General features: G+C 44.2%; 53 protein-coding genes and 1 pseudogene (2 of these 54 only partly in view). 48 read left to right on the top strand and 6 right to left on the bottom strand.

What is annotated here, in order from left to right; translation table 11 throughout:
- The 20 genes from NO352_RS12105 to glnA all read left to right on the top strand — a co-directional run.
- Positions 1-643 carry the final stretch of a carboxypeptidase M32 gene (locus tag NO352_RS12105; protein ID WP_005549835.1) on the top strand. 875 nt of this gene lie to the left of the window's left edge, so only the last 643 of its 1,518 coding nucleotides appear in the window; its start codon lies beyond the left edge, outside the window; the stop codon is at positions 641-643.
- A 256-nt stretch (positions 644-899) separates the two neighbouring features.
- Positions 900-1,904: an ABC transporter substrate-binding protein gene (locus tag NO352_RS12100; RefSeq protein ID WP_262866683.1), complete on the top strand. Its 1,005-nt coding sequence runs from the start codon at positions 900-902 to the stop codon at positions 1,902-1,904.
- Positions 1,905-1,940: 36 nt separating this feature from the next.
- Positions 1,941-2,741: an ABC transporter ATP-binding protein gene (locus NO352_RS12095; protein ID WP_005549838.1), complete on the top strand. Its 801-nt coding sequence runs from the start codon at positions 1,941-1,943 to the stop codon at positions 2,739-2,741.
- Positions 2,719-3,576: an ABC transporter permease gene (locus NO352_RS12090; protein ID WP_005549839.1), complete on the top strand. Its 858-nt coding sequence runs from the start codon at positions 2,719-2,721 to the stop codon at positions 3,574-3,576. Before NO352_RS12095 ends, NO352_RS12090 begins: the two co-directional genes overlap by 23 nt.
- 162 nt (positions 3,577-3,738) lie before the next feature.
- Entirely contained in the window at positions 3,739-4,725 is a 987-nt protein-coding gene (locus NO352_RS12085) for an aromatic acid exporter family protein (protein WP_268599463.1), read from the top strand.
- A 124-nt stretch (positions 4,726-4,849) separates the two neighbouring features.
- Positions 4,850-5,410: an outer spore coat protein CotE gene (locus NO352_RS12080; protein ID WP_005549842.1), complete on the top strand. Its 561-nt coding sequence runs from the start codon at positions 4,850-4,852 to the stop codon at positions 5,408-5,410.
- Between the two features lie 274 nt (positions 5,411-5,684).
- On the top strand, positions 5,685-7,331 hold the full coding sequence (locus NO352_RS12075; protein ID WP_289355772.1) for a putative amidoligase domain-containing protein: 1,647 nt from the start codon (positions 5,685-5,687) through the stop codon (positions 7,329-7,331).
- Positions 7,332-7,413: 82 nt separating this feature from the next.
- Complete coding sequence (mutS, locus tag NO352_RS12070; protein ID WP_289355771.1) at positions 7,414-10,197, top strand: DNA mismatch repair protein MutS; 2,784 nt, start codon at positions 7,414-7,416, stop codon at positions 10,195-10,197.
- A gap of 74 nt (positions 10,198-10,271) precedes the next feature.
- Complete coding sequence (gene mutL, locus NO352_RS12065; protein WP_289355770.1) at positions 10,272-12,671, top strand: DNA mismatch repair endonuclease MutL; 2,400 nt, start codon at positions 10,272-10,274, stop codon at positions 12,669-12,671.
- A gap of 55 nt (positions 12,672-12,726) precedes the next feature.
- On the top strand, positions 12,727-13,521 hold the full coding sequence (locus NO352_RS12060) for a class I SAM-dependent methyltransferase (protein ID WP_005549850.1): 795 nt from the start codon (positions 12,727-12,729) through the stop codon (positions 13,519-13,521).
- A complete protein-coding gene (gene miaA / locus NO352_RS12055; RefSeq protein ID WP_289355769.1) occupies positions 13,496-14,452 on the top strand; it encodes a tRNA (adenosine(37)-N6)-dimethylallyltransferase MiaA in 957 nt (318 codons plus the stop codon). The genes NO352_RS12060 and miaA overlap by 26 nt, the downstream gene beginning before the upstream one ends.
- Before the next feature lie 50 nt (positions 14,453-14,502).
- Positions 14,503-14,742: an RNA chaperone Hfq gene (gene hfq, locus NO352_RS12050; RefSeq protein WP_005549853.1), complete on the top strand. Its 240-nt coding sequence runs from the start codon at positions 14,503-14,505 to the stop codon at positions 14,740-14,742.
- A gap of 206 nt (positions 14,743-14,948) precedes the next feature.
- Complete coding sequence (locus tag NO352_RS12045; RefSeq protein ID WP_289355768.1) at positions 14,949-17,609, top strand: PBP1A family penicillin-binding protein; 2,661 nt, start codon at positions 14,949-14,951, stop codon at positions 17,607-17,609.
- Positions 17,610-18,144: 535 nt separating this feature from the next.
- Positions 18,145-19,140, top strand: a complete 996-nt coding sequence (locus NO352_RS12040) for an AAA family ATPase (protein ID WP_289355767.1) — start codon at positions 18,145-18,147, stop codon at positions 19,138-19,140.
- A 183-nt stretch (positions 19,141-19,323) separates the two neighbouring features.
- Positions 19,324-19,803 carry a hypothetical protein gene (locus NO352_RS12035; RefSeq protein ID WP_005549856.1) on the top strand — a complete coding sequence of 160 codons (480 nt, stop codon included), beginning with the start codon at positions 19,324-19,326 and terminating at the stop codon, positions 19,801-19,803.
- Positions 19,804-20,489: 686 nt separating this feature from the next.
- A complete protein-coding gene (locus NO352_RS25140) occupies positions 20,490-20,657 on the top strand; it encodes a hypothetical protein (protein WP_353961254.1) in 168 nt (55 codons plus the stop codon).
- Positions 20,658-20,751: 94 nt separating this feature from the next.
- Positions 20,752-22,038, top strand: a complete 1,287-nt coding sequence (gene hflX, locus NO352_RS12030) for a GTPase HflX (protein ID WP_289355766.1) — start codon at positions 20,752-20,754, stop codon at positions 22,036-22,038.
- A gap of 39 nt (positions 22,039-22,077) precedes the next feature.
- Entirely contained in the window at positions 22,078-23,334 is a 1,257-nt protein-coding gene (locus NO352_RS12025; protein WP_157267140.1) for a methionine gamma-lyase family protein, read from the top strand.
- A gap of 207 nt (positions 23,335-23,541) precedes the next feature.
- Entirely contained in the window at positions 23,542-23,952 is a 411-nt protein-coding gene (locus tag NO352_RS12020) for a MerR family transcriptional regulator (protein ID WP_005549860.1), read from the top strand.
- 42 nt (positions 23,953-23,994) lie between these two features.
- Positions 23,995-25,323 (top strand): type I glutamate--ammonia ligase, encoded by a 1,329-nt coding sequence (gene glnA, locus NO352_RS12015; protein ID WP_005549861.1) that lies wholly within the window; start codon positions 23,995-23,997, stop codon positions 25,321-25,323.
- Positions 25,324-25,397: 74 nt separating this feature from the next.
- Here the strand turns inward: glnA and NO352_RS12010 are convergent, their stop codons facing one another.
- A complete protein-coding gene (locus NO352_RS12010; protein WP_289355765.1) occupies positions 25,398-25,625 on the bottom strand; it encodes a tyrosine-type recombinase/integrase in 228 nt (75 codons plus the stop codon).
- A gap of 961 nt (positions 25,626-26,586) precedes the next feature.
- Here NO352_RS12010 and NO352_RS12005 point away from each other — a divergent pair.
- The 3 genes from NO352_RS12005 to NO352_RS11995 all read left to right on the top strand — a co-directional run bounded on the left by NO352_RS12005 (position 26,587) and on the right by NO352_RS11995 (position 29,024).
- Positions 26,587-26,775, top strand: coding sequence for a hypothetical protein (locus tag NO352_RS12005; protein ID WP_289355764.1), 189 nt, complete (start codon positions 26,587-26,589; stop codon positions 26,773-26,775).
- Positions 26,776-27,067: 292 nt separating this feature from the next.
- Positions 27,068-27,991, top strand: coding sequence for an endonuclease I family protein (locus tag NO352_RS12000; RefSeq protein ID WP_197267956.1), 924 nt, complete (start codon positions 27,068-27,070; stop codon positions 27,989-27,991).
- A gap of 22 nt (positions 27,992-28,013) precedes the next feature.
- On the top strand, positions 28,014-29,024 hold the full coding sequence (locus NO352_RS11995; RefSeq protein WP_289355763.1) for a S8 family peptidase: 1,011 nt from the start codon (positions 28,014-28,016) through the stop codon (positions 29,022-29,024).
- A gap of 335 nt (positions 29,025-29,359) precedes the next feature.
- Here the strand turns inward: NO352_RS11995 and NO352_RS25270 are convergent.
- A pseudogene (locus NO352_RS25270) lies at positions 29,360-29,779 on the bottom strand (transposase); the annotation flags it as partial.
- A gap of 157 nt (positions 29,780-29,936) precedes the next feature.
- Between NO352_RS25270 and NO352_RS11990 the strand changes: the two are divergent.
- Entirely contained in the window at positions 29,937-30,248 is a 312-nt protein-coding gene (locus NO352_RS11990) for a hypothetical protein (RefSeq protein WP_197267958.1), read from the top strand.
- 636 nt (positions 30,249-30,884) lie between these two features.
- Entirely contained in the window at positions 30,885-31,412 is a 528-nt protein-coding gene (locus NO352_RS11985; RefSeq protein ID WP_289355762.1) for a GNAT family N-acetyltransferase, read from the top strand.
- Between the two features lie 105 nt (positions 31,413-31,517).
- Here the strand turns inward: NO352_RS11985 and NO352_RS11980 are convergent, their stop codons facing one another.
- Positions 31,518-32,495: an EndoS/ChiA family endoglycosidase gene (locus NO352_RS11980; protein ID WP_262866687.1), complete on the bottom strand. Its 978-nt coding sequence runs from the start codon at positions 32,493-32,495 to the stop codon at positions 31,518-31,520.
- A 683-nt stretch (positions 32,496-33,178) separates the two neighbouring features.
- Between NO352_RS11980 and NO352_RS11975 the strand changes: the two genes are divergently transcribed.
- The 5 genes from NO352_RS11975 to NO352_RS11955 all read left to right on the top strand — a co-directional run bounded on the left by NO352_RS11975 (position 33,179) and on the right by NO352_RS11955 (position 35,972).
- The gene (locus NO352_RS11975; RefSeq protein WP_163977506.1) at positions 33,179-33,895 is read left to right on the top strand and encodes a hypothetical protein; all 717 of its coding nucleotides are present in this window, start codon (positions 33,179-33,181) and stop codon (positions 33,893-33,895) included.
- The gene (locus NO352_RS11970) at positions 33,876-34,370 is read left to right on the top strand and encodes an accessory gene regulator B family protein (protein WP_268622881.1); all 495 of its coding nucleotides are present in this window, start codon (positions 33,876-33,878) and stop codon (positions 34,368-34,370) included. The genes NO352_RS11975 and NO352_RS11970 overlap by 20 nt, the downstream gene beginning before the upstream one ends.
- Positions 34,354-34,482, top strand: a complete 129-nt coding sequence (locus tag NO352_RS11965; RefSeq protein WP_005549877.1) for a hypothetical protein — start codon at positions 34,354-34,356, stop codon at positions 34,480-34,482. The genes NO352_RS11970 and NO352_RS11965 overlap by 17 nt, the downstream gene beginning before the upstream one ends.
- 543 nt (positions 34,483-35,025) lie before the next feature.
- On the top strand, positions 35,026-35,496 hold the full coding sequence (locus NO352_RS11960) for a hypothetical protein (RefSeq protein ID WP_005549878.1): 471 nt from the start codon (positions 35,026-35,028) through the stop codon (positions 35,494-35,496).
- 35 nt (positions 35,497-35,531) lie between these two features.
- Complete coding sequence (locus NO352_RS11955; RefSeq protein WP_005549879.1) at positions 35,532-35,972, top strand: hypothetical protein; 441 nt, start codon at positions 35,532-35,534, stop codon at positions 35,970-35,972.
- Positions 35,973-36,355: 383 nt separating this feature from the next.
- Here NO352_RS11955 and NO352_RS11950 read toward each other — a convergent pair whose 3' ends face one another.
- Entirely contained in the window at positions 36,356-37,162 is an 807-nt protein-coding gene (locus tag NO352_RS11950; RefSeq protein WP_289355761.1) for a DUF817 domain-containing protein, read from the bottom strand.
- A 338-nt stretch (positions 37,163-37,500) separates the two neighbouring features.
- Positions 37,501-38,127, bottom strand: a complete 627-nt coding sequence (gene lexA / locus NO352_RS11945; protein WP_005549881.1) for a transcriptional repressor LexA — start codon at positions 38,125-38,127, stop codon at positions 37,501-37,503.
- Between the two features lie 301 nt (positions 38,128-38,428).
- Between lexA and NO352_RS11940 the strand changes: the two genes are divergently transcribed.
- The 5 genes from NO352_RS11940 (at position 38,429) to NO352_RS11920 (ending at position 41,374) form a co-directional block, all read left to right on the top strand.
- Complete coding sequence (locus NO352_RS11940; RefSeq protein WP_289355760.1) at positions 38,429-38,791, top strand: LysM peptidoglycan-binding domain-containing protein; 363 nt, start codon at positions 38,429-38,431, stop codon at positions 38,789-38,791.
- A 181-nt stretch (positions 38,792-38,972) separates the two neighbouring features.
- Positions 38,973-39,188: a DUF896 domain-containing protein gene (locus NO352_RS11935; RefSeq protein WP_005549883.1), complete on the top strand. Its 216-nt coding sequence runs from the start codon at positions 38,973-38,975 to the stop codon at positions 39,186-39,188.
- 63 nt (positions 39,189-39,251) lie between these two features.
- Positions 39,252-39,782, top strand: coding sequence for a methyltransferase (locus NO352_RS11930; protein ID WP_289355759.1), 531 nt, complete (start codon positions 39,252-39,254; stop codon positions 39,780-39,782).
- 57 nt (positions 39,783-39,839) lie between these two features.
- A complete protein-coding gene (locus tag NO352_RS11925; RefSeq protein WP_289355758.1) occupies positions 39,840-40,646 on the top strand; it encodes an HAD family hydrolase in 807 nt (268 codons plus the stop codon).
- Positions 40,647-40,918: 272 nt separating this feature from the next.
- Complete coding sequence (locus NO352_RS11920; protein WP_005549886.1) at positions 40,919-41,374, top strand: FixH family protein; 456 nt, start codon at positions 40,919-40,921, stop codon at positions 41,372-41,374.
- A 167-nt stretch (positions 41,375-41,541) separates the two neighbouring features.
- Here the strand turns inward: NO352_RS11920 and NO352_RS11915 are convergent, their stop codons facing one another.
- Positions 41,542-42,084 carry a 1,2-dihydroxy-3-keto-5-methylthiopentene dioxygenase gene (locus tag NO352_RS11915; protein WP_005549888.1) on the bottom strand — a complete coding sequence of 181 codons (543 nt, stop codon included), beginning with the start codon at positions 42,082-42,084 and terminating at the stop codon, positions 41,542-41,544.
- Positions 42,085-42,248: 164 nt separating this feature from the next.
- Between NO352_RS11915 and metH the strand changes: the two genes are divergently transcribed.
- The 13 genes from metH to NO352_RS11850 all read left to right on the top strand — a co-directional run.
- Positions 42,249-45,686: a methionine synthase gene (gene metH / locus NO352_RS11910; protein ID WP_268599473.1), complete on the top strand. Its 3,438-nt coding sequence runs from the start codon at positions 42,249-42,251 to the stop codon at positions 45,684-45,686.
- A 230-nt stretch (positions 45,687-45,916) separates the two neighbouring features.
- On the top strand, positions 45,917-46,834 hold the full coding sequence (rnz, locus tag NO352_RS11905; RefSeq protein ID WP_289355757.1) for a ribonuclease Z: 918 nt from the start codon (positions 45,917-45,919) through the stop codon (positions 46,832-46,834).
- A 119-nt stretch (positions 46,835-46,953) separates the two neighbouring features.
- Positions 46,954-47,949: a metal-dependent hydrolase gene (locus tag NO352_RS11900; protein WP_289355756.1), complete on the top strand. Its 996-nt coding sequence runs from the start codon at positions 46,954-46,956 to the stop codon at positions 47,947-47,949.
- Positions 47,950-48,383: 434 nt separating this feature from the next.
- Complete coding sequence (locus tag NO352_RS11895; protein ID WP_289355755.1) at positions 48,384-49,478, top strand: Gfo/Idh/MocA family protein; 1,095 nt, start codon at positions 48,384-48,386, stop codon at positions 49,476-49,478.
- Between the two features lie 504 nt (positions 49,479-49,982).
- Positions 49,983-50,816, top strand: coding sequence for a TIGR01457 family HAD-type hydrolase (locus NO352_RS11890; protein ID WP_289355754.1), 834 nt, complete (start codon positions 49,983-49,985; stop codon positions 50,814-50,816).
- Between the two features lie 89 nt (positions 50,817-50,905).
- Positions 50,906-51,802, top strand: a complete 897-nt coding sequence (locus NO352_RS11885; RefSeq protein WP_289355753.1) for a DNA-formamidopyrimidine glycosylase family protein — start codon at positions 50,906-50,908, stop codon at positions 51,800-51,802.
- Positions 51,783-52,703, top strand: coding sequence for a deoxyribonuclease IV (locus NO352_RS11880; RefSeq protein ID WP_289355752.1), 921 nt, complete (start codon positions 51,783-51,785; stop codon positions 52,701-52,703). Before NO352_RS11885 ends, NO352_RS11880 begins: the two co-directional genes overlap by 20 nt.
- 70 nt (positions 52,704-52,773) lie before the next feature.
- Entirely contained in the window at positions 52,774-53,115 is a 342-nt protein-coding gene (locus tag NO352_RS11875; protein WP_289355751.1) for a cyclic-phosphate processing receiver domain-containing protein, read from the top strand.
- Positions 53,112-53,471: a thioredoxin family protein gene (locus NO352_RS11870; protein WP_289355750.1), complete on the top strand. Its 360-nt coding sequence runs from the start codon at positions 53,112-53,114 to the stop codon at positions 53,469-53,471. The genes NO352_RS11875 and NO352_RS11870 overlap by 4 nt, the downstream gene beginning before the upstream one ends.
- Before the next feature lie 89 nt (positions 53,472-53,560).
- Complete coding sequence (locus NO352_RS11865) at positions 53,561-54,631, top strand: SAM-dependent methyltransferase (protein WP_289355749.1); 1,071 nt, start codon at positions 53,561-53,563, stop codon at positions 54,629-54,631.
- A gap of 179 nt (positions 54,632-54,810) precedes the next feature.
- Positions 54,811-56,337, top strand: coding sequence for a serine/threonine protein kinase (locus NO352_RS11860; RefSeq protein ID WP_268599480.1), 1,527 nt, complete (start codon positions 54,811-54,813; stop codon positions 56,335-56,337).
- On the top strand, positions 56,334-57,578 hold the full coding sequence (locus tag NO352_RS11855; protein WP_289355748.1) for an SAF domain-containing protein: 1,245 nt from the start codon (positions 56,334-56,336) through the stop codon (positions 57,576-57,578). Before NO352_RS11860 ends, NO352_RS11855 begins: the two co-directional genes overlap by 4 nt.
- A 55-nt stretch (positions 57,579-57,633) precedes the next feature.
- On the top strand, positions 57,634-57,671 hold the beginning of the coding sequence (locus NO352_RS11850) for a hypothetical protein (RefSeq protein ID WP_268599481.1). The gene runs 697 nt beyond the window's last position; 38 of the gene's 735 nt are visible here — the first part of the coding sequence; the start codon lies at positions 57,634-57,636; its stop codon lies beyond the right edge, outside the window.

Genomic DNA, 57,671 nt, shown 5'->3' with positions numbered 1-57,671 from the left:
AACATCAATGGGAATTCACGAGTCGCAATCCCGATTCTGGGAGAACATGATCGGACGCAGCCGTCCTTTCTGGAATCGCTACTACAGTGAACTGCAACGCTTGTTCCCTGAACAGTTGAACGAAGTGGATGTGGATACCTTCTATCGCGCCGTCAACCGCGTGGAGCCGTCCCTGATCCGTACGGAAGCGGATGAAGTGACGTATAATTTGCATATTATTATCCGTTACGAGATTGAGAAGATGTTGTTCAACGAAAATCTGCCAGTTGAGGATCTTCCTCGTGTGTGGAAAGAAAAGTACGAGTCTTACCTGGGTGTAAGTCCGAGCCATGCTGGCGAAGGCGTGCTGCAGGATGTGCACTGGTCAGGCGGCGGATTCGGCTACTTCCCATCGTATTCGCTTGGCAATATGTATGCCGCGCAAATGATGCATACGATGCACAAAGCACTTCCGAATTTGGAAGCACTTGTTGAAGAAGGGAAATTGGAGCCGATCAAGGAATGGTTGACTGAACAAGTATATCAATATGGCAAACTGTTAACCCCTTCCGAAATCATTATGAAAATAACAGGAGAGGCATTGAACCCGCAATATTTAGTTGATTATTTGACGAAGAAGACCAACGAAGTGTACGGCATGTAATCGAATCGATTTCGTAATAAGAACGCAGTCCTCTAGGGGACTGCGTTTTTTGGTGATATCCATTGTCTGCTGATTGATATCCGATTGCGGGCAAATAACCAATTCAACTATGCGTGCATACAATGCTATAACCGAACAACAGGGCAGATTCAATTGCAGCCGTGTACTTCGTTTACTCGATCTCGATTGAACAGCTCGATGCAGGCTAATGTAAAGGTTCATACTACCCATTCCAGATAAGGAGGATAGATATCGGGTGAGACACAAGTGGCGATTAAGCGCCTTGGCGTTTGTGGTTTTTACTGTGCTGGTGCTAAGTGCGTGTGGCTCCGACAATGGTTTAGTGAAGATTAAGGTCGGAGAAGTGACGCGTTCTATATTCTATGCCCCAGAATACGTTGCGCTTGGCAAGGGCTTTTTCAAGGAAGAAGGATTGGACGTAGATCTACAGACGACCTCTGGCGGAGACAAGACAATGACTGCGCTGCTCTCAGGAGGTATTGATGTTGCGCTCGTCGGGTCAGAAACATCTGTTTATGTAGCACAACAGGGGGCAGAGGATCCGGTTATCAACTTTGCCCAGCTTACACAGACAGACGGGACATTCCTTGTTGCTCGAGAGAAGCAGGACAATTTCGATTGGAATCAACTGAAAGGCAGTGTATTTCTGGGTCAGCGTAAAGGCGGAATGCCACAAATGGCAGGTGAGTTTACGCTGAAGAAACACAGTATTGATCCGCAAAAAGACTTGAAGCTGATTCAAAATATCGACTTTGCCAATGTAGCGACTGCTTTCGCTTCAGGAACTGGCGAATATGTGCAGCTCTTCGAGCCGCAGGCTTCCATTTTTGAAAAAGAAGCCAAAGGTTATGTTGTGGCATCATTTGGCGTAGAGAGCGGCAAGCTTCCTTATACGGCTTTCATGTCCAAGCAAAGCAACCTCTCAAAAAATAAGGATGCCATTCAAAAGTTCACCAATGCGATTTATAAAGCACAGCAATGGGTTGAAAAACAATCCGCTGAAGAAGTGACAGATGCCATCCTTCCTTACTTCAAGGACGCTGATCGGAATATTGTTGCGAGTGCTGTAAAGCGTTATAAGGATCAGAAGTCGTATGCTACAGATCCGATACTGGATGAGCAGGAGTGGAATCACTTGCTGGATGTTCTTGACTCAGCTGGAGAGTTGAAAGCTCGCGTGCATCACGAACAAATCGTTAACAATGAATTTGCTAAAAAAGCGATCCAGCAGGTGAAATGACGGATGCCATCATCTCATTCGAAGGGAGGCGCCTCAATGGTACCAGCTGTAGAACTATCTCGCGTGACTCATGTATATGTGACGGATCGTGAAGCCAAGCTGGCGGTTAATGAACTAACTGCCTCAATTATGCCTGGCGAATTTGTCAGTTTAGTTGGTCCGAGCGGCTGCGGCAAGACGACAATCCTTTCTATTATTGCTGGCTTGATGAAGCCAACTTACGGTCATGTAAAAGTATACGGGGAGCAAGTGAGGGGCACTTCATCCCATGTCGGCTATATGCTTCAGCAGGACTATCTATTTCCGTGGAGAACCATTCTGGACAATGCATGTATGGGGTTGGAGCTTACGAAGCAGTTGACCTCCGAGATGAAAGAGAAAGTGGTTCAACTGCTCAATGGAATGGGACTTGAAGGGACAGAAAAGTTATTTCCTCATCAATTGTCCGGCGGAATGCGCCAGCGAGTTGCGCTTGTACGGACATTAGCAACGGAACCAGAGCTGATGCTGCTGGATGAACCATTCTCGGCCTTGGATTATCAAACAAAGCTGCAACTGGAGGACTTAATTGTAGAAACCTTAAGGCTGCGGAACAAGACGGCTATTCTAGTCACCCACGACCTATCAGAAGCGATAGCGGTGAGTGACCGGGTCATTGTATTAAACCGCGATCCAGGCAGCATTCGCCGCACATTCATTATACCTGAGTCCATTCGCAAATCCCCGCCATTCTATGCTCGAGAACAGGCGGGATTTAATGATCTTTTCCACGACCTGTGGAAAGAGCTTGAGGAGTCAGATCGGAGGGAAAGCAATGGCCCGACACTCGGAGTTTGATGATTCGACGCCCCCGTCCCATTCTTCGGACAATACGGAGCAGCTTGTAGCATCGACCTACTCGCAATATCGCGCGCGAAGACGTGCACTGTCAACTTCAGTAATGGTGACACAGGTTGTGATCCTGGTCGCCTGTATTGCTTTGTGGGAGATTGCAGGACGACTGAAGTGGATTGATGTCCTGTTATTCAGTTATCCAAGCAAGGTAGGTGCTCAAATTGTGCAGGATGTAATGAACGGCTCCATCTGGCCGCATCTGGGGATGACTGTAGGGGAGACTATTGTGGGTTTTGTGCTCGGTACGGTATTCGGTACGCTGCTTGCCGTACTGATTTGGTGGTCGGAATTTCTCGCCAGAGTGCTTGATCCATATATGGTTGTCTTCAACAGTATGCCGAAGGTCGCGCTTGGCCCTTTGTTTATTGTCGGATTCGGGGCTGGATTCACGGCTATTGTCGTGACAACTTTATCGATTACGGTGATCATTACGACGATCGTTGTATACAATAGCTTTCGCGAGGTCGATCCAAATTACGTGAAGGTTGTCCAGGTATTTGGTGGTGGGAAAAGGACGATATTTCTCAAGGTTATATTGCCTGCTTCATTTCCTGCCATCGTATCTACATTGAAAGTAAATGTAGGGCTTGCATGGGTAGGCGTTATCGTTGGCGAATTTCTTGTATCCAAGGTCGGACTTGGATATTTAATCATATATGGATTTCAGGTATTTAATTTTACACTGGTCATGTCCTCGCTTGTCATTATTGCGGTTGTGGCCACCCTGATGTATAAGGGAGTCGCTTTCTTAGAACGCAAAATCGTAAATCGTGCCTGATTGGCGGCGTACAATAGCCGTAGACGAGAGGGTGCTTGATATCTCGGGGAATGCCAATGAATGGCATTCCTCTTTTTTTGCAACACGTTATCTGAGTCGATATAATGAACATGTATCATAGTAAAATTACATCAGGGTTACATTGAAGGAGCGTTCTTACACATGGTGTTCGGATTTGTTGGTATTCGTGTCATTAAAACGGCGATCGCCTCTATCCTAGCGATTATTGTTGCCAATCTTGCAGGGGCGATGAATCCGCTGGGAGCGGGGCTGCTTGCCATTCTCGGTGTGGATGTCACCCGCAAGCGCAGCATACGGACGGTGTCGGCACGGTTCATGGCGTCGGTTGTCGGCTTGCTTCTTGCTTCATTGCTGTTCGGGCTTCTCGGCTTCGAGCTATGGGTGCTGGCATTATACATATTAGTGGCGTTTCCGATTATCGCAAAGCTCAATTTCAAAGAAGGAATCGTAACAAGCTCAGTCGTTGTGTTTCATATCTATGGGGCCGGAACATTAACGCTGCACGGTGTATTGAATGAGATGTTGCTGCTGGCAATCGGGCTTGGCGCGGCCAGTATTGTGAATCTGGTATATATGCCAAATGAAGAAGATAAGCTTGTCCGGATCAAAAAGGAAGTAGATGCTTACTTCTCTCGCATATTCACCCAAATCAGCAGTAACTTGCGGGATACGACTTATGTATGGGACGGGCATGAAATTATTGATGCAGATGAGAAAGTGGATGAGGGGATCTTTATCGCGTCCAAGGCGCTGGAAAATCGTCTGATGCGTACGGAAGATATCCATGCAGATGAACAATGGCTGCTCTATTTCTATATGCGCAAAGCGCAGCTTGAGAATGTGCAGGGGATTTTGCAGCTTCTCTCCCAAGTGTATCAGTCATTTCCTCAGTGTTATTTGGTGGCGGATGTGTTCGATCAATTGAGCGAAGATGTGAAGGAGCCGCATTATACAGGGAAAACAGAACAGCTTATTAATGAGTTGGACAAGGTATTCCGTCAAATGGATCTGCCGGCAACAAGAGGTGAATTTGAAGTACGAGCGGCAGTCTTGCAAGTAATTCGTGAGCTGCAGCAATATTTGAAGATAGCGAAAAGAGATAAGAAACAACTTCGCCTTGGCGTATAACCCGCGCCAGGCCAGCATTTCGCTACTCTCAAAAAATGAGTCAACTCTGATAAAATTGTTGTCACCCTAGACGAATGTCCTGCATACACTTTAATTGAATGATTGTATGGAGGAGGTCCACAGGATGGCAAACATAGAAAAACACCACTGCCGGGAAATCATCACGAAAGCAATCTGCGGCAAAGGTCGTAAGTTCTCTGTCGTCACACATACCGTCTCTCCGCCTAATCATCCGACAAGCATATTGGGGGCATGGATCATAAACCATCAATATGAATCGGTGCGGGCAGGAGACGGCATTGAAGTAATTGGTACTTACGATATCAACATCTGGTATTCATACGACAACAATTCCCAAACTGACGTTGCGAAAGAAACGGTGTCGTATGTAGATCTCGTTCCGTTGTCGTATGTTGATCCGAAACACCGCTCTTCCACTGTCGAGGTATCTGCCGATGCGGTTCAGGAGCCGAACTGTGTGGAAGCAAGTGTATCTTCTCATGGGCGCGGTGTGACCATTCGTGTTGAACGGGAGTTTCTGGTGGAAATGGTTGCAGAGACAAAGGTATGTGTCCTCGTATGTAAGGACGGATGCAGTGATTTCGAAGACAAGGACTTTGATTTTGGCGTTCAGGACGAGAGCTTCGACGATTTGGAACCGGACTTGACGGATGAGGAGTTGTAATTATCGCCGCAGGCCCTGACCGCTTGCGGCGGTTTCTTATTTCCTTTTTGGATACTCTCAACCAACATGCGCATGGTGGGTGAGCTGCTGCAGTACCTGTGCCTATAAACTTGATGATATACCCATAGGATATGCAGCAAAGGAATGATTGTAGAGGGCGGGAGCCCTCCTTTTTTTTGGATTCAAAACAAAATACATAACAACTTGTTGAAGACACGATGAAGCATGGAAGGTACGAAACTATCTATTTGCCGGCTGTGAAGGAGATGGAGGCATGAGCCGAGACCTTGTTAGCGATGAACGGGTAATTGTCGTCACGGATAATCGGGAAGCAGCGGATATATGGAAGCAATACAGAGTGAAGACGATTGCCCAGTCCAAATTTATACGGGCAGCTGCCCAGTCCATTGCAGTGAAGGAACATGGTAAGGTTGTCGTTTGGTGGAATCGAAACATGGCGCTGCAGGCTGTAATGGATTACAATGCTGCCTTCCGTCATCAAGCGGAGTCAGGAACAATTGTACTCAATCGCTATGCTTCTTATTGGAAATCAGGCTCCATGCGTGAACGCTTGAAGCTGTGGGGACTCCCTGTCGCAGAATGGGCCACGTGGGCAGATGAATTGCCACCGAATTCGGGACGGCATTATGTACGCACGATCTGCTTCTGGGTGAATGGCTGCCGAATTGTCGCTGCCGCACAGAGCATCAACCCGCCGCAGGGGGCGCCTTTGTATCATCCGCTTGATGATTGGTCCAAGCCGCCGTATCGACGGCTGGCTCGGTTGGCGCTGAGAGCAGCGTATGCCGTAGGCTGGGACATCGCATCGGTCACACTGCGCTGTACTTCCTCTTCCGCGGAGGAAGGAGTGACAGAATTGCCAGCTGGGGTATTGGATGAGCCTCAGCTTGGCGATGTCATTGTGCATATCGATCCTGTGCCGCAGCGCATGCCGGCATGGGTACGAGAAAGATACGCGGCAGTATGGCAGGAAGAGTCGATTGAGCAGGTACAAATTCAGGACAGGAGTTCGGGGATCAAGCTCGGAATGGATGTCGAATTAATTTTGTATGATACCCGTTTAGCCAAGATTATTTCCGCTGCGCGTTACTTGCCGAAGAGTGGTGCTGCAGGCTGTGATGCAGTACGTCTGCAAGGTCGCATTCTATTTCCACTTATGGAGCTGCGTCCTGAACCTGCTGAACGGCCTGCACAGCTTGTAGAACATGTACGCAAGGCGGTGCAGCTTGCTGAGAACATCATTAAGGGTAAACACAGTTCGAGCATGCAGACACCCAATCTGGTTTGGCTCGGTGGCTCATGTCCACGAGGAAGGTTTTCGTTAGGGGGCCACATCCATGTTAGCGGGGTTGCTCTAACCTCGGACTTGATAAGAGCCTTGGATACCTATGTCGCATTCCCGCTATCATTCATTGAACAGCCCTCTGGTTCGAGAAAAAGGCGCCCAGGATACGGAACCTACGGGGATGTTCGCGAGCATGACCACGGCGGAGCAGGCGGATTTGAATACCGAACGCTCCCGTGCTTCATTTTTACTCCAGCATTGACGTTAGAGATCCTAACTTTGTTCTATACGGTAGTAGTATGTTATCCAAGGCTTACAAGGCGCGACAGTGTACGTCAGGACGTGATTCAGGCATTTTTGTACGCACACGCTGCAGAGAAGGATATCCAATATGCAGGTGCAGGAAAGCTGCCAATGCGCCAATTGGCGATCGAGCTACTGGATGAATTGCTGTGTGAAGCTGTGAAAAGCAAGAATGAGCGGCGGACAGATAATAGTAAGAGTGTACAATGCGAAGTCGAAAAATCCATTCAATCACTCCGCAACCGAATTTGTGCTAAATGGACATGGGACGAGAATGAGGATTTGCGAAATGCATGGCTTGATATCCAGTGAGCGGTGACGGCGTGAAATGCGCGTGAGTCGCCGCTCCTTTTTTGCTATAATAAAATTCTACTTATGTTATCGGAGGGTGTTTATGGTGAAGCTGACACCGATGATGGAACAATACTTAAGCATCAAGGAACAGGTTAAGGATGCCTTTTTGTTTTTCCGCCTCGGGGATTTTTACGAGATGTTCTTTGACGATGCTATTCTAGCATCAAAGGAATTAGAGATTACACTGACGGGAAGAGGCAGCAGTGGAGCTGAGGATCGAATTCCAATGTGCGGAGTGCCTTATCATTCAGCAGATAATTATATTCAACGTTTGATCGAAAAGGGTTATAAAGTAGCGATATGTGAGCAGGTGGAGGATCCAGCAACAGCTAAGGGTGTCGTCCGCCGTGAAATCGTTCGAATCGTTACGCCGGGCACCGTAATGGAAGGCAAACTGCTTGATGACAAGACGAATCACTATCTTGTGTGCCTCTCACAAGGAAGCACGAGCAATGCCTTGGCAGCTTGCGACCTGTCCACGGGAGAAATGATTGTAACATCTGCGCCTATTGGACAATCCTGGATAATTGACGAGCTGAATGTCTATATGCCGACTGAAATCATTGGTCATGCAGCACTGCTTCAAGAGGCAGAGCCGCTGACGAAGTCATGGAACCGTTCTGTTCTTCTTACGGAGTGGAGTCGCCAGGATGAAGCCTTGGCACGCCAGCAATTTGGAGAAGCAGTCTGGACTCGTCTGGAGGATGAACGGCAGCAGGCGCTTGCGATACTGATGGGCTATTTGCAGGAAACTCAGAAGCGCTCATTAAGTCAGCTGACGAACATTCGAACCTATGATCCCGATCAATATTTGGTGCTTGATCCATTTACGCGCCGCAATTTGGAGCTTACGGAGACGGTACGCGAGCGTGCGAAGAAAGGCTCCTTGCTCTGGCTGCTTGATCGTACGGAGACATCGATGGGGGCAAGACTTTTGCGCCGCTGGATAGATAAACCGCTGATGAATCGGAACGTGATTGAGGAACGGCTGGAAGCCGTCGAGACACTGTATCATCATCTCATTTGGAGAGAAGAACTGCGTGAGCAATTGTCCTCGGTGTACGATCTGGAGCGGCTCGTAGGCCGCATTGCCTTCGGAACGGCGAATGGACGCGATCTGGTTGCCCTAAAATCTTCACTAAGTCAAATTCCAATGCTGAAGCAGCTTTGCGAACAAACCTCGTCTGCCACGCTGCGCAATCGGGTAAGTGAACTTGATGCTTGTGAGGATATCCGTGATTGGATTGATAGCGCTATTGTGGACGAGCCGCCTGTATCAGTCCGAGATGGGGGGCTTATTAAGCCAGGTTATGATGAATATCTCGACCAGCTGCGAGAAGCGAGTGTGAACGGCAAACGCTGGATCGCCGAATTAGAGCGGAAAGAGAAGGAGTCAACCGGCATTAAGTCGCTGAAGATCGGATACAACAAAGTATTCGGTTACTACATTGAGGTAACGAAGTCGAATTTGTCCTCGCTTCCAGAAGGGCGATACGAGCGAAAGCAGACACTGTCCAATGCAGAGCGATTCGTTACTCCTGAATTGAAGGAGAAGGAAGCACTGATTCTCGAGGCAGAGGATAAGATGCTCGGCTTGGAATACGAGCGGTTCAGTGAGCTGCGTCAACGAATCGGCAGCGAGATTCGTCGTCTGCAAGCCTTGGCAGAAGCGGTTGCTGAAATCGACGTCTATCAATCCCTTGCGGCAGTAAGTGCAGCAAGGAGATATGTTCGTCCGGAATTCACGGAACAGCTGGATATGCATATCAAAGAAGGCCGTCATCCGGTCGTTGAGGCTGTCATGCAGGGCGGAGACTTCATGGCGAACGATACAGAGCTGACCGAGCAGGATGCGACGATGCTGCTGATTACAGGGCCGAATATGGCCGGTAAAAGCACATACATGCGTCAAGTAGCCCTTATCTCGATCATGGCGCAGATTGGCTGCTTCGTTCCTGCAGAACGGGCATCAATGCCGATTGTCGATCGGATCTTCACGAGAATTGGGGCTGCGGATGACTTAATAGGCGGACAGAGTACGTTCATGGTGGAAATGATGGACATTCAAGTGATGACAGAAAAGGCAACGCGCCGCAGCTTGGTTATTATCGATGAGTTGGGTCGTGGGACGTCTACAAGTGAAGGGATGTCGATTGCCCAGGCTGTAGTGGAGTATGTCCATAATCGAATTGGCTGCAAGGCGCTCGTTTCGACCCATTTCCATGAGCTGGCTCATATGGCCGATCGTCTGCAGCGCTTGAAAAATGTATGCATGGCTGTGCAGGAAAGCGGCAATCAAGTTACTTTCCTCCGCAAGCTGGTTTCGGGCGCGGCAAGTACAAGCTACGGCATCTATTGCGCGCGTTTAGCCGGGCTGCCTGATCAGATTATTGATCGTGCGTATGACCTGCTAAGTCATTACGAATCTGCTGATCGGGACAATGTACAGCCGTTAACATCAAACACTGAAGGCGAGCGCCCTGAGAATCATGTAGAGCAGCTGTCCTTATTTGGCTGGGATCAGACGGCAGTATCAGCGGAACCACCTGTTGTAAAGGCTGAGAAGAATGATGAGCACGTACTAGAAGCTCGAGATGAATATTTGCAGCAAAATGGTACGGAGAAATTCAATCAAGTTGAGCCGCAGCAAAGCCAACAGCTTGAGGAGCAAAAGTTTTCAGCCGAACATGCGGCTGAAGTGACTGCTATGAAGGAATTCATCGGTTCCTTAACGGATGTGGATGTAATGTCAATGACCCCGCTGGAAGCTATGAATCAACTGCATGACTTAATGAAGCGGGCTCGTGAAATGATTCGTAAATGACCTGATATTTTTTGGAAAATGATTCTTAATGGTGAATATTTCTATCAGAGTCGGGAGCTAGGGAGGTGTCAAAAATGGCCATTATTAAAGTGTTGGACGAGCATATTGCCAACCAGATTGCCGCTGGCGAGGTGGTGGAGCGGCCTTCTTCAGTTGTAAAAGAATTAGTTGAGAACTCGATTGATGCAGGAGCAACACGCATTGATGTGTCTGTAGAGGAAGGGGGCTTGCAGCTCATCCGAGTTAAGGATAATGGCTCTGGTATTGGTGATGATGACGCAGAAAATGCATTTTTGCGGCATGCGACGAGCAAGATTCAGACAGGAAAGGATCTATTCTCGATTCGCAGCTTAGGGTTCCGTGGAGAGGCACTGCCGAGTATTGCGGCTGTTGCCAAGGTAGAGCTGGTAACGTCAACAGATTCGAGCGGCTTAGGCAGACGCCTTGTTATTGAGGGCGGCACGATTAAATCGTTTGAACCAGCACAATCCATGCAGGGAACGGAAATCACGGTTCGCGATTTATTCTATAATACGCCAGCGCGGTTGAAATATATGAAGACGATCCAGACAGAGCTTGGCCATATCTCTGATTTAATCTATCGTTTGGCAATGTCCTATCCCAATATCGCGTTCACCCTGAAGCATAATGAGCATACGCTGCTGCAAACAATCGGTAATGGTGATTTGCTGCAGGTTATCGCTTCTGTGTACGGTGTTCAGACAGCAAAAGGGATGTTGCATATTAAAGGGGAGCATTTGGATTTCGAGGTGGAAGGCTATATTGGCAAGCCTGAGCTGACTCGTTCGAACCGCAATGCGATGTCATGGATGATAAATGGCAGATATGTAAGAAGCTTTCCACTGAATCAAGCGATTCTTCGTGCATATCATACGTTCTTGCCCATTAATCGCTATCCAATGCTTGTGCTTCATGTTAACATGCACCCCTCGCTAGTGGATGTCAACGTACATCCTGCCAAGCTGGAGGTGCGCTTTAGCAAAGAAGCCGAGCTGTGTGCCTTCATTGAAGAAACCGTGAAGACATTGCTGCACAAGCAGCGTCTTATTCCAGAAGCTGCTCCCGCAAAGGCTAAGGTACGAACGTACGTGGAGCAAGCGGAGCTGCAATGGGAAGCGGCAGAGACGATTGCAGCGAATCAAGAAAAGCAGTTGAAGCCGATGGGAGCGCTGGTCATAGCATCTGATTCGTCATCAGATTCATCTTCGGCAAAGGAATTTTTTCAAAATTCTGCTAATGAGACTCGGATATCCAATCAGTTAATCGTAAATCGCAGCCAAGAATCCGCTGAGAATCGGGAACAGAATAAAGGCAATGATTCTTCTGGTATCGCTTCTAATGATTCCGAATCTTCCATTGATTCCTCTTCACAGCGTCGTGCAGTTGTAAGGGAACTGGCAAACCGTCCTGAAAGGCTGGTGGAAGGAAGCGAAGCGAAGATTCTGTTGCAATCAGAAATGAGCGCTGATGCAACCACTAATGCAACCACTAATGCAAGCACTGATGCAAGCACTGATGCAAACTCTGATGCGGCTATACAGCCTGAAGCTTCCGCGATTGGCAATGAGGATGCTGTGGACAGACCAGAAGTACATCAACAAGCAGCAGATCATGGTGAGCGCTTCTCTGTACCCGATGAGTCTGCAAGTTCGCAATTGGCTGCGAACCGCATTGAGTCGGGTGAAAGCATTCGAGAGCCATCGACCTCCTATTCAGGCCGCAGTGCAGGGGCTTCGGATTCGAAGGCGAAGTCATATCAGTCGTATCCAAATTCGAAGCAGCAAGCCGGGCAGTCCGCAACGAAGGCTGGCACGGAGAAGTGGAAGGAATGGTTGACCGAGGAAGGAAGCGCAGACAGTGCAGCATTGCCGAAATTCCCAGCACTATCTTATATCGGTCAGCTGCATGGCACATATTTGATAGCATCGAACGAAGAAGGACTGTATTTAATTGATCAGCATGCTGCGCATGAACGAATCAATTATGAATATTATTTTGAACGCTTCGGCAAGCCAGTAGAAGCCTCTCAAGAGCTGCTTCTACCAATTACGCTGGAGTTTACGCCTGCTGATGCTGAGCGTATCCGCTCACGCATGCATTTGCTGGAGCAGGTTGGTATCGTGATGGAGCCGTTCGGCGGGCAAACGTTCCTGATTCGTTCTCATCCATACTGGTTCCCTAAGGGGGAAGAAGCCAATATCATTCAAGAAATGACAGATTGGGTGTTGAACGAGAAGGCGCCCGATATTGCGAAATTAAGAGAAGCCTCAGCAACGATGTGCTCTTGCAAAGCATCGATTAAGGCGAATCAGCGCTTGACAGCAGCTGAGGCAGAGACGCTGTTTGTAAGATTGGGAACATGTCGTCAGCCATTTACATGCCCGCACGGAAGACCGATCGTTATTCGATTTACCACATACGATCTGGAAAAAATGTTTAAGCGGGTAATGTAAGAAAGGCGAGGATTTGTAATTCCCTTTCCCCAGCGTATATAATGAGGAGGAGCAAATGATAGTCACGACAGGCGAGTATACGTCACCAGAGCTAAAAGAGCGGGCACGGAAGATGGCCAAGCTGTTCGGATGGCACTATGCTGAACGCCGGAATCAGACATTGCCTCGCATGCAGCGCAGATATGGCGACGATGAATTTCTCGTCTACCTAAATGATTGTGTACGCTATTTAAAGCTAGGCAGCACTGAGTTGACCTATCACCCTAGTATGGCCTATGTGCGGGCAAAGCGCATTTTGTCCGGTGATGCAGATGGAATGATAACTGCGAGCGGCATTCAGCCTGGTGATGAGGTATTGGATTGTACGGCCGGACTTGCAGGCGATGCGCTGGTGTTTGCCGTTGCGGCGGGCCCGAACGGTCGGGTTACTGCCTTGGAGAGTGAGCCGTCGCTGTTCGCGCTCGTACATGAAGGGCTGCAGCTGTATGAAAGTGGTGTTGAAGAGGTTACCCAGGCAATGCGTCGAATTCAAATGAAGCAGGCCGATCATCTAAGCATGCTCCGCTCACTTCCGAGCCGTTCTGTAGATGTGGTATACTTCGATCCTATGTTCCGTTCTCCTGTAACGAGCTCAGCATCGATAGATCCGCTGCGGACGATGGCGAACCATGAAGCCTTGACGCACGAAGCGATTAAAGAAGCTTGCCGTGTAGCTCGCAAGAGAGTGGTCATGAAGGAAGTAAAGAACAGCGAAGAATTTGCCCGGCTAGGATTTACCCGTGTGTTACCGTCCGGAGCGAAATTGGCATATGGGGTGATTGACATTGCCGGAGGCAACGATAAGGAATAAACCGAAACTACTTGTACTCATTGGTCCGACTGCAGTTGGGAAAACGAAGCTTAGTCTTGACTTGGCTAAGGAGTTCCAATGTGAGATTATATCTGGTGACAGTATGCAGGTATATCGGCAAATGGATATTGGCACAGCAAAACTTCCGCTGGGGCAGCGCGAAGGAATTCAGCACCATTTGATGGACATATTGGATCCGGATGAACCGTATTCCGTCGCCGATTTTCAATTACAATGTCGCAATTTGATCGATGAGATAACAAGCCGCAATCATACCCCATTTATCGTTGGGGGAACGGGACTCTATGTGGAATCCGTCTGCTACGGTTTTGAATTCAGTGATCACGGCGCAGACGATGCATTTCGCCAAGAAATGGTGGAATTTGCTGTTGCTCATGGCAATGAGGCATTGCTGGAGCGCTTGCGCGAAGTGGATCCCGAATCAGCGGAAAGACTGCATCCAAACGATCAGCGCAGGGTAATCCGAGCCTTGGAAGTATACCATCTCACAGGCGAACCGTTATCGAACCAACTGGCTCGTCAGAAGAAGGAATCTCCGTTCGAGCTTTGCATCATAGGTTTGACAATGGATAGGCAGATGCTATATAAACGAATAGAGGCAAGAGTCGATATGATGATGGAGGAGGGGCTGGTGGAAGAAGTGCGCCAACTGCTTGCACAGGGCTACTCACGAAATCTGGTATCGATGCAAGGTCTTGGCTACAAAGAAATCGCAGCGTATGTTGAGGGTGAAATGTCTTTGGATGCTGCCGTTGAGCTGCTCAAGCGCGACACGAGAAGATTTGCAAAGCGCCAGCTCTCCTGGTTCCGTCACATGAAGGACATTCACTGGGTTGATGTCACGGATTCAGAACGTGCGGATCAACAATTTGAAAAAATTTGTAAGCACATAGCAGGAAAGTTTCGATAACAGGTTGAATATATTTCAACACAATCTCATGATTATTGGGGGTACGGACGATGAATAAATCTATTAACATTCAAGACACATTTTTGAATCAATTGCGTAAGGAAAGCATTCCAGTGACCGTATATTTGACGAACGGATTCCAGATTCGTGGTGTCATTCGCGCATTCGATAACTTTACCATTGTCATTGATAGCGAAGGACGTCAACAAATGGTGTATAAACACGCCATTTCCACATTCACGCCGCAACGTAACGTATCCCTGATGCAAGATCATCAGAACGAGGCGTAATTGACATGGAATGGGGCAGATTGCCAATGAAACTTTTTGCCCCTCCATCACGTCTAATGGAATATAGTCGCTGCCGAACAACCCTGAAGGGTTGTTCTTTTCATTCGTAGTCATATTGGGTATAAGTATGAGGGATATGTTTCAATCGTATCTCAACAAGGTATGAAGAGAGAGACTATCAAAGAAATAAAGGGAGTCGGATGCAGATGACAAGGGAAAAAGAACCAGCACACCTTACGCGCAAACCGGCACATGGAAATCCTAAGCACAAAGCTAAGAAGAAAAAGAAATGGACTTGGAAAAAAACGTTTTGGCTTATGTTTTTCACGACGGCATTTGCCGTGTTCTGTGCCGTTGGCGGTTATTTGTTCGTACTATTGAACGGAGAGCGGCTGATGCGTGAATATAAGGATGCGGATATGTTCAAGCTGGCGGAGGTATCCACAGTATATGATATAAATGGTACCGAGCTTGCGAAGCTGGGCAAAGGCATAGAGCATAGGGAAATCGCAGAGCCGAGAGATATTCCGGAGTTCGTAAGCAATGCATTCATTGCGACGGAAGATCGTCGCTTTAAGGAGCACTCTGGGGTTGATCTGTGGTCGATTGGACGAGCGATGGTAAAGGACGTTGTATCGCGCAGCCTTGTTGAAGGCGGCAGTACCATTACACAGCAGCTTGCCAAGAATATGTTCCTTACGAGTGACAAGACATTTTTCCGTAAAGCTACGGAAGTATCGATCGCACTGGCGCTTGAGAATCACTTCTCGAAAGACGAAATCTTAACGATGTATCTGAATCGAATCTTCTTCGGTAAAAATGCATATGGTCTCAAAGCTGCAGCGAAGGTGTATTTCAATAAAGATGACTTAAATGACTTGAAACTGTGGGAAGTAGCGACTTTGGCAGCTATTCCAAAAGCGCCGTCGCGATATAATCCGCTGTCGAGTCCAGAGCGTTCGAAGGAACGCCGAGCTGTTGTTCTTCAACTGATGTATGAACAAGGCTATATTACGGCTGAAGAGGCGAAGAGCGCAGCGGCGGTGGATTACGATCCGAAAATGTCGGGGCATTCGGCAAAATCGGAGAATAAGCAAGACGAGGCGTACAATGCATTCATTGACTACATGATAGAGGAAGCGACAGAAAAAACAGGACTTACCGAGGATGAGCTGTATCGTGGCGGCTATCATATTTATACTACGATGGATGCCAACGCTCAGCGCATTATGTTCAATGCATTCAATAATGACGAAATGTTCGAGCAGAGCAAGGATGACACGAAAATGCAGGGTGCAATGGTGATTACGGATCATAGCAATGGCTCCATCATCGCGATGATAGGGGGCCGGGATTACGCCCGCAAAGGATTGAATCGTGCTACTGTGAAGCGGCAGCCCGGATCATCTTTCAAACCAATCGTGTCCTATGCGCCAGCACTGGAGACGGGCAAGTATTTCCCGTGGTCGAGATTGAACAATGAGAAGCAATGCTTCGGCAATTATTGTCCAACGAACCTTGGGGGCTATACGACGTCAGTGGAAATGACGGAAGCGGTTAGACGTTCCATCAACATCCCTGCCGTATGGATACTGAATGATATTGGCCTGAAGAAAGGGTTTGACTTTGCGAAAAATCTTGGCTTCCCTCTGACGAATGACGATTATAATTTGTCAATCGCATTGGGCGGGATGACGCATGGGGTTACACCGATCAACATGGCAGAGGCTTATAATGCATTCGCAAACGGAGGGAATTATTATGATTCCTATACAATTGCGAAGATTACAGACCGTAAAAACAATGACTATTATGTGTATCACGTACCAAAAGGCAAAAAGGTCATGAGTGAGAAAACGGCTTACTATATGACTGAAATGATGCGCGAAGTCGTTACGAATGGTACAGGTAAAAATGCACAAATCAGCGGCCGTACTGTTGCAGGTAAAACGGGTACGACTCAGCATTCCGTGCCAGGTTACAATGGCAAGGGCGACCGAGATGCATGGTTTGTTGGCTATACACCGGAATGGACTGCAGCTGTCTGGATGGGATATGACAAGACTGACCGAAATCACCTTATCCATGAGAGCAGCCGCGGAGCGTCAAAGATGTTCAGTGAGGTTATGGGCAAGGCGCTGCAAAGCAAGAAGGCAGGCTCGTTCAACAAGCCGGATAAAGTGGAAGAGAAACCAGAGGAGCTTAAGGCAGTTAGCGGACTAAGCGCCTCGTATTCTGAAAATTCGAAGAGTGTGACGCTGAGCTGGAATCGAGTATCTGGAGATAATGTTTCGTATCAGGTCTATCGGAAGTCTTCCAAGGATAATAAGTTCACTCAGTTGCTGAAAGGACTTAAGGAGACTGGAGCAGAAGATATTGGTGTCTTCCCTGGCGAAACCTATACGTATTATATAATTGCGTCAACGCCAACAGAGGAGTCGGGCAAATCGAATGAAGCGTCCGTGACGATCAAGGAAGAAACACCTGTTGAGCCGCCTCCAGTTGAGCCGCCGACTGTTGATCCTCCGACAACGGAGGATCCGCAAAATCCAGTCGATCCGACGCCGCCGATTGAACCGGAAAATCCGGATAACCAGCAGCCGGAAACTGGCGATAACGGTACAGGTAATGAAGATGGCAGTGACAATTCTGGCTCGCCAGAGGATAATGGTTCCTCGGGATCCGGTACACCAGGTTACAATAATTCCAATGATGGCTCCACAGGGATTAATAGTCTCAGCACGAAAGAGTCGAATCACATCAATAATCATGGTGGTCAGAAGGATAACAGCAGTAAGAAAGATGGCGGAGCGGGGACTGAAGATGCTCCTGTAGAAATTCAATCTAACGTGAATAAAGCAGCTTGAGATAAATAGATAACGCGTGTTGGACAATTACATGAACAGTCCGTATCAAACAGCATAAGGGGATGTGTAGAGTGTGCAGAGTAGGTTGCTGCACACTCTTTTTTATGGCCTGCTTATGTGAAAGGAGGTCTTGAATCTGCTTCTGCTTGTAATGTGGGCGTGAATAGGAATAGAGCAAGCGGGATTAGCTATAGTAGATACAAACTCTGCTAATAACCTGTAAGGCGATAGAATATATTGAAACATCGACAAATTGATGAAGCATACAGCCTGGCTCGCGGTGGAGAAAAAGAATTTTGGTAAGCAATAAGCATGCGGGTTAACACAAGAGTTTGGGGTTTTAAATGTGTCTGCAACTAAAGATCTCTTTGATGACCTTGCTAGGACATTGAAAGCAATTGGTGGGACATAAAAACATTATTCCGTAAATACAATCTAACTACGATATCGCTAAAGGCACGTGCCCGACTAAATTCTCAGAAAGATTTAGAGACTATATTGAGTGGGAAAATGATAACGTTCAGGAAGTGATACCATGGCTTCTGACAATAGATCTATAACAACAAAAGATCATAAAGTAAGCATCGTATTCAATAACAGTAAAGAAAGCGAAATTCGCAATGAAGTAAATATTATACCACCTGCTGCTCAAGAAAGTGGTGGAGAAAGTGAACATATAGAGGAGTATGCAAAAATCTTTGATGAACTCGATGAGCTAATTGGCTTAGATAAGGTTAAAGAATTGGTATTTCAAATTTACGCCATGTTGACAATTAATCAGCACCGTAAGAACGAGGGAATGCTGGTTAATGAACAGGTATACCACATGATATTCAAAGGAAACCCAGGAACGGGTAAGACGAGTGTTGCGAGAATACTTGCAAAACTTTTTAAGACAATGGGCTTATTAAGCAAGGGGCACTTGCTTGAAGTACATCGGGCTGATCTTGTAGGAGAATATATTGGTCACACCGCACAAAAGACAAGAGAGGTTGTAAAGAAAGCGTTAGGCGGGGTATTATTCATTGACGAGGCATACAGTCTTGCAAGAGGTGGTGAGAAAGACTTCGGTAAGGAATGCATCGACTGTCTGGTGAAACTTATGGAAGACCATAAGAATGAATTTATTCTTATAATTGCAGGGTATAGAAATGAATTGGATGAAATGTTGCTAACAAATTCAGGTCTACCTTCAAGATTTTCAATTCATCTCGATTTCCCTGATTTTTCAAATGATGAATTGCTCAAAATAGCCTACAAAATGGCCTTAGAGCGAGAGTATGTAATCCTTCCAGAGGCAGTAGTGAAGATAAAGGAACTGATCACAAAAGAAAAAGAGGATAATTATAATTTTAGTAATGGGCGCTTTATTAGAAATTTAATCGAGAAGGCAATTCGTAATCAAGCAGTAAGATTAATAAAGTACAACAAAGGTAAGTTATCACAAGCAAATTTAAGAAACTTAACTTATGATGACTTTGCAAATAAAGATGATGACACGGAACGAATCAACATTCCTAGTTTTATCTGATTATATCGAAAAAAATCCACCTCAATTTACAGAGAGGGGGTTTGGAATACATAATTTAATTACCAATAAACGGGCATTATCTATTCCATCTATTTAGGCACACGACATTTCATTTATTTATCGAATATATAAGGCACTTTTGGCAACACTACTTTTCATCACACATTTAAGGAGGATTCAAAAGTGTCTAGTCATCAGTATCTACTTAATCGTCACCACCACAATTTAGAAAAGCACCCCCATTTTGGACATACGATCACCAATGATTCATATGGTCATCAACTACATCCATTGTCCCTGCATGCTCCTGTTGTGCATGTTAAGGCTACTATTGTAAAAGTATATCCTGATCGAGAACGAAGAGGAGCGATGCACCAACATTTTGATGTTAAAATTAATGAACTAATTAGCATTAAAGGAGCCCCTGCTTCTCTAGTTGACATGAAACAGGATACTTTTGTAGCAATCCGATATGGCGATCATATGGGATTAGCAGAGCCGATAAGTGGTATTGCTGAGGGACAAGAGATTGAATTGCAAGGCGAATACATAGATCATGGTCATGCATATGCCACTGAAGATAATCGAGATAGATCTCCAGTAATCCATTTTACCCACAGACCTGTTGGGTATGTTATCTATCAGGGAAAAGAATATCACTAACTATTAGCCCATTAACTCGGAGCCTTTTATTAAGAAGGCTCCCGTTTGCTATATACAGTGAAATCAAACTTTCATTCCAATTCATCTTGCGCTATATAGGTCGCTTGAATCAACCTATTCCACACTTAATGTGAACTTTGGGCATCTTCCTTCTCCCACATGCTCTGTTATGCATGAAAAACATTTGAAAATGTAAGACTGGAAGCTTAATGTTATTTACACCCCTAGTCCTTATTAGATAATACTGAACTCCATTTTCATCAATAGTTTTTTCGTACACCGTAAAACTTTCCCCATTTATAAGATTAGTTTCTTTAAAGTGATTAACCAGTTCCTTATGCTCCGCATTAAGAATAAGTGCTTTAATCAAATTCTTTTCAACAGAATGCCAATTTATTTTTTGATCTCGTTAACAGGGAGCCATAAGTTCGCATCCAAAAAAATTCAAAACTATTTTATTTAGTATTCTATGATCTATCAATGTTTTTTTTTTGTTTTTTTGTTTTTTTTGTTTTTCATAATTTCTTAGAATCTTCTTTTAAGTGGCATTAGATTGACTGCGGTTAACTTCCCAGAAAATAAAATCATTGCAGTTATTCTATGGAAGAGCGGCTGCACATCGCAGAATTAATAGCGAAGGATCATGATTACGTGCTTATGCCGGTTACCCAGGCGCAATTGAAGTTATGTTAGATGAGAAAGTACTTGTGCCTAACCTGTTAAGTAATGCTCGGTTAGTTCGAAATGTGATGGAGTCGGCTGTGCAATCAGGCATGCGTCTTTTACAGCTATATCCGCAGCAATCTCCGGGAAAGCTTGAATTAATGACTAAAAAACCAGAGGATTTAAAATGAGAGCGAAAATGAGGTATACTGTACAACGTATATGCCATTGAACATGAGTGCAATGGTCTTATGGATGATGAACCGATAAGGAGAATGCACGCGAATGCGAAAAGAGCCTCACCATACAAATCAAAATATACCCGATCGAGCTGTGCTCGTGACTTTAATAACGGATGATGTCAAGAGAAGCGGGGTTGATCCCCAATATTCACTTGACGAGCTGGTACAGTTGGCTGAAACCGCTGGTGTTGAGGTTTTGACAACCATGACACAGCAGCGTGAATTCCGAGACCCAAGATGGTTCATAGGGAAGGGGAAAGTTCAGGAGCTGCGCGGAGTGATCGATGAATTGGGTGCAACGACCGCAATATTTGATCAAGAGCTGTCAGGCGCCCAAGTCCGCAATCTGGAAGAGGCATTGGACGTCAAAATTGTTGATCGCACGCAGCTTATTCTAGATATCTTCGCACAACGGGCGAAAACAAGAGAAGGTATTATACAGGTTGAGCTGGCTCAATTGTCATACTTGCTGCCCCGCCTATCAGGGCATGGAAAGAACTTGTCCCGTCAAGGCGGCGGAATTGGCACAAGAGGGCCGGGGGAGTCTCAATTGGAGACGGATCGCCGGCATATTCGAGGCCGTATCTCTGATTTGAAGCGTCAGCTTCATGAAGTTGTTCGCAGCCGCAATCTGCATCGAGAAAGGCGTAAAAAGACAGGGGCTTATCAAGTTGCGCTGGTTGGCTACACCAATGCTGGGAAGTCGACATTATTGCGTCAGCTGACACAAGCAGATGTATATGTAGAGAACCAGTTATTCGCAACGCTAGATCCAACTTCTCGTCAATGGGAGCTGCCAAGCGGGAAAGAAGTTGTGTTAACAGATACGGTTGGTTTTATTCAAAATTTGCCGCATGATCTCGTTGCTGCTTTTCGAGCGACTTTAGAGGAAGTGAATGAGGCGGATCTTATTTTGCATGTTATGGATGCCTCCTCACCGATGCGTGAAGATCATATGCGGGTTGTAGAGGATATCCTACAGCAATTGGGAGCAGGGGCCAAGCCGCAAATTGTACTCTATAATAAAAAGGATTTGTGTACACCCGAACAGCGGCAAATGCTGCCCCATGACAAAAGTCACTTTATTATTAGTGCATATGATGAAGGTGATTTGGAGCGGATTCGGCAGGTTGTGCAGGATCAATTGGCAGGACAGACAATAACCTACCGAATCGCGGCTGATCGTGGAGATTTAATTGCCTTAATCTATCGAATGGGTGAGGTTTTGCAGCAAGAAATTGACGAAAACGATTTGCTGCTGAAGGTTCGCTTGGATCGACTTGCTGCTGAACAGCACGGTTACAAATTAAATGATTACGTAGTGAAATAAGCTTTCCTTCATGGGAATGGACTAAGGGGAATGAATACAATGCAATTTACAGCAAGACTGGAGCAATTGGAGCAGCAAATAGAAGAGAAGATTGCCGGACAGGTGCGGGGGATAGAACGAATCGCCGAGCGGAATCAGTGGAAGGTCATTCAGGCGTTTCAGAAGCATCACGTTAGTGATTTTCATTTTGCAGGGTCTACAGGCTATGGTTACAATGACCGTGGCCGCGAGGTGCTGGATGAAGTTTATGCACAAGTATTCGGTGCAGAGGCAGGCTTGGTTAGACCCCACTTTGTATCAGGTACGCATACGATAGGCACCGCGCTGTTCGCCGTTCTGCGTCCGGGAGATGAACTGCTGTACATTACAGGTACACCTTATGACACGCTGCATAAGGTAATTGGACAAGAGCATGATGGAACAGGCTCTTTGCGCGATTGGGGTGTGGCCTATAATGAGGTTGCGCTGACTGAGGAAGGAGCAGTGGACTGGGAACAAGTTCGCGCTAGTATATCAGAACGCACGAAGGTCATTGGCATTCAACGTTCTCGCGGATATGGTTGGAGAGCATCTTTCACGGTAGAGCAGATCGGTGAAATGGTACGGCAAGTGAAAGGGATCAAGCCGGATGTGATTGTATTTGTGGACAATTGCTATGGAGAGTTTACCGAACTTCAAGAGCCAACGGAGCTTGGTGTAGATTTGATGGCCGGATCGCTCATCAAAAACCCAGGAGGCGGAATTGCCGAAACGGGCGGATATATTGTAGGCAAGCGTGCCCATGTGGAGGCAGCAGCATCTCGCTTGACTGCGCCTGGAATTGGCGGGGAAGTGGGGGCTATGCTTGGTATGACTCGTTCGATGTATCAAGGGCTGTTCCTTGCCCCTAGCATCGTGGGACAAGCCGTACGAGGAAGTGTGTTTGCAGCAGCTTTGTTCGAGGAGCTTGGATTTGAGACATCTCCGCATTGGACTGCGTCTCGTACCGACTTGATCCAAGCGCTGCGCTTCCATACGGCGGATCATCTAATTGCATTTGTTCAAGGCATTCAAAAAGCATCGGCTGTTGACGCGCATGTTGTTCCTGAACCGTGGGACATGCCTGGATATGAGCATCCGGTCATTATGGCGGCAGGTACTTTCATTCAGGGAGGCAGCTTAGAATTATCCGCAGATGCGCCAATTCGTGAGCCGTATACGGCTTACATGCAGGGTGGGCTTACGTACGCTCATGCAAAACTTGGGGCAATGACAGCCTTGCAAACAATGGTAGATCGAGGGTTGTTGGAGCTATAAATATTTTTTTGTTAGATTTCCTTACATCCATTGACACATTTACTTCCGGGGGATAAAATGAGAACAAGAAAGGCATAACACACTTCTGATAGGAGTAAATTCACTGATGGGCGACTCCGGTAGACAGGCGTTTTTATGATGTGATGTCAGTTAGCGTACACAGCACGTAAACTTTCTTTTATGACAAACTAGGAAGGTTGATAAGCGGTGGGAGATGAGATTCGCAGAAATATGGCGTTGTTTCCAATCGGCATCGTGATGAAGCTGACGGATTTGACTGCTCGTCAAATTCGGTACTACGAACAGCATGAATTAATTATGCCTGCTCGTACTTCTGGAAACCAGCGTCTTTTTTCCTTCAATGACGTAGAGCGATTGCTTGAAATCAAAACACTTATTGAAAAAGGAGTCAACATCGCAGGCATCAAGCAAGTGCTCAATCCGGTAACGAAGGAATCGGAAGAGGCAACTGTGCTTAGTGAAGCTTCGGAGAGCAAGCGCAAGGAAATGTCCGATCTCCAGCTGCACCGCATGTTGAAGCAACAGCTTTTAGCCGGTAACAGACCGGGGCAAGTATCGCTGATTCAAGGCGAGTTGTCTCGTTTCTTTACTAAATAGATAATCATCTAAACAAGCTTATGGAGAAGGAGATGCTACCCTGTGGGTTATACCAGAGAAGACATTGAACGCATTGCGAAGGAACAAAATGTACGATTTATCCGTCTGCAATTTACGGATCTGCTCGGTACGATTAAGAATGTCGAAATTCCGGTAAGCCAATTGCCTAAGGCGCTGGACAACAAAATGATGTTTGACGGTTCTTCGATCGAAGGCTATGTGCGCATTGAAGAATCCGATATGTATCTTGTCCCGGACTTGGATACTTGGGTCGTCTTCCCATGGGTAACGGAAGATCGTGTCGCTAGATTGATCTGCGACGTCTACACAACAGATGGAACACCGTTTGCAGGATGCCCTCGCGGTATTTTGAAGAAGGCTTTGAAGGAAGCGGAAGCATTGGGCTTCACGTCCATGAACGTTGGTCCGGAACCAGAGTTCTTCTTGTTCAAGACAGATGACAAGGGCAATCCGACGATGGAACTGAACGACCAAGGCGGATACTTCGACTTGGCACCAACAGATCTTGGTGAGAACTGCCGCCGTGAAATCGTATTGAAGCTGGAAGAGATGGGCTTCGAAATTGAAGCCTCCCATCATGAAGTGGCTCCTGGACAGCATGAGATTGATTTCAAATATGCAGATGCAATTAAGGCAGCAGACCAAATTCAAACCTTCAAGCTCGTCGTGAAGACGATCGCTCGCCAGCACGGTTTACACGCTACATTCATGGCAAAACCGCTGTTCGGTGTGAACGGTTCAGGCATGCACTGCAATATCTCCTTGTTCAACGGTAAGGAGAATGCGTTCTATGATGAAAGCGATAAGCTCGGCTTGAGTCCGGTAGCACGTCAATTTATGGCGGGGGTATTAAAGCATGCTCGCGGATTCGCGGCAATTACGAATCCAACGGTCAACTCCTATAAGCGCTTAGTTCCTGGCTATGAAGCTCCATGTTATGTGGCATGGTCTGCAAGCAACCGCAGTCCAATGGTTCGTATCCCAGCATCCCGTGGTTTGAGCACGCGTGTTGAAGTCCGCAACCCGGATCCAGCGGCGAACCCATACTTGGCTCTGGCGGTCATTTTGAAAGCAGGATTGGAAGGAATCAAGAAGAAGACAGACCTTCCAGCCCCTACGGATCGTAACATTTACGTCATGACAGAAGAAGAGCGTCAGGCGGAAGGCATCCCAAGCTTGCCATCCAGCTTGAAGGAAGCATTGGAAGAACTTCTTCGTGATGAGACGGTTTGCGATGCATTGGGTGAGCATGCATTACAGCACTTTTTGGAATTAAAAGAAATTGAATGGGATATGTATCGCACGCAAGTTCACCAATGGGAACGCGATCAATACATGACATTATACTAATTCATCTAAACCCTAGAGCCGTAAGGCTTCTGGGGTTTTTTATTTTTGTGGAGGCTGGGGGGCGTGGAAGACTGCTATTTCTTGTTATGCCCCCAATTTGCCCCCAGAATATTTGTAGTGTAGGATTCTATTTTCTCCATATTTCGTTGCTCGAGTTTTTTTGAAATATGCGCATAGACGTCCGAGGTAATTTTTATGCTACCATGACCTAATTGTTCCTGTATAAACTTCATATCTGCGCCTGCTTCTAACATTAATACTGCATACGTATGTCTCAGAGAGTGTATCGGAAGATCTGGCAAATCAGCACGCTGTAATATGCGTGAGAGCTGCTGCTTCTCCCTTTATTATTGCACTTTTACACGAATTTCGTTCGATCTTGTTTGCAGCACTGCTCTTTCCATTGCTCCATAAACTGTTGTGTGAACGATCTCTACACTCCTTTTACTAAGTCCTTTACCCAACAATTTATCTAGGAAAATCTGATAACATATCTAACTTTACGTCACGTAGCATCATCTTTGTGAAATTGGAGCAATATGAGTAGTGATATTATTCATATGTATCTTCAATGTGTTTTTATGTACAACTCCTTTTTTATAAATTTTCTACCCAGTTGAACAGATAATAAACGAAGGGGAGATCGACCTGTTCAAGTCCTTCAGTCATTTTTCTCTCGAAATCCTCTGCAGCCTTTTGAGTTTCTTTATCGTTGAAAAACTCCCGTTGTGACTTCTCTTTAAACTTTTGAGTGAATAGGATCTTTATAATTTAAACAATATTTGGATGTCCTTGACGTTTGAGTGCAGCGGATTTTTTCATAGGAGGAAATACCTTTAATGACGAAGTATGTCGAGAGGAAAGGTTAATTAAAGTCGCGACTATACAACATAATGTATGGATATGAGCTTGTATCTGAACGTCCTTTGACATGGGTAGTTTCGGTGAATGGGAAAGAGATGCAATTCAATGTGCAAGAAGTTAAATCATCCCAACGAGTTCTAGTTTTTGCAATAGAAGAAGAAGTGGACATTCAAGACGTTTTAAAAGAAATACTGATTAAGCATTATACACGTTAAGAGCATCCTTCGGGGTGCTTCTTTTGTATACAAAAAGGTAGTAACAGCATATGAACTTAAATGAATTCAATCTAATGAATGCCAAAGAGATAATAAACAAGTCATTGCCTACAGCAGAAGAAGCGGCAGATTCTATGAGAACGATTCTGCATCGGTTCAGTTTGAAAATGGAGGAATGTACACTATGCAAAAATACACAATAGTGAGTATAGACGATACCTCATTTGCAGCCGAAGGGACAGCAGCCAGATACATAGTTGAAGATCATGCTGCAATTAAAGATAAGGAAACAATACGCGGTTTCATTCTTGAACAACTAGAGCAACTGAAAGTGCATGCAGGCAAGATCTTTGAGATAGTGCATATGTACTAGTGGGCTAGCATTCTGCCGGGTACAGTGGATTGCACCAATTTGCAAGCCAAAGCCTGATAAGGTTAGTCACAACGAATACATGCAAGCCATCTACATCTAATGAAATGTAGAAGAACCTAAAGCTATAGAAAGCGAATAAATAGCTCGGGACTGCCTCCCGTTTGTGAGACGCCCTGTACGTAATTGTTGCTCATCTTTTACCGGAACTTTTTACCGCGTATAGTAAAATCAAAAACGACTATATTACTTCATGGCACCTTAAAAATCGACTAAAATTAGGAGGTTCATCCATTTGGATCAATCGACGATGTCTGATACACAAACGACAGTTCAGATTGATGATATCCGTCATTTACTATCTGGCATGGATAACAGCATCAAGCTTCTTGAAACTAACCTTGAACGCATACGACTGAACGATAGAGAATATTATGATGCCGCACAAGATCAGACAGATATCCAACAGTATTACAGCAGTATTGATCTGTCTACTACCGATTCAAAGGCATTATTTCGTTCTCTTAACGAGCTGTTAACCCATACGCACGAGAATCAGCCCAACTATGGAAGCAGCGGACAGCACCTGAAAACCTGGGTAGATTTGCACTCTGATGGAACTTTTCGAAGCATATACTCCGGCAAAGAAGCCGATCCGGTTTCCGTATTAAAAGAAGATCAACAATTCCTTCAGCAGCAAAATGTAACGAGTGAAGGCGGCTTACCGCTTAATATCGAGCATGTTGTTCCGCAGTCTTATTTCAATAAACGCGAACCGATGAGAGGAGACCTTCATCACCTCTTTTATTGTGAGATCGACTGTAACAGCTATCGCGGCAACAAGGTTTATGAGGACTTCCCGAATTTTAATCCAGAACGGATTATGACAAATGACTCGACACGAGAAAATTGCGGTATGGAAACAGGGGGAGATGCGCGAACGGGAGGTGAATTCGAACCTGAATATGGAAAAGGATTCGTAGCGAGAGCCACTCTTTATTTCTTGATGAGGCATGGTGATCAGATTAGACCGGAGTTTAGAAGCAAGTTTAACGTTCAAGTTTTGTTGGACTGGCACAAGCAGTTCCCACCGAATCTGCTGTATGAGAAGCATCGTAATCAAGCGATATTCCGTATACAGGGTAATCGAAATCCGTTAATCGACATGCCGGAGCTTGCATCTAAAATCGACTTCTCAATGTTTATTCAATTACATTAAATCTGCTAAAGGAGATGTTTTTATGACTGACTTTCGAATACCTAAGTATGAAGTATTAGCACAAGAAGAAACGATTCACGAGATGCCTGCTGGTGTTCAGATGATAAAAGCAGAACAAATTTGGCAAGAAAGCCGTAAAGGCGAAGGTGTTGTTGTCGCGATAATCGACAGTGGTTGTAATGTGCAGCATGCCGATCTGAGCAGCAATATTGTAGCAACTCGCAACTTCGTTGCTTCTGAAGGAGGAGAGAGTGATGTCACTGATTTCAGTGGTCATGGCACACATGTTGCAGGAACAATCGCGGCTGTAGAGAACGGGAACGGTGTTATCGGTGTAGCGCCTAAAGTGAAGCTGCTGATCGCCAAAGTTATGCAGCGGATTAATACAGATACAGGCGTGAAATTCGGTGCGTCTAATGAGGATATTGTAAAAGCGATCCAATTCTGTATCAATTGGCGCGGCGGTTCAGACAATAGGCAGCGAGTTCGCGTCATTAATATGTCCCTCGGTGGAACAGTCGACGATCCAGCTCTGCACGAGGCCGTGAAAGATGCCGTTGATAACGATATTTTGGTCGTCTGCGCAGCAGGCAATGAAGGCGAAGGAACTGGTGCAACACGAAACGAATGCAGTTTCCCCGGCGCTTACCCAGAGGCTGTATGCGTAGGAGCCATTAGTCTGAACGGGACCTTCCCTGGATTTACCAATACCAATGATCAGGTGGATCTTGTTGCGCCTGGTGATGGCATCTGGTCGACTTATACTCAGCCTAAATATGCACAATTATCAGGAACCTCGATGGCCTCTCCACATGTGGCTGGAGCTGCCGCTCTGCTCATTAATCTTCTTGAAACCAAACATAAAAGAAAATTCACAGAACCGGAAATATATGCTCAGCTAATCAAACGAACCGTTTCACTCGCACAAGACCCGAGACTTGAAGGGTGCGGTCTACTGCAACTTAATCATCACGTCGTAGTAACTCCTGAATCCGTTCGTGTACGGAATCATGAGCCTGGGCTCACAAGATAGTCTAGAGTAAAACAATAGAGCGTACTTTCCTAATGGAGATATCCTTACGGGAAAAGATGAAGGTGCTGGCAATAAGGACGCTATTTACGATGTGAAACTTCAGCCAGGGGAGGTTATTTACTTAGATATTAAGGGTCATACAGTTCGAGACTTTGGAAGGGATGCTCCATATCGCATATACATGTTTTGAGCAAAGAAAGCTACCTCCTAGTTGGTCATAACCCTGTCAAGTAAACACAAAGAGACACCTTTATGCTACGACCGTTTTCCGATATTCTACCGGGGAACGGTCTTTTAATTTCTTCTGGAAGCGTTCTTGGTTGTAGAAGGAAACATGATGTATATTGAAATCCTTGGTCAGAATGCAGGAGAACACCTTTGAGATCTCTTCTCACTAAGAATGTCAAAAGTCTTTGTAACGAGTGTGAGGTCATTTCGATTAGATAATTGCCACGCATAATCTCGTTATTGAAAAGATCCTGAATCGCGGATAGATAAACAAATCGATCTCCTACCTGAATATAGAATGTCAGTTACCAATTTACGCAGAAGCGCTTCTGCATGAAACTTTCATTCAAGTCAATTCGGATGATTAACGAATACCGCTTGCCAGAATAACGACGTTTCTTCCGAATGACAGAGCGAATACCAGGTTTCTTCAGAAGCCATAAACACGCTTATGATTTAACATGAATCCCTTCGCGTTTCAAAGCAACCGTCATACGCAGATAGCCAAAGTACGGATGTAGTATATGACCAGTATGTTATAGGGTTGCATGAAATAAAATTGGATGAATTTAATTACTATAATCGGTGTAAATTTTACAACATTTACAGAATCGATTGTAGTATCTATGTTGCTGTTTTATAGTAATTGTGAACCATAAATAACCATTTCAGGAGGTTGTTTCGATGAAAAAAGCATTGATTGTATTCGGCACAACTGCAACATTGCTGGCAAGCGTATTGGCTCCAACAGCAGGATTTGCTGCTACAAAAACGGAAGTAGCAACTAATTCTGTCTCTATGCTTGCAGAGTCAAAAGTTTGGGTGTCAAACATCCAGGGTGACGATTACTGGTATAAAAAATCAAATGTTGCAAAGACATACTTTTATGTGAGAGGGAATATGGCAGGTAAGCTGAAACTCCATGCATATAGAATTGATGGTGATAAGATTTGGGGGCTTTACGAAGGGTATATTTATAAAAAGGGAGATCAATAAGTCGCTCATTTGAGCGGCTTTTTTCATAGGAGAAAATAGCTTCCTTGTTTCGGCGTATGACGAGCGGGGGAGGTGGAAGATTTTGAATTGCGAAAAAATGATATAATGGTATTATATAGGCAGGAGTTGGAGAATGACTCATATTCAACGAGGATGGCATAGAAACGAATCTAATTTATAATGAATATATTAATGGGCAAACGGGGACGATTAGTAATACTTATGTCTTAATGGAGCAACTATCTATGTATTAATACAATCCCATAATTTTGTCAGTCCTATTTATCCTTATACTTTGTATTTTATTGATAACGACCTTTGATAATAAACGAATTTGAATGCACTCTTCGGGGTGCTTCTTTTTATTATAGCCAGAAAGGATGTATACCAATGATCGCAGAAGAGTAGATTGAGTTGGAAAGACAGGAATCATAATCTGAATTATCGAGATAATAGAAGCAAAGCATCCACATAGCTTGAACAAATAAAAAGGAATTTTGCAGGGGTACTAAATGGAGATAAATAACCCTGATTGAAATACTTGAAGATAAAGAGATGCAATGGTACTCTGGGATGAATATCGTGATTATACAAAATAGGGTGCATCGTATATCAGGATGAAAGGGGCTAATTTGTATGAATTTTATTCGATTAACAAGTGCTGATGACATGTATTTTAGGGAATTGCTAGAATTATATGAGATAAGCTTTCCTCAACACGAACAGAGAATATTTGACGATCAAATTAAAGTTTTAGATAATTCAGCATATCATTGTGAAGTGATTCTGGAAGACGATGAGTTTGTTGGGCTGATATGTTACTGGAAAACGAAACGATTTTCATATATTGAACATTTTGCAATTCATCCAAATAGGAGAGGGGATAATCTGGGGTCACGCTGTTTGCAAGAATTTATTGAAGCGAACGAAATTGTGATTTTAGAGATTGATCCACCGATAGACCCCATTTCGATTCGACGTAAAAACTTTTACATGAGACTTGGTTTCCAAGAAAACAAATACCATCACGAACATCCTCCATATAAGAAACAATATAAACCTCATGAGCTTGTCATTATGAGCTTCCCACGAATAATCACAGAATGCGAATATGCAGAGTTCAAGGAGTACTTGAAAAATACGATCATGAATTCTAATCGGTAGTAAACAAGAGCCGTTGAGAAAAGAATCTCTCACGGCTCTCAAAACTTTCTGCAATGGCTAATGATAATGGCTATTCTCCGTCAAGTAGACGCATTACAGAAATATTTAGTTGTTTTTCAAGACATCAATTAATTTTTTTGTCCAATTAAAGTCTGTTTTAGTAATTGTATTATCTCCGTATTCTTTTCCATCTCTATCGATGGCATAGATAAACATTCCTCCTTTAGGACCATCTTTCGGTTGCCAAGCAGCATATTTGTAAGCTCTGCTTGTTTCAAATGGTTCCTGAGCATCCCCCCAATTTGCACCTAATTCTTCCTGGAAGGATATACCTGGAAGAAACTGATCTGGGAAGATCGTATTTTTATAAGTTGCCCATGTACTATCTAATCTACTAGGGGCTCTGCCATAAGCTTGTAGAAACAAATAATCACAAAATGGAGCTACTTTTTTGAAAAGACTATGATTGTCTTTGTTTGTATCATAGATAAGCAGTTTGCCGCTATTCGACATTGGTCCCAAACGTTTAGACAGAGCTTCAAAAGAACCAAAAGCTTTTGTTTCTTTTTCTTGTGTTAATGTTTCCTCCATATCAATGTCTAAGCCATCTAAATTGTAGGGAGTTACGTATTTATCTATTAAGGATTGCGCATGATCATCATATTCTTTGGAAGTGGGCATTGTACTACTACTAGGTACGTTATATAGCTCCCTAATATCTATCGTGCGAATCACTTTGGTTTGACGTTCGTGCAAGGTAGGCACGTAGGTATCACGAAGAGTGTCCCAAAATAATTGTTCATCTGTTCCTGGTTTTACATAGTGGAAGACGGAAACGATATCGATTTCTTCAGGAATGTCTGTCATAGCTGTCACATTAGGGTCTGGTAGAGTTGAGTTTGAATCATGAGGCATGGTTACGTCACGCCATGTTCTGTAGTACGCCATCATTACAGGAGATTTTTGACCTTTGGTCAATTCGTTTCCTGAAGAAGTTGATGGACTAGCTGAAATAATTGAGCCACTCACTAAAGATAAAATTAAAACTGTCGACAAGATTAACAACATTGATGTTTTCTTCATAAAAGCGGACTTCCTTCCTTAACTATAATAGTTGCTCACTTAAGTAAGCGGTTACATTTCCAGGGGGTTCTGTCTTTATACCGAATACAATTGCAGTGAAGTGATGTCGTTGTTGGACTTTGAGATAGACCTTGGTTTATAACGCCAGCTTGCATTATACTCTTCATCTAAACATAATTTCAAAACCTCCTCAAATAAGTATTTACGTATTACTTTTTGACTCTCGATTGGCGTACTACATCTGCAAAACTAGAGATCGCCCATCTGTTTGAAAATGAAGATTTAAATGAGGAACTTCATAAGCTAATCGGTTATTTTTTACACGATGGAGTCTGCTAGCAGCTCTTATATGCCATATACGTCAAGGAGCGCCATTTTTAAAAAAGTCGAGACATTTATATTATCGTCCAGAAGTTTACAAAAATGAATAGGACCAGTAGTAAAAAAAATTATTTGCGCAAAAATTCAAACCAAGTTTTGAAGATGGTAATCCCTTGTCCGCCCGCTATAATGGCCTCGATCCAATTTACATATGCTGTTATTTTTTAAGATATGATCTACGCTATTTTTGAAACGAGAGATTTTCTTTTTTTGTTTTACAAGCTTTAAAGTAAATTAACAATACCATACGTAGATATCCTAATTTATAATAGTCTTATATAACTATAAAGGGTGGTGTGTTAGTGAGTCAGTCTTTTACTTACCTATTGTTTAGTACTCTTGATGCTGCAGTTGTTAATGCCTTAATCCTAAAGATATATAAGCAGCCTTTATTAAGGTACAAATATAAATTGCTCATTTTATCCGTGGCATTAGCAATATGCTCATTCCTACTAAGGACGCAGATCAATTTGCCTACATGGGATTTGCCCTTGCAATATATCATACTTGTATTTTTTTACTATTCTGTGTTAGAATACAGACTTCATTATGCAGCGTTTATTATTGGATCAGGTTTGTCTGCCTATATATCCATTCAAATGATCGTTTACTATAGTTTAGCTGCTCTAGGAGTAGCTGACCAATCCGTTATATTTGCTAATACAGGTTATCCTGTTAACTCAATTCAGTTATGTTCCTTCATTATATGTGCAGCAATAGCAGTGCTCCTCAGAGCAACAGGCATGGGATTTTCATTTATTATCGTTCCACCGCATGATACATTTCGAATCAAGTATTCAGAATATAGTAATCGCATTGTAATCATCTCAGGCGTTGTATCCGCAATAACTATATTTTTGACATTAGTCATTATTATGTCTCAAAATTACATACTTCTCATGATGCTTTCATTAGCAAGCTTCGGAATTGCTTACTTTTTATCTGATCAGGGGGATGATGAAAGTGTTAGAGAGTCTTTCGAGGAATATTGCAAGAACCTTGAAGAAAAACAATCCTGACAGTGAAGTAGATATAGAAGTGCTTGAATACGGTATTGCGATGACTATAAATCAATACGGAGTAATTTTAATTACAATTACAATAGGTGCCATTTTTGGACAGCTTATGGAGTCAGTTTTAGCTTTCGTGGGATTAGCGACTATCCGAAGCTTTTCAGGTGGCATTCATTTTTCATCATTAACTGTGTGTATGATCATGACTTCACTATTCTGTGTGATCGTACCTGTAATACCGTTATCTAAAACGGCTGTAGTTATAGTAACGATGATATCTATGTTGATATTTCTTTTGCGTGCTCCAAATTGGTTTGAAGAGATTGCTGTGCATAAAAATGGTACAATATACAAATGCTTGGCAGTATTCATTGTTAGCATCAATTTAGTAGTACAGTCGACCATCTTAGCAATTGTTTTCTTTGTACAAGCTCTAACCATTTTACCGAAAGGAGGTGTTAAGGATGAGAAAAAAGATTGAAATGTTTCTAATGAATCGAATGGAGACAAGAGCTGAAAAGCAATCAATGAAACCAAAAATCGTTTTCGGTGCTAAGAAGCTCCCGGAAGCATTAAAAAAAGATGTAAAGTAAGAAGGCCGACTACATATGTTGATGGAACTCGGACATTTAAATCGCAGTTTTGATATAACTGCCACGGTTTAAAATCCTGCCATCAGTATTGAAAATTATTTTTCCTTAAATGCCGCTCCTTTAGAGAAGCTGCGTCAGTATCTTATTTGATAGGAAGAGGTTACCAACCAGCTATTGTTCATCAGATAGTGGAATCTTGGTGGCATAGATGATGTTTCTTGTAGCACCCTAACCGGTGCTTTTTCTTATGTCTAAAATAGATCAAGTCGTTAACACTAAAAACTTCGCACCTTGACAAGCCTTTGGTGGAGATATTTTTACAAGCTAGGTAACTAAGGTTGATACAGCTACTGGATAGATTAGTATAGGATTCGTTGAGCTAGCACTTATATAAAAATATGAGGTTACTGCAAGAACTAAGAGTGTAGAGGAATAAATAGGAAAAAAATACAAAATTCTATATACACTATAAGTAATGTGATGGTATTATCTAGGAGAGAGTTGGAAAAACAACTCTACTACATAAAAAGGTGGAAAAGGACTATGAGGATTAAGAAAATGGTTTCTGTTCTTTTTGCATCCATGTTGTTACTGACAATGACACAACCGGCAATCGCTGCAGATGTATCAACTAATGTTGTCGGAATTGGAGATACGAGAGATAATGCATTAACGTTAATTTCTAATCAACCTTATGATCTTTTCATTGCAAATGCATCAGATGTTGATTGGTATAAGTGGACAAATAATAGTGGCAAAGATCGCTGGATCCTCTTGGATTTAAGATCAAATGGTGGACAAACTTCGCTTGATTTAGCTGCTCAAATAAAGTACACCGAAACGAGAGAATCCACATTGCTGTATGCAGAACCAACAAAACCAGGTTCTGAGTTTCCTGCAATCATAAGGAATTTATATGTTCCTCAAGGTGCAACTTTATATGTCAGAGCAAGTGCTAACAAGTTTGTTACTCAGGAACAATATAGATTAAACTTCATTATGTACGATGTTTAGAATTCGAAAATTTTATGTCGGGGGAACGGGATATTATGAAGCATAAAAGATTTGTAACATCAATTCTTGCATTTGTATTTATGTTGGTATTTGCAACAAGCGTATTTGCAGCTAAGGGCATAGGGGATACTCAAGAATCTGCAATCACTATCTTCCCCAAGAACGCTGTAAATTTATACATCGAGGGTAACACTGACAAGGACTGGTTTATATGGACTAATAACACGGGTAAAATGCAGAGATTTGTTGCATGGATTCAGCCAAAGGATGATTGGAATAATTTTAGATTAGCTTTAAAAATTCAGTATATCGATAATACAAGCACGGGATTAATGTATGCAAATTATAACATTGGACCACATCAATTTATTGAAAACATATACATTCCTAATGGAGCAAAGTTATATTTACTTGTAGAGAAAGTAAATCATTCACTGACTCAATATTCGCTTAATTTCGATGTAAATGATATATAACATGAATTAAGCCGCTGATAATCAGCGGCTTTTGTTTCTAGCATATCATTGTGATGCGACTCTAAGATATGAGTTTGTTGGAATTATGTTTTATTGGAAAATAGAACATTTCTCTTATATTGAACATTTTGCAATTGATTCTAACATGCGTGGGAATGATCTAGGATCTCGCTGCTTATAAGAATTTTTGGAAGAACAAAGCCTTTTGATTTTGAAAATTGATCCAACGATAGATTCAATTTCAATCCGATATAAAAACTTTTACATGATACTAGGTTTTCTACAATAGAACAGTAGTTGACACGTTATAATATGCATCAAAGAATGTACTTCCAAATGCATTGTTACCAGAAAGTAAAGAACAAGCTGTTCTCATTCTGATTTTACGACTTCATGTCGCGGATATAACTATTTTTCTTGAAATGTCCTCCTTTTACATGCTTCAGATGGGCAACGATCATGAAAGACACGATGACTAGCAAGAACCAGGAGCTGAATTTCCCCCACTTCACAAGATTCCAACCGTTAACTTGATGAGGATAATACCATGCACCCAAAAATGTCCCGATGTTTTCTGCAACCCATATAAAAAATCCGATTAGAGCAAACGACAGCACAAGTGGCATACGACGTGTCACGCCCAATACCGTATACTCGACGTACGTTCTAAAAAAGATGACGAATAGCAAGAGCATTAATACCCAACGTAAATCATAAATAAAGTGATGGGTCATGAAATTAAAATATATGGCCAACCCTAGCGGTATCGTATACCAAGGTGTGGGATATCGATATACCTTGACCTGTAGTCGTCGCCATGCTTGACATAAGTAACTCGCCACACTCCCGTACATAAATCCGCTGTATAAAGGTACACCGAATATTTTTGTCCAGCCTTCTTGAGGGTAAGCCCAAGAACCCATATGGACTTTGTATATTTCGAGCATAAGTCCAATCAAATGGAAGACGCAAATTACCTTTAATTCGTCGAACGTTTCGATCCCAAGTCGAATCATAATAATCTGTGCAATTAAGCAAACAAACAACAAGAAATCATAGCGATGCATGAAAGGGATGTCAACGGTTTTGGTAAGTGCCAGCATTGCAAAAATAAAAGCGGGGAATAAGCAAGACAGCGCTTGCTGCCAGCCAAAATAAATGAATGATCTAAGTTTAAAAAATTTTCCCATTCGATTCTCCTACATTGATTATCGTATTAATCGGTTGATGAACAAGCACCATGTAATTCGTTAGGTACAATCATAATTAGGAATATACTATTAGTCAATAAATAATTATTGAAAAACAATAAAATAATAATATGCCGACTCAAATGAAATAATGATTTCTATAGATATTGTAACGAAGGGAAGAAGGCGAAAAGTAAGTTAATCTTCAATCCGGTATAACGATTGTACTGAGCTTATTTTTGAAAATATTGTCTTGAGGGGGATGGTGGAGATGGAAGCAAAATAAAATGCCTCGTTTAACCAGCTAATGAAGTGGAAACGAGGCATTTCTGTTTGTATTAATGAAAATCACGGAACAAACCAATAACTTTGCCTAGAATAGTTACGTGTTGTAAGCGAATCGGCTCATAAGTTGGATTTTCAGGCTGCAAGCGGATATGATCCTTTTCTCGATAGAATGTCTTAACCGTCGCTTCATCATCTTCGGTCATCGCAACGACGATATCTCCGTTGTTCGCTGTCTGCTGTTGACGTACGATGACATAGTCGCCATTATGTATACCGGCCTCAATCATACTATTCCCCATGACCGATAGCATGAATACATTTTCATCGTCTCCAACCATGTGCAAAGGCAGTGGGAAGTAATCTTCGATGTTCTCTGTTGCGGTAATCGGTTCACCCGCAGTTACTTTACCAACTACCGGCACACGTGCAAAGGAGCGAGAAAAGTCTGCCGTGCGGTCGGACTGATCGCTAAGCAATTCAATTGCCCGAGGCTTCGTAGGGTCGCGACGAATAAAGCCCTTCTTCTCGAGACGATCAAGATGACCATGTACGGTAGAGCTGGATGCTAGACCAACGGCTTCTCCTATTTCACGAACAGAAGGTGGGTAGCCCTTAGCTCGGACTTCATCACGTATAAAATCAAGGATAGCTTGTTGACGACTTGATATTTTAGACAAGGGTATCAACTCCAATGAATACTCTTTTGACAAAATTATACCACAGAACCTCCGTTCGTACAAACATAAGTTCTAAAGATTTTGAATAAAAAATAGAATATAGGCGTAATCGGATAAGAAGGAAATAAAGTATCTTTAATCATTTTTGATCATGCTGTTTTCAATGAAATGCATACAATCCCAAAAGAGTAACGAACAATAAAAGGGGAACGAGCGTTCTAAATATATGTTGACTCAAACGTGTGTTCGTGTTAAATTTGAAGTATTAAATAATAGAACAAGTGTTTGGGAGTGATCATTTATGATGTATACAACGTATCGTTCCATTTATAAGGTGTCGACAACAGCTTCGCAATCTGAGCAAAAGAAGCGTTTGTTTCCTTTGCGTGTGCGTTTTATGATCAGTTTAATCGTATTGTTGTTCATTACTTGTGGAAGCATTGTACAAGCACTTGGAAATGATGATGACCGTGAGGATGTTGTGAGTGGAACTGTTGTTGAACGAGTTCTTGTTCAGCCTGGAGATACGTTGTGGGAGATTGCATCAACATATAAGCCTGAGCATACGGATATTCGTGAATTTATATATGAAATTACACAAATGAATCAGTTAACAGGTGAATTTTTGCAGGCAGGAGAAGTATTGTTGGTACCGATTCCTTGATAACAAAACAATTTTCGGAAAATTGGCTCAGATGAAACAAATATCTATACATATAAACAGTTTACGAAGGGGCTCATGGAGCCTCTTTTTTATCTATATAATGGCTTTGGAGAAGCTTGCTTGACAAGCTGGTACCTCCATGTCAAAGTAGAACATATGCTTACACACATGGAGGTACATGATGAATATTGACAAGCTTATTGCACGAATTAATGAACTGGCCCGCAAACATAAGACAGTAGGGCTGAGCGAAGCGGAAATGGAAGAGCGCGCAAAGCTACGTGAGGAATATTTGGTACTTTTCCGTAAGCAGGTGCGTAATCAATTAGACAATATTCGCTATGTAGAGGACGAAGAAGGAACAGATAATTCCGGTACGAACGGTCTCGTTCATTAATGACTCTTCATTAATAACGATGGATTATCATTACTCGTTTACAATACAGGGGGTAGCGAATTCATGTCTCGCAGTTGGGAACGCAAAGTCCGCCAAAATAGTGCAAAATTGAACAAGCAGCGAATGAAGCAAGGCAAGCCGTCGCTGTCTGCAGGCAAGCCTGCGTATGAAGAATTTAAAGGACGCAGCTTCATCATGCCGCTCGCATTGATTGCTTTCGCCATTATGTATGCACTACTAGGCGGGATTATCACGAACAATCAATATCCAACTCTTTATTGGGTTACGATCGTATGTTATGTCGGATTGGGAATGATTTTATTCTTAAGAAGACCGTTTCTGCGTGTCGGAGCTGACGAGGTATCAACGATTCGTTGGAATCGTCTTCGTACCTTGTCTTCCAAAGATATGAAGAAGATTGCAATTCAGCCTGGATATGTGGTGATTGAACATACGGGGAAAGGTGCGAATTGGATATTCTCTCGAATGCTGAACAGATACGATACCAATGCAATGGGCGAACGACTGCGCGTCTTTGCTAATCAGCATAAGATTGAGTTCGAAGACACTTCGAAGAAAGAAGCGTCGAAATAAGTTTGCACATGTATATAATGAGAAGCTAATCTAGTCGCTGTGATGGGAGAGAGAAACATGTCTATACGTGCTGTGCTGTTCGATTTGGATGACACTCTATTATGGGATGAACGCTCTGTTGAAGAAGCCTTTGCTGCTGCTTGTGAATATGCATATGAGCGAACAGGTATTGAACCAGAGGAATTGGAGTCTTGTGTTCGTCAAGCTGCCCGCGAATTATACGCTTCTTACGAGACGTATCCTTTCACGCAGAATATCGGGATTAATCCATTTGAAGCCCTATGGGGAAAGTTTGCAGAAGGGGATCATCCTGAATTTCGATTATTAGAGCAGCTTGCACCTGCGTATCGTCGAGCAGCATGGACACAGGGACTTCAGGCAGCCGGTCGAGTTGATGAAGAACTAGGTGCAGAGTTGGCAGAACGATTTATGAGTGAACGTCGGGCCCGTTCTTATGTATATGATGAGACTTACGAGGTGCTCCGCCAATTAATAGCACAGTATCCGTTGTTGTTGCTCACGAACGGCTCACCTGACCTGCAGCAGGAAAAGTTGAATGGTGAGCGGGAACTCTTATCTTATTTCGATCATATCGTAATCTCTGGGCATCATCCGAAAGGGAAACCGGATCCAGAATTGTTCAAGCATGCGATGTCCTTGCTCGGTATAGGACCGCATGAAGGAATTATGATAGGAGACAAATTAACGACTGATATTCAAGGTGCTCAAAATGTTGGTATGCATCATGCCTGGTTGAATCGTAAAGGTCTTGAATTGTCAGGCGATGTTCATCCAGAATATACGATTACGAGCCTAACTGAAATTGAGCAAATTATTGAAGCGATCAACTCGAAGGAATCGTAAATCGTTGTAGATACAACTTCATAATCAATTGCATCGAGCAAGACTAACAAGAGCAAGCCTGTGGGAACACAGGCTTTTTCTAATGCGTTGTATGTATTTATGTGCGGTGAAAAAAGAAAATATTGAAATAAAGAATGAGGAAAAGTGTGATAAATGTCATTGGATCGTCACAGAATTACCTAAATTATAGCTCGATAGAGTCATGAGGAATTGGAGAATGCTGTATATAATGATACGATAATCCTAGCATAAATGTTGAGGAGTGAGCTTGTATGTTCAGCAACAAAAATAAATTAATTGTGCTCATAATGGCAATCGGGGCAATGCTGCTAACTGGTTGTGGAAATAGCTCGGGAAGTAGCTCATCATCAGCCGGTCATGAAGGACATGCTGGTCATGGCTCTGGTGCAATGCAAGAAGGAAATCATGAGATGCCTGCAATGATTAAGGTTGAATTACAGGTGCCGAAAGAAGTAAAGAGCAACGAAGCTGCTACAATCTCAGCTCGGGTAACGCAAGATGATAAGGCGGTAGATGACGCTGACAAAGTCGAGTTTGAATTGTGGATGGATGGAGAAGAGCATGAGATGATCGAGGGTAAGCCTGTAAAAGATGGAACTTATCAGTTCGAGAAGACATTCAAGAAAGCGGGTACCTATACCGTCATCTCTCATGTAACTGCTCGTGATATGCACTCGATGCCGAAGAAGCAGTTTACTGTAAAGTAAGGAATTTCGATAAGAAAATAAAATGATTCCTCTATAAGAAGGGGCAGCTTCATAAGATCCGAGTAAAGACAGGAACTTATGAGACTGCCCTGTTTGCATATAATGAAAGGCATTGTGAATAGACGTGAAAATAAGTTCATTTCTATAGGATTAACCTTGTAAAGGAGTTAGGCTTTTTGAAAGGTGGGATCCGTATACGGGTGCGCAATCCATCCTTCAGTCTCGATAAAGAGGCGTACCGCTACAATTTGACGATTGTCCATCAACGTGAAGTAATGTGGTTTCTCCTCTGGAACAGAGATCACATCCCCAGCTTCCAGTTCTACATCCATATAACCGACATCGTCGCTACCTTTAATAATAAATATACCATTGCCGGCAGTAATGGCTCTTACTTCATCTTCTGTGTGGGTGTGAACCTGCTCAAATTTCTTCAGTAGCTCTTCAATATTAGGAGTTGCATCGGATAAAGAAATCAAATCCCACGTTCGATAGCCTCGTCTTTCAGCCAGATCGCGGATTTCTTCTTCATACGTATCTAAAATGGCCTGCTTCTCCTTATCGGATAGCACGAACTTGTCGCGAAGAGATGGATCAAGTTTGTTCGGGTTCCAATGCTCATACAGCACACCCTGCGAAGATAGAAAAGAACGAACATTTTCTTCCCCTATAATGATTTTGTTCGTGTTTCGAATTCGTACTTGTGCCAATTTCTAATCCCCCGTTTCCCAATGCGATTTATTCATTTAATTATAGTACAGAGGAAAAGTTTGGGCAAGAAACATTTTGAAGCGAGTCGTGTATGAGTCTTTTCTAATCGGATCACATCTGCTAAACTAGGGTTTAACGTTTAAGGTAGAGGGTGGGCAGAGCGATGAAAACAAGAACGATACAGGAACAATTACATGAACGCATTCTCATTTTAGACGGTGCTATGGGCACGATGATCCAACAAGCTGACTTGAAGCCTCAAGACTTTGGAGGCGAACAATTGGATGGATGCAATGAGATGTTAGTCCTGACACGTCCAGATGTCATTTCCAGAATACACGAACAATATCTAGAAGCGGGCGCAGACATATTGGAGACAAATACGTTCGGGGCTACCCGTATCGTGCTTGCCGATTATGATATTGCTGATCGTGCACGTGAGTTGAACGTTGCCGCGGCGAAGCTGGCTGTTGAGGCAGCTGCAAAATATAGCACACCGGAATGGCCAAGATTCGTTGCTGGTGCAATGGGGCCGACGACAAAAACCTTATCTGTTACCGGTGGAGTCACATTTGATGAGTTGATTGACAGCTATTATGAACAAGCAGTTGCACTTATAGAAGCAGGTGTTCATATGCTTCTTTTAGAGACTTCTCAGGATACGTTGAACGTCAAAGCTGGCTCGATTGCGATACAGAGAGCCTTTGAATCTACAGGTATCACACTTCCGCTTATGATTTCGGGGACGATTGAACCGATGGGAACAACCCTTGCCGGTCAAAATATCGAATCGTTTTACATATCCCTAGAACATTTGAAGCCGATTTCCGTCGGATTGAACTGTGCGACAGGGCCTGAATTCATGCGTGATCACTTGCGTACCCTTGCGTCTATCGCTAATTCTGCGATCAGTTGTTACCCGAATGCGGGGCTTCCAGATGAGAATGGTCATTATCATGAATCGCCAGAATCGCTTGCTCGTAAAATCGCAACCTTTGCAGAGCAGGGCTGGTTGAATATTGCAGGCGGCTGCTGTGGAACAACACCTGAACATATTCGGGTTCTTCGAGAAACTTTGCTCGAGTATGCCCCAAGAACAACGTTTGGTGAACATCCTCCAGCTGTATCCGGTATTGAGACCGTATATGTAGAAGATGAAAGTCGTCCTTACATGGTTGGAGAACGTACCAATGTGCTTGGCTCTCGCAAGTTTAAGCGTTTAATTGCCGAAGGAAAGTTTGAAGAAGCGGCGGAGATTGCGCGTTCCCAGGTGAAAAATGGGGCACATGTCATTGACGTGTGCGTGCAGGATCCGGATCGCGATGAAGCGCACGATATTGAACAATTTCTGCAGGAAGTAGTGAAGAAGGTTAAGGCTCCGCTCGTCATCGATACGACAGATGCCAAGGTATTGGAATTGGCTTTGAAGTATTCCCAAGGGAAAGCGATTATTAACTCAGTTAACTTAGAGGACGGTCTGGAGAAATTTGACCATGTCGTGCCGCTTGTCCATCGTTATGGTGCAACCCTGGTTGTCGGCACGATCGATGAGCGCGGTCAAGCCATTACACGTGAAGGTAAATTGGAGGTGGCGAAGCGTTCCTTCGACATCCTCGTGAATAATTACGGCATTCTACCAGAAAACATTATATTTGACCCGCTCGTGTTCCCAGTTGGAACGGGGGATGAACAATACATTGGTTCGGCGAAAGAGACAATTGAAGGGATACGTCTGATTAAAGAGGCGATTCCAAAGGTACAAACGATTCTCGGGATAAGCAATATCTCGTTCGGTCTGCCTGAAGCGGGACGTGAAGTGCTTAACTCTGTATTTCTATATGAATGTACCCGCGCAGGGCTGGATTATGCGATCGTCAATACGGAGAAGGTGGAACGTTATGCATCCATCCCCGAGCACGAACGCAAACTTGCGGAAGATTTATTGTATGACACCAGCGATGAGACGCTGGCAGCATTTGTTGCCGCTTTCCGTAACCGCAAAGTAGAGAAAAAAGAAAAAACCAGCAACCTTCCACTTGATGAGCGTTTGGCATCCTATGTGGTAGAAGGTACGAAGGAAGGGCTTATTCCTGACTTGACAGCAGCGCTGCAAAAATACACTCCACTCGAAGTCATTAACGGTCCGTTAATGAAAGGGATGGAGGAAGTTGGAAGGCTGTTCAACAATAATGAACTTATCGTTGCTGAGGTGCTCCAAAGCGCAGAAGTCATGAAGGCTTCGGTCAGTTTCTTGGAGCCGCATATGGAGAAGAATGAATCTGCTGTGAAAGGGAAAATTCTACTCGCTACGGTGAAGGGCGATGTGCATGACATCGGCAAAAATCTAGTGGAAATCATCCTATCGAATAATGGATATGAAATTGTCAACTTAGGCATTAAGGTTCCACCTGATCAGTTGATCGAGGCCTATCGCAAGGAAAAGCCAGACGCAATTGGACTGTCAGGCTTGCTTGTCAAGTCTGCTCAGCAAATGGTCATAACCGCACAAGACTTGCGTACTGCTGGCATCGATGTGCCAATTCTTGTTGGTGGGGCAGCATTAACGAGAAAGTTCACGAAAAATCGAATTAGTCCGGAATATGATGGATTAGTTCTCTATGCAAAGGACGCAATGGACGGTCTTGATCTGGCCAATAAAATTATGGATTCATCGGAACGTAAGCTGCTGGTTGAGGAACTCCGCGCTCATAAGGAACGGTTGGCTCGTGAATCGGAACAGCAGTCGAACCTACCTGAGCTAACACGGGCGGTTCGTTCCAGCATTACGGAAGCCGAAGTGTACATTCCGCCTGATTTAGAGCGACATGTATTGCGCGATATTCCAATTCCACAGGTGCTTCCTTATTTGAATTTCCAGATGCTGTTGGGACATCATTTGGGATTAAAGGGCTCAGTTGAACAGTTGTTGAACAATCGTGACCCGAAGGCATTAGCTTTGAAAGAGACCGTTGACCGAATTCTGGCAGAGGAAGCTCAAGCAGGTGTGCTAAAGGCGAATGCTATGTATCGCTTCTTCCCAGCCCAATCGGAAGGGGACACCATTCACATTTATAATCCTGACAATGTAGAGGAGGTGCTCCATACCTTTACATTCCCACGGCAGCAGGTTGAGCCTTACCTGTGTCTTTCAGATTTTCTGCGAACAAAAGAGAGCGGCGTAATGGACTATGTAGGCTTCTTGGTGGTTACTGCTGGTGATGATGTTCGCGGCAAAGCGGATAAGTGGAAGGAGAAGGGAGAATACCTGAGGTCACATGCGCTGCAATCTGTTGCATTGGAGCTGGCAGAAGGGCTTGCAGAACGGATTCATCATATGATGCGTGAAGTATGGGGCTATCCTGATCCGGAACAGATGACAATGAAGGAGAGATTTGGAGCTAGATATCAAGGGATACGAGTTTCATTCGGATATCCAGCTTGTCCAAATCTCGAGGATCAAGGGCCATTATTCAAGTTAATGCAGCCGGAAGACATCGGCATTCATTTAACGGACGGGTTTATGATGGAGCCAGAGGCATCCGTGTCGGCAATGGTCTTTGCTCATCCGCAAGCACAATACTTTAACGTAGATAAGGCCTAATCTTTACATCTTAAAAAAATTACTAGATGTCTGTGCAGCAGTGTGTCACACTTATGTATGGACAATAATATAAGCTCCGTATTGCTGTCAGGCAGTACGGAGCTTATTATATCTTGGTGGAGTGAGACATACTATGTGTGTAAAACATTTTAAAATATTAATGATTAAATAGATTAAATAAAAGATGATATTGTTTTCGTATTTAATTACAGAAGCAAAGGAGTATGAGTATGGATATTTACTTCTTAGGAACAGGCGCTGGCATGCCGACGACTCGCCGCAATGTAAGCGGGATTGCGCTCCGATTGTACGAAGAACGCGGTTCCTTCTGGATGTTTGACTGCGGAGAGGGCACCCAGCACCAGGTGCTGCAGTCGCCATTGAAGCTAGGCAAGTGCGAGTTTATTTTTATCACTCATTTGCACGGCGATCACTTGTTTGGATTACCGGGGCTATTGTCTAGTCGCGCTTACCAAGGCGGGGTGTCTCCTTTGACCGTATTTGGTCCTGCAGGGTTACATCAATTTATACATACTGTTTTTGAATTAAGTGAGACGCACTTGCCTTATGAGCTTCATATCCAAGAGATAGAGTCTGGCGTGATTTGGGAGGATGAGCAATTTATAATTACGGCACTGCCTCTTGATCACCGTGTTCCATCCTTTGGGTATCGAATTCAAGAAAAGGAAAAGCCAGGGCGTCTAGATTTAAAGCTGTTAAAGGAAAAGGAGCTGCCGCCGGGACCTTTATACGGTCAGTTGAAACGAGGGCAGGATGTCATACTTTCGAATGGGGAACGAATTCAAGCATCCTCTGTCATCGGGAAACCGATACCTGGAAAGTCTGTGGCCATACTCGGCGATACTCGTCCTTGCGAAAATGCGGTCACGCTCGCGAAAGACGTTGATATACTCGTGCACGAAGCAACCTTTATGGAAGATAAACGCGAAAATGCAAATGAATTTGGCCACAGCACGGCTCGGCAAGCAGCGCAAACCGCAGTGTCCGGAGGAGCCAAGAAGCTTGCTCTGACTCATTTTAGTTCACGATACAATGATGAACGGATGGAGGAACTTTTACAGGAAGCACGTGACGTATTTGAAAATACGGTTCTTGCCGATGAGCATGCGATCGTTACAACATCTTAATATCACATCAATGCTGCGTTAACGCTTACTCGATACGCTATCCATAACCGAGTTGTTGTAAGTGCAATTGCCTAGGCAATTGCACGAGAGCAACAGAGATGTTAAAGGAGGGGTTATGGATGGATACTGCGAGTCATTTGCTGCTTGGCGCTTCTTTGGCAGGGGCTGCTTGTGTACATCCTCAGGTTGCGGAGCGTCCTAGTTTGTTCTTCGCGGTTCTGACGGCTACACTCATTTCTTCACATGCGCCCGATTTCGATGCCATAACACGATTTCGCAGCTATGCAGCCTATTTGCGTCACCATCGAGGCATTACGCATGCTGTCCCAGCATGGTTTGTATGGCCAATAGCCATTGCTCTGCCGGTTTCAATGTTGTTTGCAGTGTGGGGAGATTGGCCGATTGTTATGCTGTATTCATGGCTTGCAGTTATGATCCATGTTGGGCTTGACTGGTTGAATGCATATGGTGTTCAAGCAGCCAAACCTTTCTCATCCAAATGGCATCATGCAGATGTATTATGCTTATTCGATCCATTTCTATTTGCCATTCATCTCGTCGGGATTATAAGTTGGTTATGGATGACACGGGCGGATGCAGCATGGTTATTCGTATTGGGATATTTGGTGTCCGTATTATATATCATATGGCGATGGAGGGTGCATCAGCGATTGCTGAGCCGACTGAAGGAGCAGTTTTCAAGTGGAATTCATCATCAGCTTATTCCTGAGGTCACTTGGCTGAGCTGGCAATATGTTGTGGAGTATGAGCAACATTATGAAACAGGTTGGATTCGGCATCGCAGCCCATTGCGGATTTTATCAGACGTGTCCTTTGATAAGCATTGCCTGTACACTAAAAACTTCATTGATGATCATGTGTTGGAGCATGCAAGAACAACCGATGGAGTACGGGCATTCCTTGGATTTGCTGAGCATGTCATTGTAAGCTCACAGCGTTGGCGTAACGGGTATAAGATTATATGGCATGATGTTCGATTTTGGCATCGAAAAGGTCTTCCATTCGGCGTTGAGGTAGAGTTGGATGAGCAGCTTCGCGTTGTCAATACGAAAGTAGGCTGGAGTAAGAGGGAGTGGGAGCCTCCTTATGTATAAACAGGATTGTATTGCGCAATATTCGCACAAGAAAGGTAAATCAGAAACGTGAATCCCCGTGTCATATGTGCGTGAATACCTGTCCCTAATCAAGCGGAGCGATCCGTTTTTTTCTTTTGCATCAAGATATGTTGGGGCCTATGATGTTGTGAAATGCCCCCTGAAAGAGGCAAGTCCTCATTATAGTTTCCCGGGAAAGCGCAGAACCTGACAAATAGTTTATCAGGGGACAGGTATACATCAAGGACTGTCCGCAATCGACAGCTTCTACCATCATTCTGCGTCGAATCGGCGCATTATAGTGCCGTGTTTCCACTCTTGCCAGCCATGAAATGGTTCTTTACAATGTAGAAATAAGTTTCTCATTTCCCAACGCACTTTATTAAGTATGAAGCACCTAATTCGTTGCTCAAATCAAGGAAGGTGGATTCATTATGAACACTCTTGGATTTACGATCGTAGGCTTCGGCAATATTGCCAAAACACATATGACTGCACTGCGAACGCTGCCGATCATTAAGCAGCTTCCTGTAACACCTGTATTGAATACACTCGTTACCCGTCGTCCTGAACAAACATTAGAGCAGGCACGGCAAATTGGATTTGCTCACGTAACCTCCTCCTTGGAGGAAGCTTTGCAATATAACGGGACTGAAGCAATAAGCATCTGTACACCGAATGCGCTACATGCTGAGCAGGTACGATTGGCGGTTCAATATAATCAAGCTATTTATTGTGAGAAACCTGTAACGGAAAGTGCTGCGTCCACAGCGCAATTGCTGCCAGATGTCCCATCAACGCTTACGCAGCAGTTAGCCTTTGTCTATCGGTATCACCCTGCTGTCATGCGGATTAAAGCTTGGCTTAACGAAGGGATTATCGGAGATGTGCTCCAGTGCAGACTGGCTTATTTGCGTTCGGGTTATTTAAGTGATGTCCGTCCATACAGCTGGCGAGTAAATGACTCGTTGTCTGGTGGAGGAGCAATTATCGATTTAGGTGTTCATGCACTGGATTTGCTGCGCCATTGGTTTGGTGAATTGAAGAGTATAGAAGGCAGTACAGAAACTTTTATTAAAAGTCGGAGAGCAGGTAATGGCAAAGACGAACGAGTAGCTGTTAATGTTGATGACTGGGCAATGATGAAGTATGAAACAGTTCAAGGCGTACAAGGTATTGTTGAGGTATCCCGTATTGCCTATGGTGATGATGCGTTTCGTGTGCATATCATTGGGACGAAAGGCAGTATTACATGTAATTTGGAATCGGATAAGAAGCCTCAGCTTCATCTCATAAACGGTCGTCACGAATCTGCTCCTGAACCTGACTCGCTTTCGCTGCTTCCTGATGAGAAGACAACGATGGGGATATTCCAAGACAGCCATTTCGCTTCGCTTCACCATTTCATTCTGCGCCACAATGGAGATCAGCGTTGGAACGAGCTGGCTCCAACATTAGAAGATGGGCTTGTTGTCGAGCGCTTGGTAGATCGTGTGATTCAATCTTCGGAAGCACGGGAGCAGCGGTAATGATTTATGAGGAGATTGGTGTTTTTGTTTAGCTGCCTATTGTATGGGTGAGTGCAAATGAACTCATTCTGCCTTGCCAAGTATGGCTCCCGTTCCTATTCATGGGAATGACGGGAGTTGTTCTTTTTACATTAGATTATGCGCTCTGAACACATCTTGGAATTTCACCTTGCGGGTCGGATTTCGGTTCAGCGTTGTTGTCCTCATTTATTGGCATCGGAATTGTTGGTCTGATGAGACTCTGTCCTTTTGGCTCGGAATTGCGTATACTAGCATTGGCTCTATTGAGTTGACAATAATAATGCTATGAAACAGAAGTGTAAAATTTGTTGGCGGCACGCAGACCAAAGTTTTCTTGAAATTTGAATCCGTTGTTTACTGGATATTGCATGCTTTTTATTAGGAAAGCTAATGAGTGCTTATTATGATGTTGATCGTGCTTGTAGATGTGCTGTTATTTAGAATGGCCGGCATGCTTCAAGCTGGGAAGGAACGTGTGTAAGAATGGAAAATGGAATCCGGCGCAGAAATCAATATGCGCTCATAGATTTGGATGGAACGATGTATCATGGAACTTCTCCGATTGAGGGAGCGAACAAGCTAATAGAGACCCTTCGGAGTATGGATATTCCTTATCTGTTTGTAACGAACAATTCAACACGGACACCTGAAGAAGTGGCGGTTCACCTGCAGCAATTTGGTATATCGGCTGTTGCTGAAGATGTTCTCACCTCTGCTCAGGCGGCTGCATCGTATATTAAGAAGAGATATTCGGATAGACTGGTATTCATGATAGGCGAGTACGGATTGCAGAGGGCGTTGGAGGATGTCGGGATTTCTTGGACGGAGCAAGCGGAAGAAGTATGGGGCTCTGATGTTGGAGTTGTCGTTCAAGGCCTGGATCGAAATGTGACCTACGCTAAGCTGGAAGCAGCGGCTTGTGCCGTTCGAGAAGGCGCAGTATCGATCTTAACCAATCCAGATGTCATGCTGCCTTCGGATCGCGGTTTTTCCCCGGGGGCTGGTACGATCGGAGCGGCAATCCAGTCGGCTTCAGGTGTAGAGCCTGTCGTAATAGGCAAACCAAGTGCCATCATTATGGATGAGGCTATGAAACGGCTGGGATGTACGGCGCAAAACGCAATTGTAATTGGAGACAACATGATGACGGATATTCTTGCCGGCGCTAATGCAGGCTGCCGTACAGCACTTACTTATACAGGGGTTACTACACCCGATAATTATGAATCATTTTGTGCGCGTGCCGGTGTGAAGCCTGACATGGTCTTTCATAACATGGAGCAGGTACGTAAATGGTTCATGAAGGAAATGTTATAATAAATAGCCTATATGATTAATGATATTAAAATATAAGAGAGAACATACATGGTGATCATGTAATGTGAAATTAGGAAGGAAGATGCGAGATGCCGGAAATTCCAGTTATGGAACGATACCGCAAACAGCTAGATCAGCTGGTTACCGGAGAACGCATTCGCAGCCTGCATGTACAACGTGAGTCTTGGCTGAATACGGATCTCCATAGCTTGACCAATGGATTAGTGGGAAGACAAATTTTATTTATTGAACGCAGAGGGACGGATTTGATTTGGCATCTTGATGATGGCCGACGACTTGTTCTTCAGATCGGAGCTGGGAGTCGTCTAGAGATCGTTTCTACGTTACAGGCAGTTGCTCATGGAGTAGTGGGCCATTCTTCTGCAGAAGCGGATCAAGTGCATGATGTGTCCCACTCACAGTTTGCCGTCATCACTGATCATGCAGCGATGGCAATTTTCGGGGCGCGTAACTGTCATATCATGTGGTTAACAGCGAAGCAGGTAGAGGATATGCAGCTTGAGTTGGGCCCAGATCCACTATCTCGCCATTTGACACCAGAGCGTTTCAGTCAGCGATTCGCAAAGCGCCGCACCACTTTGAAGTCTGCACTTACCAATCCGAACATTATCGCTGGTATTGGAAACCACTTAGCGGATGATATTGTTTTTGCTGCAGGAATTCTTCCTACAGTACGCACGGAAAAGCTGAAAGAAGAGCATTGGAATCGGATATTCTTTGCAATGCTTGATGTATTGCATCATGCAATTGAACATGAAAATGATATGGATTTACAAATATCTTCTAAACTACATGAGAAGTCCTATGCAGGGGAAGCAATGGACATCTCCATTCATGGCAAGACGGGAGAGCCTTGTCCGAAATGCGGCACGCCGATTGAAGTCACGTTGATACAACGTCGCCCTTCAAACTTCTGTCCGAAATGTCAGATAGATCCTACGGCAGATGGCCACGAAAACGAATAAAAATAGCCACGCTGCGCGTGCATACGGTTGTCATTTGCCATTACGGGGAGGATATGCGCACGCAGCGCAATTGGCTGTACAACTGCAGCATGCGGTGGGTGTTCGCAGCTATCAGTATTTCAGTAAAAATCCGAGGGGCTTATCGGTAAAGAGTGGATATGAGACAGATGCACAAGCTGCACGTGATATTTGTCAGCAGCACGGCATCGAATCTATTGCCCATACGCCGTATCCAACAAATTTAGCTGTAGATGCAGCTCGCTCACCTGAGAAATTTCAACTAACAGTTCAATCGCTGCTCAACGATCTAATGATTGCGGAAGCATGCGGATCAGTTGGAATTGTGGTTCATTTTGGTTCATATAAGGGAGGGGCAGGTACACCTGCCACTGATACAGAGAAGCTGCACAGCTACGAAAATATAATTGTCACGTTAAACACCGTCCTTTCTGTGTGGAATGGTCGTGCCAAGCTGCTGCTTGAAAATCAGGCAGGTAATCATGGCGGGTTAGGAGCAACATTTGAAGAGCTAGTAAGCATCCGACGATTAAGTAATTATCCCGATAAAATCGGCTTCTGCTTTGATACCTGTCATGCTTATGCAAGTGGGCTATGGAATCCTTCTGCTACCAATGAGATGCTCGAGGCTGGAAGTTGTCACGACTATTGGAATCATGTTCAAGCTGTCCATCTGAATGATTCTCGGGAGACCTATGGCTCCAAACAGGATCGTCATGCGAATCTTGGACAGGGGTATATTGGGGCAGATGGCATTGCAGAGTTGCTTAGATCGAAGGAGCTGGAACACTGCATGTTCGTGCTGGAAACGCCTGGTGACCCGTCAGGGGGGCATGGACAAGAATGGATGTTTATTCAAAACATTTTGCAGACGAATGGATAAAATTGTGGTTTGAGCATAATGCACCTTACACTTGAACAGACATCAGAGTAATGTAAGGAAGTGATGAAAGATGATACATGTATTTTTGGATGATTACCGTCGCTGTCCAGAAGGCTTTGTGCTAGCTCGCAATGCGGAGGAGTGTCTACTTCTATTGGAGCATGAGCAAGTAGGAATCCTGTCCTTGGATCATGACTTGGGAGCCGACGAGAAAACGGGAACAGACCTTGTTCGAGAGATAGTCTTGCGCGGTCTTTATCCGCAGACAGCGATCTATTTGCATACGTCAAGCGTACTTGGCAGAAAGCGAATGTTCGAGATGCTTTACGCGAATAAGCCTGAGCATGTTCAGCTTAGCAATGGGCCGATGCCAGATTCATTGCTGACGCAGATACGAGAAAATATGGTATGATATTGATCTCAGACAAGCAGTTGAAGGCAGCACAGGCGCAATCTGTGAGTTTGTCTGCTGTAGAGCTGTTTTTTAAGCAATGGGATGCGGTATTTATACATAGTCCATTTTGTGGAACATGCCAGTTAGCCTCTCGAATGCTTGAAATTGTGGAAGCAACGAACCCAAATTTGGAAATTGCGGCTGTCAATGTTGGCTCTATTCCTTTATGGGTGAGTACTTTGCAAATTGAAAGTGTCCCTTGCCTGTTGGTATGGGATAATCGTAGTGGTACAGGCATCGTGGACAAAATATATGCTTTTCATTCTGTATCATTCCTTTATGAGCGTCTGAAGAGTGGGAAAATAGATAGTTAATGACGTATATGAATGCTCTATAGTTAACAAAATGAAATGGAAACAGCTGAAGTAAGCCCGCTTGATTCAGCATTTGGAGGTTGCACTGCTTGGAATTATTACATCCGATACAAATAGACACAAATTACGAACAAGGATCACACTGGATTGTTACATCCAACCACGGCTATATCGCATATGCGCAGGAAGAATGGCGAAGAAGATTTGGCCAGTTGAAGAGTCGTATGCTCGTCTCCGGTGAAATTGCTTTGATGGAATTGCCAGTAGATCGAAGTGAAGTATTCCACGTGATGGAGTCAGAACCGGCGATATTCATCCGATATTTACAGCCAGTTGATCTTGCCGTTGATGTTCAGGCGCTGCAAAGCGATCAAGAACATACATTAGGTTGTTTGCTCGACCAATTGATGAAATCTGTAGATGGCTCAATCACAAATCTTCGTGTGGGGGTTCATGTGCGATCCAGTACGGCGGGCGAATCCTTGGATAAAGAACTTCGTGATGCGCTGCGATCTGCAGTTGAACGTAAGGGCGCATCTGTCGCGATCCAGGATCCAGAGCGCATTGTAGCTTTGTTCATTCATGATGGGGCTGTATATGCAGGGCTCATGACTCCGGAGCAGGCTGGTTCGGATTGGCCTGGCGGTACAATACGTTTCCGGCGTGAGGAGGGACAAGTGTCCCGTGCTAAGTTTAAGCTTTTGGAAGCAGAACGTACCTTTGGGCTGGACTTTGCGGCGTACCGTAATGCGCTTGATATTGGTGCTGCACCAGGCGGTTGGACGAGCCTCTTGCTGGAACGGGGCATTCAGGTTACTGCTGTTGATCCGGCAGCAATGCATCCTAGCTTGATTGAACACCCGAATTTAACATATTATAAGAGCAATGCTGGGGATGTTGCGCTGGAACCTGGCGAATTTGATTTGCTCGTATGCGATATGAGCTGGAGCCCTAAGGTTACTGCTCAACTTGTGATTGGCTTGTTGGATTCGGTTGTGCAAGGCGGTACTGTTATTGTTACGGTAAAGTTGATGCATAAGAAGCCGCTGCAGACGATACGTGAAGTGAAGGAGATGTTTATGGAGCATCTTCATATTATTCGCGCAAAGCAATTGTTCCATAATCGTGACGAAATCACCCTGTACATGATGAAGATGTAGCTTATACTCGGACAGTGAAGTATGGCAAAGTCCAGCATAGTTCTAAAAAAGACTAGACAACTGCATGGATATGGCATAAAATAACAACAAATGAATACGAGCGAAGGGAAGCACCCTGATTGATACGAACCGGTAGGTTCGTCAATCAGGGTGCTTTTTTTGTCGCCTGGGGGGATTTTATGGCGCAATCCATTACGGCCCATTTGCAGGCTGGATATTTGTTGTACGACAGATATCGTATCGTTCGTTTACTCGGAACAGGAGGAATGAGCGTTGTATATTTAGCCAATGATGAGCGTTTAATCGGTAAGCAGTGGGCGATTAAGGAGTCGAGACCCGCAGCTCAGGACGTGCGACAGCTCGTTCATGAGGCATCGATACTAACCACGCTTCGTCATCCTCACTTGCCGCTAATCGTTGATTTTTATCCACCAGATACAAGCGGTAGAGCTTACCTGGTAATGGAGTATATCGAAGGGCATACGATAGCAGATCGGTTGCGAATAAAGCCGCTAAGTTTTGAAGAATCGATACGTATCGTTCTCCCGGTATGTGAGGCACTTTCCTATTTGCATCAACAGAATCCACCGGTGGTGTTCCGCGATGTAAAGCCATCTAATATTATGCTGGCGAAGGATGGGCAAGTGAAGCTCATTGATTTTGGTATAGCGAGAAATGTAAATCCACTATCGGAACAAGATACTGTGAAGCTGGGGACAGTTGGATTTGCAGCTCCAGAGCAGTATCGGGGACAACAGACAGATGCGAGAACAGATCTATATGGGGTTGGCGCGCTCGTTAGCCATATGCTTACTGGTGGTGCATGGAAGGGGGAACGGCCGTTAACGGCTTCGATGCTTGCAAAGGACGTACCGGAGAACATGTTTGGGATACTTACACGACTGCTTGCGAAGCTGCCAGAGGAGCGTTATCAATCTGCTGATGAGTTGATTGAGGACTTAAGGAATTTATTTACAGGCCATTCGAATACATATGGTGCTGGTCTAGATGAGAGAAGTTCATGGCATCAGGCGAACGCAGGGACAGTTATCGCCTTTTGGGGAGCTGCATCAGGACTTGGAACTACGCATTCAGCACTGATGTGTGCTGCCGTACTTGCCAAGAAGAGTAGAAGTACCTTATATATCGACGCCAATTATAAGGAAGACTCCGTGATACCTTCATTAGCTTACGCCTATGAAGGGGAAGAAGAGTTGTATTTAGCAAGCGATGATTTGTTTAAGTTATTTGGGATTGACTGTATGGAGTGGAAGTTTGGTACGAGCCCTCTTCCATCTTTGCTAGGTATCTATGAATATATCGTCTTAGACCTTGGTTGTGATGATCAGGGTGAACGTATGGACGAATTCATGAGGGCACATATCCCTGTGCTTGTAGGAAGTTTAGCCCCCTGGAGAGAGAAAGATTATATAGAACTCGTCAGAGAGTTTGAGCTAAGAAGGTTCAATCGTTGGGTATTGGGTGTTCTCCAATCGGATTTTTCAATAAAAACTAGAACCAGGAAGTGGAGAGGAGCGAAAGCAACCTCATCTATTCCGATTCAGTCGGATCCGTTCGAATGTACGGAGGATACGAAGCGCTGGGTAGAACAATTAATCGGTCCGATACAACAAGGAGGGCTTGTCTCTCGCTTGCGGCGATGGATAAGCAGAAATAAAGCAGAGAGAGGAGATGTACGAAGTTGAGAAGATGGACAAGAAAGACGAAGCAGCTAATTGCAGCGTCGGTAGGTGGAGCAACGTTGGTTGGAATACTTATAGGAGGCTATCATTTTTGGGCCATGGGGCAAAATGAAGCTGAACAACTCAAGGAAACTGCTCAGTATAAAGACGAAATTACCAAGCTGCGGAAAATTGCAGATGCAGAATTGCAAAATCGCACAAGCGTCTGGATATTCAAGCAGTCGCTTCTTGCCGGCAAGCGCATTCGATCAGATGACATTGCGAGAATTGAAATATCGTCAAATCTTGCTCCGAAGCAACTGTTGAATCATCCAGATCAAATCATCGGAAAGATATTAAAGATAGATGCCGTGCCTCGAACACCAGTGATTCCAACGATGTTGTATGAAGATGAGAAGATGACTGACGATGTGCGTTGGGTGGAGACAGCGGTTATCCAGCTCCCATTGCGTCTACAAGAACGAGACATGATTGATGTGCGAATCCGGTTTCCAAATGGTCAAGACTATATCGTACTCAGCAAAAAAGAAATTAAAAGTATTCAGTATCCAACTATTTGGGCTCATTTGGACGAACAAGAAAGGCTATTATTCTCAAGTGCATGTGTAGATGCCTATTTGAACGGAGGGCAGATTTATGCTTTGCGGTACATAGAGCCTCAAATGCAAAATAAAGCTATCCCGAATTATCCGGCAAATGAATTAGTTTTGAAGTTGATTGAGTCTGACCCGAACATCGTGAAAAAGGCAGATACTGCATTAGCCCGATTAATCCGAACACGAATGGAGAAGGAATGGGAACAACAGGATGCAGCTAACGGCTCAGGTAATGGTTGGAACCATGCGCAAGCCAACCATACAGATGCTTCTTACGTTTCAGTTCATGTGGGAGCAGATGGTATTTCTAATTCAGAGAAATCACCTTTAACAGGAAGAGCCGCTGAGGCAAACCGAAATTCACCATTTGTGGGACAGCCTAGTTCCGTGCCTTCCAAAGAACTGCAACCTGCCGGCAATCAAGGTGGTTCAGTCGTAACCAATCAACACTCTGATTCGCAAAATGGTAAAAGTTCAAAGGTGCAGGAGACTGCAAAGAAGGATAACCACTCTCCTAAGGATGCTTCCAAAGAAAAAGATGCAAATACACTGAACGATGCGAATCCTGTTGCAACTGTTGGGGAATCTCCAATTGATAAAGTAAATTTCATATTCTCAGAGGCGATTCCAGGCAATACGAAGCAGTAATGAAGGGAATTGTTTTCATACATAATTAGATGAATGTACGGGAGGAGTTAGGAAGATGACGATAGGTATTTTCGTAGGCGCTTGTGATAAGAG

It is taken from the genome of Paenibacillus sp. S-12 (genome assembly GCF_030363895.1).
In the GTDB taxonomy this organism is placed as follows: domain Bacteria; phylum Bacillota; class Bacilli; order Paenibacillales; family Paenibacillaceae; genus Paenibacillus_B; species Paenibacillus_B alvei.
Note: the sequence above shows the minus strand (reverse complement) of the source record. Positions and strands in the feature narration are given on the sequence as shown.

Excerpts from the sequence above, each read along its gene's own strand:
- NO352_RS12095 (WP_005549838.1), top strand. The coding sequence starts at position 1,941 with ATGGTACCAGCTGTAGAACTATCTCGCGTGACTCATGTATATGTGACG.
- NO352_RS12090 (WP_005549839.1), top strand. The coding sequence starts at position 2,719 with ATGGCCCGACACTCGGAGTTTGATGATTCGACGCCCCCGTCCCATTCT.
- NO352_RS12085 (WP_268599463.1), top strand. The coding sequence starts at position 3,739 with ATGGTGTTCGGATTTGTTGGTATTCGTGTCATTAAAACGGCGATCGCC.
- NO352_RS12080 (WP_005549842.1), top strand. The coding sequence starts at position 4,850 with ATGGCAAACATAGAAAAACACCACTGCCGGGAAATCATCACGAAAGCA.
- NO352_RS12075 (WP_289355772.1), top strand. The coding sequence starts at position 5,685 with ATGAGCCGAGACCTTGTTAGCGATGAACGGGTAATTGTCGTCACGGAT.
- mutS (WP_289355771.1), top strand. The coding sequence starts at position 7,414 with ATGGTGAAGCTGACACCGATGATGGAACAATACTTAAGCATCAAGGAA.
- mutL (WP_289355770.1), top strand. The coding sequence starts at position 10,272 with ATGGCCATTATTAAAGTGTTGGACGAGCATATTGCCAACCAGATTGCC.
- NO352_RS12060 (WP_005549850.1), top strand. The coding sequence starts at position 12,727 with ATGATAGTCACGACAGGCGAGTATACGTCACCAGAGCTAAAAGAGCGG.
- hfq (WP_005549853.1), top strand. The coding sequence starts at position 14,503 with ATGAATAAATCTATTAACATTCAAGACACATTTTTGAATCAATTGCGT.
- NO352_RS12045 (WP_289355768.1), top strand. The coding sequence starts at position 14,949 with ATGACAAGGGAAAAAGAACCAGCACACCTTACGCGCAAACCGGCACAT.
- NO352_RS12040 (WP_289355767.1), top strand. The coding sequence starts at position 18,145 with ATGGCTTCTGACAATAGATCTATAACAACAAAAGATCATAAAGTAAGC.
- NO352_RS25140 (WP_353961254.1), top strand. The coding sequence starts at position 20,490 with ATGTTAGATGAGAAAGTACTTGTGCCTAACCTGTTAAGTAATGCTCGG.
- hflX (WP_289355766.1), top strand. The coding sequence starts at position 20,752 with ATGCGAAAAGAGCCTCACCATACAAATCAAAATATACCCGATCGAGCT.
- NO352_RS12025 (WP_157267140.1), top strand. The coding sequence starts at position 22,078 with ATGCAATTTACAGCAAGACTGGAGCAATTGGAGCAGCAAATAGAAGAG.
- NO352_RS12005 (WP_289355764.1), top strand. The coding sequence starts at position 26,587 with ATGCAAAAATACACAATAGTGAGTATAGACGATACCTCATTTGCAGCC.
- NO352_RS11995 (WP_289355763.1), top strand. The coding sequence starts at position 28,014 with ATGACTGACTTTCGAATACCTAAGTATGAAGTATTAGCACAAGAAGAA.
- NO352_RS11990 (WP_197267958.1), top strand. The coding sequence starts at position 29,937 with ATGAAAAAAGCATTGATTGTATTCGGCACAACTGCAACATTGCTGGCA.
- NO352_RS11985 (WP_289355762.1), top strand. The coding sequence starts at position 30,885 with ATGAATTTTATTCGATTAACAAGTGCTGATGACATGTATTTTAGGGAA.
- NO352_RS11980 (WP_262866687.1), bottom strand. The coding sequence starts at position 32,495 with ATGAAGAAAACATCAATGTTGTTAATCTTGTCGACAGTTTTAATTTTA.
- NO352_RS11965 (WP_005549877.1), top strand. The coding sequence starts at position 34,354 with ATGAGAAAAAAGATTGAAATGTTTCTAATGAATCGAATGGAGACAAGA.
- NO352_RS11960 (WP_005549878.1), top strand. The coding sequence starts at position 35,026 with ATGAGGATTAAGAAAATGGTTTCTGTTCTTTTTGCATCCATGTTGTTA.
- NO352_RS11955 (WP_005549879.1), top strand. The coding sequence starts at position 35,532 with ATGAAGCATAAAAGATTTGTAACATCAATTCTTGCATTTGTATTTATG.
- NO352_RS11950 (WP_289355761.1), bottom strand. The coding sequence starts at position 37,162 with ATGGGAAAATTTTTTAAACTTAGATCATTCATTTATTTTGGCTGGCAG.
- NO352_RS11940 (WP_289355760.1), top strand. The coding sequence starts at position 38,429 with ATGATGTATACAACGTATCGTTCCATTTATAAGGTGTCGACAACAGCT.
- NO352_RS11935 (WP_005549883.1), top strand. The coding sequence starts at position 38,973 with ATGAATATTGACAAGCTTATTGCACGAATTAATGAACTGGCCCGCAAA.
- NO352_RS11930 (WP_289355759.1), top strand. The coding sequence starts at position 39,252 with ATGTCTCGCAGTTGGGAACGCAAAGTCCGCCAAAATAGTGCAAAATTG.
- NO352_RS11925 (WP_289355758.1), top strand. The coding sequence starts at position 39,840 with ATGTCTATACGTGCTGTGCTGTTCGATTTGGATGACACTCTATTATGG.
- NO352_RS11920 (WP_005549886.1), top strand. The coding sequence starts at position 40,919 with ATGTTCAGCAACAAAAATAAATTAATTGTGCTCATAATGGCAATCGGG.
- metH (WP_268599473.1), top strand. The coding sequence starts at position 42,249 with ATGAAAACAAGAACGATACAGGAACAATTACATGAACGCATTCTCATT.
- rnz (WP_289355757.1), top strand. The coding sequence starts at position 45,917 with ATGGATATTTACTTCTTAGGAACAGGCGCTGGCATGCCGACGACTCGC.
- NO352_RS11900 (WP_289355756.1), top strand. The coding sequence starts at position 46,954 with ATGGATACTGCGAGTCATTTGCTGCTTGGCGCTTCTTTGGCAGGGGCT.
- NO352_RS11895 (WP_289355755.1), top strand. The coding sequence starts at position 48,384 with ATGAACACTCTTGGATTTACGATCGTAGGCTTCGGCAATATTGCCAAA.
- NO352_RS11890 (WP_289355754.1), top strand. The coding sequence starts at position 49,983 with ATGGAAAATGGAATCCGGCGCAGAAATCAATATGCGCTCATAGATTTG.
- NO352_RS11885 (WP_289355753.1), top strand. The coding sequence starts at position 50,906 with ATGCCGGAAATTCCAGTTATGGAACGATACCGCAAACAGCTAGATCAG.
- NO352_RS11880 (WP_289355752.1), top strand. The coding sequence starts at position 51,783 with ATGGCCACGAAAACGAATAAAAATAGCCACGCTGCGCGTGCATACGGT.
- NO352_RS11875 (WP_289355751.1), top strand. The coding sequence starts at position 52,774 with ATGATACATGTATTTTTGGATGATTACCGTCGCTGTCCAGAAGGCTTT.
- NO352_RS11870 (WP_289355750.1), top strand. The coding sequence starts at position 53,112 with ATGATATTGATCTCAGACAAGCAGTTGAAGGCAGCACAGGCGCAATCT.
- NO352_RS11860 (WP_268599480.1), top strand. The coding sequence starts at position 54,811 with ATGGCGCAATCCATTACGGCCCATTTGCAGGCTGGATATTTGTTGTAC.